Origin of the sequence: uncultured Stenotrophomonas sp. (assembly GCF_945952405.1) — a bacterium.
Taxonomy (GTDB): Bacteria; Pseudomonadota; Gammaproteobacteria; order Xanthomonadales; family Xanthomonadaceae; genus Stenotrophomonas.
Genome location: NZ_CAMFIA010000001.1, coordinates 55212 through 108723, shown reverse-complemented (window position 1 = coordinate 108723; position 53512 = coordinate 55212). Strand labels below are relative to the sequence as shown.

Annotated in this window: 61 protein-coding genes and 1 pseudogene (2 of these 62 only partly in view); 37 read left to right on the top strand and 25 right to left on the bottom strand. The window is 68.2% G+C overall.

The annotated features are described in order from the left end of the window. The 4 genes from Q0P60_RS00590 to murU form a co-directional block, all read left to right on the top strand. On the top strand, positions 1-161 hold the end of the coding sequence (locus tag Q0P60_RS00590; protein WP_294987203.1) for a M20 family metallopeptidase. Its footprint begins 1333 nt before the window's first position; the window shows 161 of its 1494 coding nt (coding positions 1334-1494); its start codon lies off the left edge, out of view; its stop codon occupies positions 159-161. Between the two features lie 69 nt (positions 162-230). Continuing rightward, positions 231-500, top strand: a complete 270-nt coding sequence (locus Q0P60_RS00585; RefSeq protein WP_294987201.1) for a GlsB/YeaQ/YmgE family stress response membrane protein — start codon at positions 231-233, stop codon at positions 498-500. Between the two features lie 58 nt (positions 501-558). Next, positions 559-1584, top strand: a complete 1026-nt coding sequence (locus Q0P60_RS00580; protein WP_294987199.1) for a phosphotransferase — start codon at positions 559-561, stop codon at positions 1582-1584. Then, positions 1581-2291: an N-acetylmuramate alpha-1-phosphate uridylyltransferase MurU gene (murU, locus tag Q0P60_RS00575; protein WP_294987197.1), complete on the top strand. Its 711-nt coding sequence runs from the start codon at positions 1581-1583 to the stop codon at positions 2289-2291. Before Q0P60_RS00580 ends, murU begins: the two co-directional genes overlap by 4 nt. 395 nt (positions 2292-2686) lie before the next feature. Here the strand turns inward: murU and hda are convergent, their stop codons facing one another. The 3 genes from hda to Q0P60_RS00560 are packed head-to-tail and all read right to left on the bottom strand — an operon-like array spanning position 2687 to position 5687. Then, a complete protein-coding gene (gene hda / locus Q0P60_RS00570) occupies positions 2687-3394 on the bottom strand; it encodes a DnaA regulatory inactivator Hda (protein ID WP_294987195.1) in 708 nt (235 codons plus the stop codon). Next, positions 3394-4563, bottom strand: a complete 1170-nt coding sequence (locus Q0P60_RS00565) for an AI-2E family transporter (RefSeq protein ID WP_294987193.1) — start codon at positions 4561-4563, stop codon at positions 3394-3396. Before Q0P60_RS00565 ends, hda begins: the two co-directional genes overlap by 1 nt. Then, positions 4560-5687 carry a DUF2066 domain-containing protein gene (locus tag Q0P60_RS00560; protein ID WP_294987191.1) on the bottom strand — a complete coding sequence of 376 codons (1128 nt, stop codon included), beginning with the start codon at positions 5685-5687 and terminating at the stop codon, positions 4560-4562. The genes Q0P60_RS00565 and Q0P60_RS00560 overlap by 4 nt, the downstream gene beginning before the upstream one ends. A gap of 112 nt (positions 5688-5799) precedes the next feature. Between Q0P60_RS00560 and purM the strand changes: the two genes are divergently transcribed. The 7 genes from purM (at position 5800) to Q0P60_RS00525 (ending at position 10720) form a co-directional block, all read left to right on the top strand. Continuing rightward, complete coding sequence (gene purM, locus Q0P60_RS00555; RefSeq protein WP_294987189.1) at positions 5800-6858, top strand: phosphoribosylformylglycinamidine cyclo-ligase; 1059 nt, start codon at positions 5800-5802, stop codon at positions 6856-6858. A 19-nt stretch (positions 6859-6877) separates the two neighbouring features. Next, on the top strand, positions 6878-7366 hold the full coding sequence (locus Q0P60_RS00550; protein ID WP_294987187.1) for a hypothetical protein: 489 nt from the start codon (positions 6878-6880) through the stop codon (positions 7364-7366). Beyond that, positions 7363-7785: a hypothetical protein gene (locus Q0P60_RS00545; RefSeq protein ID WP_294987185.1), complete on the top strand. Its 423-nt coding sequence runs from the start codon at positions 7363-7365 to the stop codon at positions 7783-7785. The genes Q0P60_RS00550 and Q0P60_RS00545 overlap by 4 nt, the downstream gene beginning before the upstream one ends. 41 nt (positions 7786-7826) lie before the next feature. Beyond that, on the top strand, positions 7827-8489 hold the full coding sequence (locus Q0P60_RS00540; RefSeq protein WP_294987183.1) for a DUF2238 domain-containing protein: 663 nt from the start codon (positions 7827-7829) through the stop codon (positions 8487-8489). Beyond that, on the top strand, positions 8486-9145 hold the full coding sequence (gene purN, locus Q0P60_RS00535) for a phosphoribosylglycinamide formyltransferase (RefSeq protein ID WP_294987181.1): 660 nt from the start codon (positions 8486-8488) through the stop codon (positions 9143-9145). Before Q0P60_RS00540 ends, purN begins: the two co-directional genes overlap by 4 nt. A 67-nt stretch (positions 9146-9212) precedes the next feature. After that, on the top strand, positions 9213-10034 hold the full coding sequence (locus tag Q0P60_RS00530) for a DUF3108 domain-containing protein (RefSeq protein ID WP_294987179.1): 822 nt from the start codon (positions 9213-9215) through the stop codon (positions 10032-10034). Positions 10035-10036: 2 nt separating this feature from the next. After that, positions 10037-10720 (top strand): DUF3108 domain-containing protein, encoded by a 684-nt coding sequence (locus Q0P60_RS00525; RefSeq protein ID WP_294987177.1) that lies wholly within the window; start codon positions 10037-10039, stop codon positions 10718-10720. A 68-nt stretch (positions 10721-10788) separates the two neighbouring features. On the opposite strand, the gene Q0P60_RS00520 is transcribed toward Q0P60_RS00525, so the two are convergent. Genes Q0P60_RS00520 through Q0P60_RS00510 form a run of 3 tightly spaced genes read right to left on the bottom strand, consistent with a single transcriptional unit; the run spans position 10789 to position 12635 of the window. After that, the gene (locus Q0P60_RS00520; protein ID WP_294987175.1) at positions 10789-11115 is read right to left on the bottom strand and encodes an EF-hand domain-containing protein; all 327 of its coding nucleotides are present in this window, start codon (positions 11113-11115) and stop codon (positions 10789-10791) included. Beyond that, the gene (murA, locus tag Q0P60_RS00515; RefSeq protein WP_294987173.1) at positions 11112-12383 is read right to left on the bottom strand and encodes a UDP-N-acetylglucosamine 1-carboxyvinyltransferase; all 1272 of its coding nucleotides are present in this window, start codon (positions 12381-12383) and stop codon (positions 11112-11114) included. Before murA ends, Q0P60_RS00520 begins: the two co-directional genes overlap by 4 nt. A gap of 21 nt (positions 12384-12404) precedes the next feature. After that, the gene (locus tag Q0P60_RS00510) at positions 12405-12635 is read right to left on the bottom strand and encodes a BolA family protein (RefSeq protein ID WP_021202589.1); all 231 of its coding nucleotides are present in this window, start codon (positions 12633-12635) and stop codon (positions 12405-12407) included. Positions 12636-12689: 54 nt separating this feature from the next. On the opposite strand from Q0P60_RS00510, the gene Q0P60_RS00505 reads away from it, so the two are divergent. The 16 genes from Q0P60_RS00505 (at position 12690) to Q0P60_RS00430 (ending at position 25822) form a co-directional block, all read left to right on the top strand. Next, a complete protein-coding gene (locus Q0P60_RS00505; protein ID WP_294987169.1) occupies positions 12690-13691 on the top strand; it encodes a KpsF/GutQ family sugar-phosphate isomerase in 1002 nt (333 codons plus the stop codon). A 66-nt stretch (positions 13692-13757) separates the two neighbouring features. Further along, positions 13758-14306: an HAD hydrolase family protein gene (locus Q0P60_RS00500; RefSeq protein ID WP_294987167.1), complete on the top strand. Its 549-nt coding sequence runs from the start codon at positions 13758-13760 to the stop codon at positions 14304-14306. Further along, positions 14303-14878, top strand: coding sequence for an LPS export ABC transporter periplasmic protein LptC (lptC, locus tag Q0P60_RS00495; protein WP_294987165.1), 576 nt, complete (start codon positions 14303-14305; stop codon positions 14876-14878). The genes Q0P60_RS00500 and lptC overlap by 4 nt, the downstream gene beginning before the upstream one ends. 103 nt (positions 14879-14981) lie before the next feature. After that, complete coding sequence (gene lptA, locus Q0P60_RS00490) at positions 14982-15533, top strand: lipopolysaccharide transport periplasmic protein LptA (protein WP_294987163.1); 552 nt, start codon at positions 14982-14984, stop codon at positions 15531-15533. Continuing rightward, positions 15533-16252, top strand: a complete 720-nt coding sequence (gene lptB / locus Q0P60_RS00485; protein WP_294987161.1) for an LPS export ABC transporter ATP-binding protein — start codon at positions 15533-15535, stop codon at positions 16250-16252. The genes lptA and lptB overlap by 1 nt, the downstream gene beginning before the upstream one ends. A gap of 40 nt (positions 16253-16292) precedes the next feature. After that, positions 16293-17714 carry an RNA polymerase factor sigma-54 gene (locus Q0P60_RS00480; protein ID WP_294987159.1) on the top strand — a complete coding sequence of 474 codons (1422 nt, stop codon included), beginning with the start codon at positions 16293-16295 and terminating at the stop codon, positions 17712-17714. A gap of 58 nt (positions 17715-17772) precedes the next feature. Continuing rightward, positions 17773-18090 (top strand): ribosome-associated translation inhibitor RaiA, encoded by a 318-nt coding sequence (gene raiA / locus Q0P60_RS00475; protein WP_005415556.1) that lies wholly within the window; start codon positions 17773-17775, stop codon positions 18088-18090. Between the two features lie 21 nt (positions 18091-18111). Further along, entirely contained in the window at positions 18112-18564 is a 453-nt protein-coding gene (locus Q0P60_RS00470; RefSeq protein WP_294987156.1) for a PTS sugar transporter subunit IIA, read from the top strand. After that, positions 18561-19511, top strand: coding sequence for an HPr(Ser) kinase/phosphatase (hprK, locus tag Q0P60_RS00465; RefSeq protein ID WP_294987154.1), 951 nt, complete (start codon positions 18561-18563; stop codon positions 19509-19511). The genes Q0P60_RS00470 and hprK overlap by 4 nt, the downstream gene beginning before the upstream one ends. 27 nt (positions 19512-19538) lie before the next feature. Further along, a complete protein-coding gene (gene rapZ, locus Q0P60_RS00460) occupies positions 19539-20423 on the top strand; it encodes an RNase adapter RapZ (protein ID WP_294987152.1) in 885 nt (294 codons plus the stop codon). Between the two features lie 254 nt (positions 20424-20677). Further along, positions 20678-21070, top strand: a complete 393-nt coding sequence (locus Q0P60_RS00455; protein WP_294987150.1) for a PTS fructose IIA subunit family protein — start codon at positions 20678-20680, stop codon at positions 21068-21070. Then, positions 21063-21332, top strand: a complete 270-nt coding sequence (locus Q0P60_RS00450; RefSeq protein WP_005408385.1) for an HPr family phosphocarrier protein — start codon at positions 21063-21065, stop codon at positions 21330-21332. Before Q0P60_RS00455 ends, Q0P60_RS00450 begins: the two co-directional genes overlap by 8 nt. A 2-nt stretch (positions 21333-21334) precedes the next feature. After that, positions 21335-23104: a phosphoenolpyruvate--protein phosphotransferase gene (gene ptsP / locus Q0P60_RS00445; protein WP_294987148.1), complete on the top strand. Its 1770-nt coding sequence runs from the start codon at positions 21335-21337 to the stop codon at positions 23102-23104. Positions 23105-23249: 145 nt separating this feature from the next. After that, a complete protein-coding gene (gene mgtE / locus Q0P60_RS00440; protein WP_100439401.1) occupies positions 23250-24611 on the top strand; it encodes a magnesium transporter in 1362 nt (453 codons plus the stop codon). 60 nt (positions 24612-24671) lie between these two features. Beyond that, entirely contained in the window at positions 24672-24938 is a 267-nt protein-coding gene (locus tag Q0P60_RS00435; protein ID WP_294987145.1) for a hypothetical protein, read from the top strand. A gap of 71 nt (positions 24939-25009) precedes the next feature. Then, entirely contained in the window at positions 25010-25822 is an 813-nt protein-coding gene (locus Q0P60_RS00430) for a prolyl oligopeptidase family serine peptidase (RefSeq protein ID WP_294987143.1), read from the top strand. 36 nt (positions 25823-25858) lie between these two features. Here the strand turns inward: Q0P60_RS00430 and Q0P60_RS00425 are convergent. From Q0P60_RS00425 to Q0P60_RS00410, 4 genes and pseudogenes are all read right to left on the bottom strand, one after another. Next, positions 25859-26350, bottom strand: a pseudogene (locus tag Q0P60_RS00425) (transposase). 183 nt (positions 26351-26533) lie between these two features. Beyond that, positions 26534-27484: an aspartate carbamoyltransferase catalytic subunit gene (locus Q0P60_RS00420; protein ID WP_294987139.1), complete on the bottom strand. Its 951-nt coding sequence runs from the start codon at positions 27482-27484 to the stop codon at positions 26534-26536. A gap of 16 nt (positions 27485-27500) precedes the next feature. Further along, the gene (ruvX, locus tag Q0P60_RS00415) at positions 27501-27995 is read right to left on the bottom strand and encodes a Holliday junction resolvase RuvX (protein WP_294987137.1); all 495 of its coding nucleotides are present in this window, start codon (positions 27993-27995) and stop codon (positions 27501-27503) included. After that, positions 27988-28554 (bottom strand): YqgE/AlgH family protein, encoded by a 567-nt coding sequence (locus Q0P60_RS00410; RefSeq protein ID WP_164136984.1) that lies wholly within the window; start codon positions 28552-28554, stop codon positions 27988-27990. Before Q0P60_RS00410 ends, ruvX begins: the two co-directional genes overlap by 8 nt. Positions 28555-28645: 91 nt before the next feature. On the opposite strand from Q0P60_RS00410, the gene Q0P60_RS00405 reads away from it, so the two are divergent. Then, the gene (locus Q0P60_RS00405; RefSeq protein ID WP_294987133.1) at positions 28646-30433 is read left to right on the top strand and encodes a DUF4153 domain-containing protein; all 1788 of its coding nucleotides are present in this window, start codon (positions 28646-28648) and stop codon (positions 30431-30433) included. Continuing rightward, a complete protein-coding gene (locus Q0P60_RS00400; protein ID WP_294987131.1) occupies positions 30430-30972 on the top strand; it encodes a DNA-3-methyladenine glycosylase I in 543 nt (180 codons plus the stop codon). The genes Q0P60_RS00405 and Q0P60_RS00400 overlap by 4 nt, the downstream gene beginning before the upstream one ends. 33 nt (positions 30973-31005) lie before the next feature. Here Q0P60_RS00400 and Q0P60_RS00395 read toward each other — a convergent pair whose 3' ends face one another. The 3 genes from Q0P60_RS00395 to Q0P60_RS00385 form a co-directional block, all read right to left on the bottom strand. Beyond that, on the bottom strand, positions 31006-31713 hold the full coding sequence (locus Q0P60_RS00395) for a YitT family protein (RefSeq protein WP_294987129.1): 708 nt from the start codon (positions 31711-31713) through the stop codon (positions 31006-31008). Between the two features lie 93 nt (positions 31714-31806). Then, positions 31807-32256, bottom strand: coding sequence for a GNAT family N-acetyltransferase (locus tag Q0P60_RS00390; RefSeq protein ID WP_294987127.1), 450 nt, complete (start codon positions 32254-32256; stop codon positions 31807-31809). Between the two features lie 93 nt (positions 32257-32349). Further along, positions 32350-32559, bottom strand: a complete 210-nt coding sequence (locus Q0P60_RS00385; RefSeq protein ID WP_294987125.1) for a DUF4287 domain-containing protein — start codon at positions 32557-32559, stop codon at positions 32350-32352. A 136-nt stretch (positions 32560-32695) separates the two neighbouring features. Between Q0P60_RS00385 and Q0P60_RS00380 the strand changes: the two genes are divergently transcribed. After that, on the top strand, positions 32696-33595 hold the full coding sequence (locus Q0P60_RS00380; protein WP_294987123.1) for a LysR family transcriptional regulator: 900 nt from the start codon (positions 32696-32698) through the stop codon (positions 33593-33595). A 59-nt stretch (positions 33596-33654) separates the two neighbouring features. On the opposite strand, the gene Q0P60_RS00375 is transcribed toward Q0P60_RS00380, so the two are convergent. The 3 genes from Q0P60_RS00375 to Q0P60_RS00365 all read right to left on the bottom strand — a co-directional run bounded on the left by Q0P60_RS00375 (position 33655) and on the right by Q0P60_RS00365 (position 37068). Continuing rightward, entirely contained in the window at positions 33655-34638 is a 984-nt protein-coding gene (locus Q0P60_RS00375; protein ID WP_294987121.1) for an aldo/keto reductase, read from the bottom strand. Between the two features lie 150 nt (positions 34639-34788). Then, on the bottom strand, positions 34789-35931 hold the full coding sequence (locus Q0P60_RS00370; protein ID WP_294987119.1) for a PilT/PilU family type 4a pilus ATPase: 1143 nt from the start codon (positions 35929-35931) through the stop codon (positions 34789-34791). A gap of 99 nt (positions 35932-36030) precedes the next feature. Next, a complete protein-coding gene (locus Q0P60_RS00365; protein WP_004147099.1) occupies positions 36031-37068 on the bottom strand; it encodes a type IV pilus twitching motility protein PilT in 1038 nt (345 codons plus the stop codon). A gap of 87 nt (positions 37069-37155) precedes the next feature. On the opposite strand from Q0P60_RS00365, the gene Q0P60_RS00360 reads away from it, so the two are divergent. Beyond that, positions 37156-37833: a YggS family pyridoxal phosphate-dependent enzyme gene (locus Q0P60_RS00360; protein ID WP_294987117.1), complete on the top strand. Its 678-nt coding sequence runs from the start codon at positions 37156-37158 to the stop codon at positions 37831-37833. Positions 37834-37850: 17 nt separating this feature from the next. After that, positions 37851-38672 carry a pyrroline-5-carboxylate reductase gene (gene proC, locus Q0P60_RS00355; RefSeq protein ID WP_294987115.1) on the top strand — a complete coding sequence of 274 codons (822 nt, stop codon included), beginning with the start codon at positions 37851-37853 and terminating at the stop codon, positions 38670-38672. Positions 38673-38793: 121 nt separating this feature from the next. On the opposite strand, the gene Q0P60_RS00350 is transcribed toward proC, so the two are convergent. Next, positions 38794-39669, bottom strand: coding sequence for a LysR family transcriptional regulator (locus Q0P60_RS00350; protein WP_294987113.1), 876 nt, complete (start codon positions 39667-39669; stop codon positions 38794-38796). A 101-nt stretch (positions 39670-39770) separates the two neighbouring features. Between Q0P60_RS00350 and Q0P60_RS00345 the strand changes: the two genes are divergently transcribed. Continuing rightward, positions 39771-40373, top strand: coding sequence for a short chain dehydrogenase (locus Q0P60_RS00345; protein WP_294987111.1), 603 nt, complete (start codon positions 39771-39773; stop codon positions 40371-40373). Positions 40374-40454: 81 nt separating this feature from the next. Here the strand turns inward: Q0P60_RS00345 and soxR are convergent, their stop codons facing one another. Further along, the gene (gene soxR, locus Q0P60_RS00340; protein WP_099589411.1) at positions 40455-40889 is read right to left on the bottom strand and encodes a redox-sensitive transcriptional activator SoxR; all 435 of its coding nucleotides are present in this window, start codon (positions 40887-40889) and stop codon (positions 40455-40457) included. A gap of 29 nt (positions 40890-40918) precedes the next feature. On the opposite strand from soxR, the gene Q0P60_RS00335 reads away from it, so the two are divergent. Further along, a complete protein-coding gene (locus Q0P60_RS00335; RefSeq protein WP_294987107.1) occupies positions 40919-42340 on the top strand; it encodes an MFS transporter in 1422 nt (473 codons plus the stop codon). Between the two features lie 37 nt (positions 42341-42377). Here the strand turns inward: Q0P60_RS00335 and Q0P60_RS00330 are convergent, their stop codons facing one another. Then, positions 42378-44399: an alpha/beta hydrolase gene (locus Q0P60_RS00330; protein ID WP_294987105.1), complete on the bottom strand. Its 2022-nt coding sequence runs from the start codon at positions 44397-44399 to the stop codon at positions 42378-42380. After that, positions 44399-45373 carry a DUF4105 domain-containing protein gene (locus Q0P60_RS00325; protein WP_294987818.1) on the bottom strand — a complete coding sequence of 325 codons (975 nt, stop codon included), beginning with the start codon at positions 45371-45373 and terminating at the stop codon, positions 44399-44401. Before Q0P60_RS00325 ends, Q0P60_RS00330 begins: the two co-directional genes overlap by 1 nt. A 175-nt stretch (positions 45374-45548) precedes the next feature. Here Q0P60_RS00325 and Q0P60_RS00320 point away from each other — a divergent pair, with 175 nt between their 5' ends. Beyond that, positions 45549-45953: a GFA family protein gene (locus tag Q0P60_RS00320; RefSeq protein WP_294987103.1), complete on the top strand. Its 405-nt coding sequence runs from the start codon at positions 45549-45551 to the stop codon at positions 45951-45953. A 330-nt stretch (positions 45954-46283) separates the two neighbouring features. On the opposite strand, the gene Q0P60_RS00315 is transcribed toward Q0P60_RS00320, so the two are convergent. Next, positions 46284-47804, bottom strand: coding sequence for an MFS transporter (locus Q0P60_RS00315; RefSeq protein WP_294987101.1), 1521 nt, complete (start codon positions 47802-47804; stop codon positions 46284-46286). Between the two features lie 106 nt (positions 47805-47910). Between Q0P60_RS00315 and Q0P60_RS00310 the strand changes: the two genes are divergently transcribed. Further along, the gene (locus Q0P60_RS00310; protein ID WP_294987099.1) at positions 47911-48810 is read left to right on the top strand and encodes a LysR substrate-binding domain-containing protein; all 900 of its coding nucleotides are present in this window, start codon (positions 47911-47913) and stop codon (positions 48808-48810) included. Positions 48811-48823: 13 nt separating this feature from the next. On the opposite strand, the gene Q0P60_RS00305 is transcribed toward Q0P60_RS00310, so the two are convergent. The 3 genes from Q0P60_RS00305 to Q0P60_RS00295 form a co-directional block, all read right to left on the bottom strand. Then, positions 48824-49702, bottom strand: coding sequence for a LysR family transcriptional regulator (locus Q0P60_RS00305; protein WP_294987097.1), 879 nt, complete (start codon positions 49700-49702; stop codon positions 48824-48826). A 38-nt stretch (positions 49703-49740) separates the two neighbouring features. Then, entirely contained in the window at positions 49741-50622 is an 882-nt protein-coding gene (locus tag Q0P60_RS00300; protein WP_294987095.1) for an SDR family NAD(P)-dependent oxidoreductase, read from the bottom strand. A gap of 163 nt (positions 50623-50785) precedes the next feature. Next, positions 50786-51649: a DMT family transporter gene (locus Q0P60_RS00295; RefSeq protein WP_294987093.1), complete on the bottom strand. Its 864-nt coding sequence runs from the start codon at positions 51647-51649 to the stop codon at positions 50786-50788. Positions 51650-51779: 130 nt separating this feature from the next. Here Q0P60_RS00295 and Q0P60_RS00290 point away from each other — a divergent pair, with 130 nt between their 5' ends. Continuing rightward, positions 51780-53168: a PLP-dependent aminotransferase family protein gene (locus Q0P60_RS00290; protein ID WP_294987091.1), complete on the top strand. Its 1389-nt coding sequence runs from the start codon at positions 51780-51782 to the stop codon at positions 53166-53168. A gap of 56 nt (positions 53169-53224) precedes the next feature. Here Q0P60_RS00290 and Q0P60_RS00285 read toward each other — a convergent pair whose 3' ends face one another. After that, positions 53225-53512, bottom strand: the 3' portion of a protein-coding gene (locus Q0P60_RS00285; protein ID WP_294987089.1) for a hypothetical protein. 186 nt of this gene lie beyond the right edge of the window; only the last 288 of its 474 coding nucleotides appear in the window; its start codon lies off the right edge, out of view — the gene reads right to left on this strand; it ends in the stop codon at positions 53225-53227.

Genomic DNA, 53512 nt, shown 5'->3' with positions numbered 1-53512 from the left:
GCCCGAACGAGTTCCTGCACATCCCGATGGGCAAGAAGGTCACCGCCTGCGTGTCCAAGGTGATCAGCGAGCACTACGCGGCCAGCCTGCGTGGCGAGACCAGCGGTTCGCCGGTGGCCGCCGACAGCGGCACCCGCCACGGCGGCCACGGCTGCTGCTGATCGGGCACCCGTGACGGACGCAGCCTGGCCTTGCTAGGCTGCGTCCACACTCAAGCGGAATCCGCGCGCATGAATGGTCTGTTCGGCAGCAGCAGCTGGCTGTACATCCTGCTGGTCGGCTTCTTCGTCGGCCTGCTCGGGCGTTTCTTCATGCCCGGCAACAACCGCATGGGCTGCCTGCTGACCATCGTGCTGGGCATCCTCGGTGCCCTGCTGGCGGGCTGGTTCGGCCAGTACATGGGCTGGTACGCCCCCTGCGAACCGGCCGGCTTCCTTGGCGCGGTGATCGGCGCGGTGGCCGTGCTGGCCGTGCTGCGGCTGTTCAGCGGCCGCCGCTGATCCCCACCCTTTTCCTGTTCCCGACGTTGGCGCGCCCGGCGCGCCCGGATATGCCTGCATGACCGAACCCGCCTCCGACCCCCAGCGCAGCGCGCAGCGCCTGCAGTGGGCCCGTACCCAGCTGGATGATGCCAACGCCGTGGTCGAACGCGCCTCGGTCGATGCCGGCATGCGCAGCTACTGGCGCACCACCAGCACGCGCGGCAGCCACATCGTGATGGATGCTCCGCCGGGGCTGGAAGATCCGCGGCCGTGGCTGCACATGCGCGACCTGCTGCACGACCACGGCCTGCGCGTGCCACAGCTGCTGGCGCAGGACCTCGAGGCCGGCTTCCTGCTGCTGGAAGATCTCGGCGGCCCGACCCTGGCCAGGATCCTCGACGAGCGCAACGCCGATGAATGGTTCGGGCGTTCGATCGAACAGCTGCTGCGGCTGCAGGCGATCACGGTTCCGGACGGCTTCGGCCAGTTCGGCGAAGCCCTGCTGCAGCGCGATGCCGGCCTGTTCGACGAATGGTTCCTGCAGCGGCACCTGCGTCTTGAGCTGGACTGCGGCGAGATCGAAGGCCTGCAGGGGGTGCACCGCCGCCTGATGGACAACGCACTGGGCCAGGCCCAGCTGATGACCCATCGTGACTTCATGCCACGCAACCTGATGCCGGTCGCCGATGGCCCGGCCGTGCTGGACTTCCAGGACCTGGTGCGTGGCCCGATCGCCTATGACGCGGTCAGCCTGTTCAAGGACGCGTTCCTGAGCTGGCCGCTGCAGCGCGTGGACGAATGGCTGGCGCAGTACCACGAGCGCGCACGCGCCGCCGGGCTGCCGGTGCCCGACCGCGCCACCTTCCTGCGCGATGCCGACTGGATGGGCATCCAGCGCCACGTGAAGATCCTCGGCCTGTTCTGCCGCCTGCGCTACCGCGACAACAAGGGCCACTACCTTGACGACGCCCCGCGCTTCATCGGCTACCTGGACGAAGTGCTGCCGCGCTACCGCGAGCTGGCGCCGCTGCAGCAGCTGCTGCAGGACCGGATCAAGCCGGCGCTGGCCGACCTGGCCGCCCCGTTGCGCGTGGCCCGATGAAGGCGCTGGTGTTTGCCGCAGGCCTGGGCGAGCGCATGCGCCCGCTGACCCTGCACACGCCCAAGCCGCTGCTGCCGGTGGCCGGCAAGCCGCTGATCGTCTGGCACCTGGAACGGCTCGCCGCACTGGGGGTACGCGAGGTGGTGGTCAACACCGCATGGCTGGCCGAGCAGTTCCCGGCGACGCTGGGCGATGGCAGCCAGTGGGGCCTGCGCCTGCACTACCTGTACGAAGGCCAGGCGCCGCTGGAAACCGGTGGCGGCATCCTCAATGCGCTGCCGGTGCTGGGCGATGCCCCGTTCCTGGTGGTGAACGGCGATATCTGGACCGATTTCGATTTCGCCACGCTGCCGCTCGAGCCGCAGGGACAGGCGCATCTGGTGCTGGTCGACAATCCCGCGCAGCACCCGCAGGGTGACTACCGCCTGGACGCACAGGGCCTGCTGCACCATGACCGCGAAGGGCCCTGCCTGACCTACGCTGGCATCGGTGTGTACCGGCCCTCGATCGTGGCCGGCTGGCGCGCGGTGATCGGCGATGCGCCGGGCAGCGAGCGGCTGCCACCGAAGTTCTCGGTGGTTCCGCTGCAGAAGCACTTCATGGCGCAGGGCCTGATCAGCGGACAGCACCATCGCGGTCGCTGGACCGATGTGGGGACCGTCGACCGCCTGCGTACGCTGGATGCGGAGTTGGCCGCGAACGGCTGAGCCCCTCGTGGCGGGTCTCGTAGAGCGGATCGCGTGTTTGGCCGGGCGGGTGGGCCATGCAGGGGACGCTGCAAGTACGTCCCTGTAAGCTCGATGGCGCCATCCATGGCGCCAACGCCCCTGCATGGCCCACCCGCCCGGCCTCTGACAGTTTCCGTGGGCGTCCAGCCACGGAAGAAAGAAAAAAAAGCAAAAGCGGGTCGCTGCGCTGCGCTTGCTCTGGTGACGACCAACGGTCGTCACCCACCAACGGTCGTCACCCTCCACAAGCAAGACAGCTGTCGACCAAGGTCGACACCCACCCACAGCGCCCCGCCTCCCCTGAGGAAGCCAGCCTTTGACGTTGACGTTGATTCGGCGGGTGCAGGGCGCAGCCCTGCCAACAACCCCCACCCTCAGTAGCGAGGCCGGCCTTCTTCCAGCACCTGGCGCAGGAACGGCACGGTGATCCGCCGCTTGGCCGCCAGCGACTCGCGGTCCAGCCAGTCCAGCAGCGTGATCAACCCGCCCAGCTCACGGCCGGTGTGCGACAGCAACCACTCGATCGCGGCTTCATCAATGGCCAGGCCGCGACGCAGCGCGCGCTCGCGCAGCACCGCCGCGCGGCCTTCCTCATCCAGCGGCTGCAGCAGCACGCGCACGCACTGGCCCAGCCGCGAACGCAGGTCCGGCAGCACCAGTCCCAGTTCACCCGGCGCCTTCTGCGCCGTGTACAGCACGGTCACGCCGGCAGCACGCGCGCGGTTGTGGAAATCGAACAGCGCGACTTCGTCCTCGCGGTTGCCAGCGACCTCGTCCAGGCCATCCAGCGCCACCAGTTCGCGCGCCTCCAGCCCATCCAGCGCCGCGCGCACGCGGCCGGCGGCACTTGCCAGCGGCACGTAGGTGGGCAGGCGGCCGGCCTGCTCGGCACTGGAACACATCGCCAGCGCCTGATGGGTCTTGCCCGTGCCTGCCGCACCCTCCAGGTAGACCCAGTCGTGGCTGGCACCCACCGCGATCGCACGCAGCTGCGCCAGCGCGCCGTCCGGCGCGCCGATGAAGGTCTCCAGGCGCTGGTCCCGCGGGTAATGCAGGGCCAGCGGCAGTTGCGGCACACCCATCACTTCAGGTCGGGGCCCTTGTCATTCGGGAGGATGATATGGGGCTGGTCGACCACGCCATCAAGCACGATCGCCGGCTTTTCGCCGACGTACAGCTCGCTTTGGCGGTAGCGCTGGTGCGCATAGCGCAGCAGCACGTTGGTCACCGCCGCCACCGGCAGCGCCAGCAGCATGCCGAGGAAGCCGAACAGCTGGCCACCGGCCATCACCGCGAAGATCACCGCCACCGGGTGCAGGCCGATCTTGTCACCGACGATGCGCGGGGTCAGCACGTAGCTTTCCAGCAGCTGGCCGACCGTGAACACCACGCCGACCAGCAGCAGCAGTTTCAGGTCGAAGCCCTGTGCCTGCACCAGCGCGGCCACCACCGCCATCAGGATGCCGGTGGTCGCGCCCAGGTACGGGATGAAGCTGATCAGGCCGGCAATCAGGCCGATCAGCAGGCCCAGCTTGAGGCCGACCAGCGACAGGCCGCCGGCGTAGATCACGCCCAGCGCCAGCATCACCAGGAACTGGCCGCGGATGAACGCACCGAGCACGTCATTGGACTCGCGCGCCAGCGCGGTGATGGTGCCGATGTGGTTGCGCGGGATCACCGACGCCACCCGTTCAACCAGCTTGTCCCAGTCGCGCAGGAAGTAGAACGCCAGGATCGGCAGCAGCAGGATGTTGACCACCCAGGTCACCATCGCAAAGCCCGAACGCGAGACATACCCCATGAACGTGGTGGCGAAGCCGCCGGCCTGCTGCCAGTGGCTGCGCACCCATTCGATCAGGCGGTCCGGGTCCAGCCACTGCATCACTTCCAGGCCGGTCTTCTGCTCGAACCAGGGAATCCCCTTCTCCATCAGCCACGCCTGCGCCTGCGGCGCAACCGCGATCAGGGTGGTGATCTGGCGTTCGATCATCGGCACCAGCACCAGCAGCAGCGCCACGATCACCAGCACCATGGCCGCGAACACCAGCACCACGCCGGTCATGCGCGAGCGGCCAGTGGCTTCGATGCGGTCGACCAGCGGGTCACCCAGCCAGGCCAGCGCCAGTGCCAGCACGAACGGGGTCAGGATCGGCGCCAGCAGCCACACCACCCAACCGATCAGGCCGGCGAACAGGATGTACTTCAGCCGGCGCAGGAACTGCGCGATCTCGGCTTCCGGAGTCAGTGTCATCGCAGGCGGTACTCGTTGCTGACCGGGGCCGGCACCGGCGCACCGGTGGTGTCATCGATCGGGGCAGGCAGGGCCGGCAGCGGCGCGCTGGGCACCAGCACGCCGTTGTCGCCGAGCATGCGGTTGAAGCCGGCCAGGCCGGTGGTCATGTCCAGGCTCAGCTCAAGCTGGCCGGCCGAGGCATGCAGCGGGGTGACATTGCGCACCACCGGCACGTCGCGCAGGCCGGCGGCCAGGCGCAGGTAGTCATCCGCGCTGTTGATGCCGGTCACCACCACGCGGTAGGTCCCGGCCTGGCCGGTTGCCACGCCCGCCTTGGCGTAACGCTTGACCAGCGCATCGGCGGCGCCGTCGGCACCGGCCGCCATCGCGCGCATGGCATTGGCGTCCTTGCTGGTCCACTTGTTCAGTTCACGACCGTTGTCGACGAACACCCAGTCCGCCTGCCAGCCGCCATTGGCGCGGTACAGCTTGCCGATCAGCTGCATCGGCGGCGAGTAGCGCGAGGAAGCACGGGCCACGGCGGCACTGTCCTGGCGCCAGATGGCACCGGCCAGCGCCTGTTCGGCGGCGCCGCCGGTGGGCAGGCCCAGCTTGTAGCCGCGCTCGATGGCACGGTTCAGCAGCGGGCGGGCCGCGTTGGCCTGCTGCACGCTGACCAGGCGCGGGCCGCTGCCGTCGTCGACGGCCAGCCACAGCACCGGTTTCGGCCGCGGCTGCGGCCACAGCGGCAGCCCCAGCGCCGATACCAGCGAATCGACATCCTCCTCGCGGAAGCGGGCCACCAGCAGGGTACGGAAGCTGGGCGCGCCACTGGCGCTCACGCTCTGGTCCTGCTTGTAGTCGTAGCTGGCCACGTAATCCTTGGCATTGCGCAGCGCCTGCACCACCCCGGGGCGGGACATCACGCTGCGATCGCCGGACAACTTGCCCAGGACCACGCTCAGGGCGCGGGCCAGGGCGCCGTTGCGATCGGCTTCGGCTTGGCTGTTGACGGGCACTTCGGCCTCGTACGCGCCAGTGGCGGTGGCGACATCACCCTCGGTGCGCAGGCCGCTCTGGGCCATCGTGGCCACCGGCAGGCTCAGCGCAATGAGCAGGGTCAAAAACAGGCTGCGGCGCATCAGGACATCCATTGGCTCGACGTATCCGGGGGGAATTGTTGCCCGAATACGGCCTTTGCGCCAATGCGGCCTGTTAAAATCGCCCGTTCAACCCCTGCCAGCGCCGACGCCCGTGACCAACACCCCGTCTTCCGCCCCCTCCCCCCTCACCTACCGTGACGCGGGCGTCGACATCGACGCCGGCAACGAGCTGGTCGAGCGGATCAAGCCCCTGGTCAAGCGCAGCTTCCGCCCGGAAGTGATGGGCGGCCTGGGCGGCTTCGGCGCCCTGTTCGACCTGTCCAACAAGTACCGCGAGCCGGTGCTGGTGTCGGGCACCGATGGCGTGGGCACCAAGCTGAAGCTGGCCCACCAGCTGAACCGCCACGATACGATCGGCATCGACCTGGTCGCCATGTGCGTGAACGACGTGCTGGTGCAGGGTGCCGAGCCGCTGTTCTTCCTGGACTACTTCGCCACCGGCAAGCTGGACATCGACACCGCCGCCGCGGTCGTGGGCGGCATCGCCAACGGCTGCACCGAGGCCGGTTGCGCGCTGATCGGCGGCGAGACCGCTGAAATGCCCGACATGTACGCCCCGGGCGAGTACGACCTGGCCGGCTTCACCGTCGCCGCAGTCGAGAAGAGCGAGCTGAAGGACGGCGCCAGCGTCGCCGCCGGCGACGTGCTGATCGGCATCGCCTCGTCCGGTCCGCACTCCAACGGCTACTCGCTGGTGCGCCGCATCTACGACCGCGCTGGCCGCCCGGCCGAGCTGGAGCTGGAAGGCGGCGTGAAGCTGGTCGACGCGCTGATGGCGCCGACCCGCCTGTACGTGAAGCCGATCCTGGCGTTGCTGAAGTCGCACGGCGAGGCCATCCACGGCATGGCCCACATCACCGGTGGCGGCCTGACCGAGAACATCATCCGCGTGGTGCCCGAGGGCCTCGGCCTGGACATCCAGGCCTCGGCCTGGACCCTGCCGCCGGTGTTCCAGTGGCTGCAGAAGGAGGGCGCGGTGGCCGACAGCGAGATGTGGCGCACCTTCAACTGCGGCATCGGCTTCGTGCTGATCGTGGCGCCGGACCAGGTCGCCGCCGTGTCCGCAGCGGTCAAGGCGCAGGGCCTGGACCACTGGACCATCGGCCAGGTGGTCAACGCCGAAGGCGCCGAGCGCGTCCACATCGGCTGATCCAGGCCAAGGAGCCCGCATGGACGCTACGCCCCCCTTGTCCCCCGCCCCCGTGCCGCCGCCGCTGGCGACGGCCGCGGTGTTCAGCCCCCAGGATGCCGACCACCTGCGCACGCTGTCGATCGCCCACTACGTGGTGGGCGGGCTGATCGCGCTGTTCTCGCTGATCTTCATCCTGCACATCGTGCTGGGCATCGCCGCACTGACCGGCAACCTGCCGATGAAATCCGGTGGCCAGCCCTCGTCACCGGCCGAGCAGCGCCTGTTCGGCTGGATGTTCACGATCATCGGCTGCGCGATCGTGTTCGGCGGGGTGACGCTGGGCGCATTCGTCGCCTACGCCGGCCGCTGCCTGGCCCGTCGCCGCCGCCATCTGCTGTGCCTGATCGTGGCCGGGCTGGCCTGCCTGTTCGCGCCGGTCGGCACCGTGCTCGGGGTGTTCAGCCTGGTCACCCTGCTGCGACCGCAGGTCAAGGCGGCCTTCGACCTGCCTGCGGCGGGCGCATGACCGCCTCCGCCAGCCCGCCGCCATTGCCGCAGCAGACGCTGGCACAGTTGCAGCTGGCCAGCCACCTGCAGACCCTGAAGGTGCTGTTCTACGCCCTGGCCGGCTTCCACTGGGTCGCCGCGCTGGCCTTCCTCGGCCTGATCGGCCTGGTGGCCCATTCGCGCGGGCTGGACGATGCCTCGGTGCTGGCCACGGTGTATGCCGTCATCGCGGTGCTGGCCGCCGTGCTCGGCTTCGTGCAGCTGCATACCGCCCGCCTGCTGTCGCGCCGTACCGGACTGACCTGGTGCCGGCGCGCGGCCTGGCTGGGCGTGCTGGCCGGCCCGCTGGGCATGGCCCTGGCCGCCTACGCCTGGGTGTTCCTGTCCAAGCCGGACATGGCCGCGCTGTTCGACCGCGGCGACCACCTCAGCGTCTGAGCCGGCCGGCAGACGCCCCGTCCTTTCCTGATCGACCCCACATGTCCTCGCCTGCCCTCTCCCCGACTGCTTCGCCCACGGCCTCGCCTCTCTCCGGACCGAAGAAGCTGGCCTTCGCCGCCGTGCTGGCGGTGTTCGCGATCAGCTGGATCCACCCGCTGTGGCCGACCGAACAGGCCCTGCACAGCACGCTGACGGTGATCGGGCTGGGCGCCCTGCTGTGGGTGGATCGTCGCGGCGGCTGGCTCGGCAACGGCGCGTTCATCGCCATCTGCGGCTTCATCGCCCTGCACTGCGTGGCGGCACGCTGGCTGTATTCCAACGTGCCCTACGACGCCTGGGCGCAGGCCCTGACCGGCTGGTCGCCGAATGCGGCGTTCGGTTGGCAGCGCAACCATTTCGACCGCCTCATCCATTTCCTGTTCGGCGTCTGCTTCACCCCGGCGCTGCTGCAGCTGGCCCGCCATGCGTGGCCGCCGTTGCGCCTGGGCCAGGCGTTCAGCCTGGCGGTGATGACCGTGATGTGCGCCAGCCTGGTCTACGAATGGTTCGAATGGGGTATCGCGCTGGCGCTGTCGCCGGATGCCGCCGAGGCCTACAACGGGCAGCAGGGCGACATGTGGGACGCGCATGCCGACATGCTGATGGCCACGGTCGGCAGCCTGCTGACCTGGCCGCTGATCCGCCGGAGTTCCCTGCAATGACCGCCCCCACCCGCATCGCCGTGCTTGCCTCCGGTCGTGGCAGCAACCTGCAGGCCATCCTGGACGCCATCGGCAGTGGCCGCCTGCCCGCCGAAGTGGTCGGCGTGCTTTCCGACCGCCCTGCCGCGCAGGCCCTGCAGCGGGTTGGCCGCGCCCTGCGCTGGGCGCGTGCGCCCAAGGAATTCAGCGACCGCGCCGCCTACGAGCAGGCACTGGGCGATGCCCTGGCGGCGATGCAGCCGGACTGGATCATCTGCGCCGGCTACATGCGCATTCTCGGCGCCGCCTTCGTGCAGCGCTTCGATGGCCGCCTGGTCAACATCCACCCCTCGCTGCTGCCGCTGCACAAGGGCCTGGATACGCACGCACGCGCACTGCAGGCCGGCGACGCCGAACACGGTGCCAGCGTGCACCTGGTGGTACCGGAACTGGATGCCGGCGCGGTGCTGGCGCAGGCGCGGGTACCGGTGCGGCCGGGCGATGACGCGCAGGCGCTGGCCGAGCGCGTGCTGGCGGTGGAGCATCCGCTGCTGATCGCGACCCTGCAGCTGCTGTGCGCCGGTCGCCTGGCTGAACGGGAGGGGCAGCCCTGGCTGGATGGTCACCCCCTGTTTAGCCCGTTGGCCCTAGATTCCGCCGGTAACCTGAACCGGTAACGCCCATGCACACGCCCCGCTGACTGCGGGGCTGGCATCCTGCTCCTCCCTGCGGTCCCTGTCCTCCATGAAGACCACGACGCTGCTGTCCACTTCACTGCTGCTGTCGCTTGCCGTGCTCCCCGGCGTGGGCTGGGGCCAGGCGCAGCCGCCTGCCGCTGCGCCGGTGCCGGCACCCGCCGCGCTGCCGCCCAACGAACCCAGCGTCCCGCTGCTGCCGGCCCTGGCCTGGGAGCCGCCACCGCTGCAACCGTTCACCGCCACCTACCAGGCCTTCTACAAGGGCAAGGAGGCCGGCGATGCCAGCATGCAGGTCACCCACACCGGCGGCAGCCAATGGCGGGTCGACATGCAGGTGGTCGGCCGCCGCGGCTTCGCCAGCGTGCTGGGCCTGAACATCGAGCAGAGCACCGTGTTCGAGCAGCGCGGCACCACCTACGCACCGCTCAGCCAGAGTACGGTGCGCAAGGGCCTGTTCCTGGGCAAGAAGGCGGTCGGCACCTACAACTGGCAGGCCGGCACCGCGCAATGGACCGGCGACGTGAAAAAGGACCGCGCGCAGCCGATCCCGCTGCAGCCGGGCGACCAGAGCGCGCTGCTGATCAACCTGGCGATCATGCGCGATGCCCGCCCGGGTGCGGCCATGCACTACCGCTACGTGGACATGGGCAAGGTCCGCCAGCACGACTACCAGGCCGCACCGCAGACCGAGAACGTCGAGGTTGGCGACCTGTCCTACAACGCGCTGCGGGTCTACCGGACCAACGGCGGCAACAACGAAACCATCCTCTGGATCGCAAACGGTGTCCCCACCCCGGTGCGCATCCTGCAACGCGAAGACGGCGAAGACCGCGTCGACCTGCGCCTGATCGAATACCAAGGAGTCTGAGCATGAGCACCCTGACCCGCCCCCTCACCTGGCTCGCCGCTGCGGCGCTGACCATGGCCAGCCTGCCGGCGATGGCGCTGGAGCCGTTCAAGGCCGATTACCTGGCCAGCTACATGGGCATGCAGGCCAATGGCAGCATGACCCTGAGCAGCGAGGGCGCCAACAAATGGCGCTACACGCTGCAGGTGAAGAACCAGCTGGCCGACCTCAGCCAGAGCACCGTGTTCGAGGAAGTCCGCGGCCAGCTGCGCCCGCTCAGCAGCCAGGACCGTTCGGCCCTGCTGGTGAAGAAGCGCAACGTGCAGGCCACCTACAACTGGACCAGCAACCAGGCCACCTGGACCGGCGACATCAAGCCGGATCGTGCGGGGCCGATCGCGCTGAAGGCCGGCGACATGGATGCGTTGCTGATCAACCTGGCGATCGCCCGCGACCTGGCCGCCGGCAAGCCGCTGAGCTACCGCATGGTGGACGAGGGCCGGATCAAGAACATGACCTACCGCGTGATCGGCAAGGAATCGATCACCGTGGGCGGCAAGAGCTACGAGGCCACCAAGGTCTCGCGTGCCGATGGCAACAAGGAACTGATCGCCTGGATCGTGCCGGACTTCCCGGTGCCGGCGCGCATGCTGCAGCGTGAGAACGACCGCGATGCGCTGGACCTGACCATCAAGGCGATGAACTGACCGGGGGGTTGCCGGCCAGCGGCCGGCACTACCGGAAAGAAAACGCCCGCTTGCGCGGGCGATTTTTTTTATTTCTTCTGTTCGGCCGGCGTTGCTTCGGCCGGCTTGAACTCGGTGCGGCAATCAACGCGGATCTGCTCGCCGGTGCTGCGCCAGACGAAGGTGCGGCAATGGCGGTTGCCCTCCTGGCTGTCGTTCACCGCGACCGCGTAGAACGACTCGATGATCTCGTCGCGCGAGACCGTGCCATCGCCGTTCCAGTCCATGTCCTTCTGCTCGATGCCCTGGGTGATGGCGATGTTGGCGTACCAGGCGTAGCCCAGCCACGCCAGCACGATCAGCACCAGGGCCAGCAGCGCCTTGCGGCGCGGGCTGAATTTTCCGCGCAGGATCATGGCACGCGCCGGATGGTGGCGCCGAGCGAAGACAGCTTCTCTTCGATGTTCTCGTAGCCACGGTCAAGGTGGTAGATGCGGTCGATGGTGGTCTCGCCGCTGGCCATCAGGCCGGCCAGGATCAGCGAGGCCGAGGCGCGCAGGTCGGTCGCCATCACCGGTGCGCCACTCAGGTGCTCGCTGCCACGCACGATCGCGGTATGCCCTTCGACCTGGATGTCGGCGCCCAGGCGCAGCAGTTCGTTGACGTGCATGAAACGGTTTTCGAAGATCGTTTCATTGATCACGCCAACCCCGTCGGCCACGCAGTTGAGCGCCATGAACTGCGCCTGCATGTCGGTCGGGAACGCCGGATACGGCGCGGTGGTCAGGTTGACCGCCTTCGGCCGCTTGCCCTGCATGTCCAGGCTGATGCTGTCTTCGGTGGTCTCGATTCTGGCACCGGCCTCGGCCAGCTTGGACAACACCGCGTCCATCGTGTTCGGGCGCGCGCGGTTGACCGTGATCCGGCCGCCGGTCATCGCCGCAGCCACCAGGAAGGTGCCGGTCTCGATGCGGTCGGGCAGCACTTCGTGGCGGCCACCGGACAGGCGCTCGACACCTTCGATGACCAGGCGGGCAGTGCCCAGGCCTTCGATCTTCGCGCCGAGCGCGATCAGGCAGTGCGCCAGATCGGTCACTTCCGGTTCCATCGCACAGTTGTCGAGGATGGTGGTGCCTTCGGCCAGCACCGCGCCCATCAGCACGTTCTCGGTGCCGGTAACGCTGACCATGTCGAAGGTGAAGTGGCCACCCTTCAGGCGCTTGGCCGAAGCCTTGATGAAGCCGTTCTCGACCACGATCTCGGCGCCCAGGGCCTGCAGGCCCTTGATGTGCTGGTCGACCGGACGCGAACCGATCGCACAGCCACCCGGCAGCGACACTTCGGCCGCGCCGAAGCGGGCCAGCAGCGGGCCCAGCACCAGGATCGAGGCACGCATGGTCTTGACCAGTTCATACGGCGCAACGTGCTGGTTCACCGGGCGCGGGTCGACCACGATCGCGCTGCCGCGCGACAGCGTGCCCTGGTCGATGGTGACCTTGGCACCCAGTTCGCCCAGCAGCTTCACCGTGGTGACCACGTCGTGCAGGTGCGGCACATTGGTGATCTCCACCGGCTCATCGGCCAGCAGGGTCGCGCAGAGAATGGGGAGGACGGCGTTCTTGGCGCCGGAGATGCTCACTTCACCGTGCAGCGCAGCGCCGCCGGTCACAACGATCTTGGCCATGTATTCGGGATCTTCTGCGGTTCAGCCGGCTTCGGCCGGGGTCACGGTTTTCAGCGCCAGCGCGTGGATCGCGCCACCCATGAGGTCGCCCAGGGTGGCATACACCATCCGGTGGCGGGCCAGCGGCATCTTGCCGGCAAAGGCCTCACAGACCACGGTCGCTTCGAAATGCACGCCATCGTCGCCACGCACGTCGGCACGGGCGCCGGGCAGGCCGGTTTCGATCAGATTGCGGATGGTGTCAGCGTCCAACGGGCTTTCCTAATAAAATGTGGGCTCATTCTACTTCCGCTGCGTGGCGTCCGCATGGCCGAGTCCCTCCTGCCCCCCCGTTCCGTCGATCCGGCCAGCCTGGTCGCCAGTGGCCGGCGCGTCTTCGAGATCGAGCAGCAGGCCCTGGATGCCGTCGCCGGCCGCCTCGGCGAGGCTTTCCAGCAGGCCTGCCAGGCCATCCTGGCCAGCCGCGGCCGGGTGGTCGCCACCGGCATGGGCAAATCCGGCCACATCGCCCGCAAGATCGCCGCCACCCTCGCCTCGACCGGCACCCCGGCGTTCTATGTGCATCCGGGCGAGGCCGGCCACGGCGACCTGGGCATGATCACCGAGGACGATGTGGTGCTGGCGCTGTCCTATTCGGGCGAATCGGATGAGGTGCTGATGCTGCTGCCGGTGCTGAAGCGCCAGGGCAACGTGCTGATCTCCATGACCGGCCGCCCGCAGTCCAGCCTGGCCACCGCCGCCGACGTGCACCTGGACGTGAGCGTGCCGGCCGAAGCCTGCCCGCTGGCCCTGGCACCGACCTCCAGCACCACCGCCTCGCTGGCGATGGGCGATGCACTGGCCGTGGCCCTGCTCGATGCACGCGGCTTCACCGCCGACGATTTCGCCCGCTCGCACCCGGCCGGGAGCCTCGGCCGCCGCCTGCTGCTGCACATCACCGACGTCATGCACAGTGGCGATGACCTGCCCAGCGTGGGCGCCGGCGCCAGCCTCAGCGAAGCGCTGGTGGAGATGAGCCGCAAGCGGCTTGGCATGACCGCCGTGGTGGATGCCGACGGCGTGCTGATCGGCCTGTTCACCGACGGCGACCTGCGCCGGGCGCTGGACAGCGCGCTGGACGTGCGCACCGCGAAGATCGCCGATGTGATGACCCGCAATCCGCGCACCATCGGCGCCGACCAGCTGGCGGTCGAGGCCGCCCGGCAGATGGAAACCCAGAAGATCAACGGCCTGATCGTGGTCGATGGCCAGGGCCGCGCGGTCGGTGCCCTGAACATTCATGACCTGTTGCGGGCCCGGGTGGTTTAACCGACAGTCCGTAGACCCCATTCAGTCTGTAACGCCGCACCTGACCCCAACGAGCCTGCCGCCCTGATGCCCTGGTCCCCCCTGCCCGCCTTCCCCGCCCACCTGCATGCCGCTGCGGCCCGTATCCGCCTGGCCTGCTTTGACGTGGACGGTACCCTCACCGACGGTCAGCTGTACTACGACAAGGACGGCAACGAGAGCAAGGCGTACTTCGTGCAGGACGGCCTGGGCCTGAAACTGCTGCAACAGCACGGTATCCATCCCGTGCTGATCACCGCACGCAACAGCCAGTCCGCGCTCAGGCGCGGCGCTGACCTCGGCATCGACACCCAGATCGCCGTGGGCGACAAGCTGGCCAGCGTGCAGGCGCTGTGCGCGCAGCACGGCATCGGCCTGGAACAGGTGGCATTCATGGGCGACGACCTGCCCGACCTGGCGCCGCTGGGCGCCGTCGGCCTGGCGGTGGCCCCGGCCAATGCCCATCCGTGGATCGCCGAACGCGTGCACTGGCAGACCCGCAGCGAGGGCGGTCGTGGCGCCGCGCGCGAGCTGTGCGACATCCTGCTGGCCGCCCAGGGCCATGTTGACGCGGTCCTGGCGAGGTTCGGCGCATGAACCTGCCGACCCTGAACTGGCGCACCGTCCTCGGCATCGGTCTGCTGCTGGCGGCCCTGCTCAGCAGCTGGGCGGCGCTGCGCAACCGCGACAAGGGCCCGGCCCATGGCGGCCAGGAAGTCGGGGTGGATTACATCCTGCACGACTTCCAGATCGTTGCCCTGGACGAGCACGGCAAGGAATCGACCACCCTGCGTGCGCCCCTGCTGGAACGCCAGCGCGGCGACCAGACCATCAACATCGCCACCCCGCTGTTCGAAATGCCGGACAAGGATGGCAAGCACTGGACGCTGCGTGCGGAGACCGGCTGGCTCAGCGCCAAGGGCGATGAAATGAAGCTGCGCGGCAACGTCGCCGGTGACAGCCCGGTCGATCCGGGCGTGGCGCCCACCACCTTCCGTACCGATCACCTGGACGTGTTCCCGAAGGAGAACCGCGCCCGCACCGACGCCCGGGTGACCATGACCCGCCCGGGCATGGAACAGTCCGGCGTCGGCTTCGAGGTGGATTCCAAGAACAACACGTATCATTTCCTCAGCCAGTCCAAGGGCCGCTACACGCCCCGGCACTGATTCCGCCGCCAGCCTGCGACGTCTCCGGACAGGCGCACGGCCGGCAGCCCCCCCTTCCGCCCCCGGCCCACCCGGGAGGCCCTCACCGGTAGAACGGACCCCGATGAAGATTCCCTTTGCTGCCGTACTCGCGCTCGGTCTTCTTGTCCCCAGCGCCGCCTTCGCCAAGTCCACCGACCGCAACGAAGACATGCACATCGATTCCGGCGCACAGTCGGGCATGCTCACCGGCGACGGCAAGACCGTGCTGTCGCAGGGCGTGATCATCACCCAGGGCACGCTGGACCTGCGCTCGTCCGAGGCCGAGATCTACCTCAAGGACGGCGAAGCCGTGCGCGTGGTGTTCACCGGCAAGCAGGCCAAGATGAAGCAGCAGCTGGATGACGGCACCTGGATGGATGCCCTGGCCGACCGCATCGACTACGACATCAAGACCGAGATCATCACCCTGACCGGCAACTACAAGGTCACCAGCGCACGCGGCACCAACGCCGGCCAGCGCATGGTCTACAACACCCGCACCGGCGAAATGAACTCCGGGGGTGACGGCAGCCGCGTGCGCACCGTCATTCCGCCGAAGAACAAGGCCCCGGCCACCCCGGCGGCACAGCCCAAGGCCACCACGCCGGCGCAGCCGGCCGGGAGCAAGAAGTAATGCTCGTCGCCAAGGGCCTGCGCAAGCGCTACAAGCAGCGCGAAGTCGTCAAGGACTTCGGGCTGACCCTCGATGCCGGTGAAGTGGTCGGCCTGCTCGGCCCCAACGGTGCCGGCAAGACCACCTGCTTCTACATGATCGTCGGCCTGGTCGCCGCCGATGCCGGCAGCATCGTGCTCGACGGCAAGGACATCACCGGTGACCCGATGTACACCCGCGCCAAGCAGGGCGTGGGCTACCTGCCGCAGGAACCGTCGGTGTTCCGCAAGCTGACCGTGGCCGACAACATCCGCCTGGTGCTGGAACTGCGCGAAGACCTGGATTCGGCCGGCCGCGAGCGTGAATTGAACGGGCTGCTGGACGAGCTGCAGCTGGGCCATGTTGCCGACCAGCTCGGCGCCAGCCTGTCCGGTGGCGAGCGCCGCCGCTGCGAAATCGCCCGTGCACTGGCCGCGCAGCCGCGCCTGATCCTGCTCGACGAACCGTTCGCCGGTGTCGACCCGATTTCCGTCGGCGAGATCCAGCGCATCGTCACCCATCTCAAGCAGCGTGGCATCGGCGTGCTGATCACCGACCACAACGTGCGCGAGACCTTGGGAATCTGCGACCGCGCGTATATCCTCGCCGAGGGCAGCGTGCTGGCGCAGGGCTCGCCCGAGGCGATCCTGGACAATGCCGACGTGCGTCGCGTCTACCTTGGGGATTCCTTCAAGCTGTGACGGCAGGCGCCGGGGCCCTTTCCTTCCTTTCGGCACAGGCATGAAGACTCGGCTGCAGACATCGTTGGGACAGCAGCTGGTGCTCACGCCCCAGCTGCAGCAGGCCATCAAGCTGCTGCAGATGTCGACCACCGAGCTGGAGCTGGAAATCGCCCAGGCCGTGGAGAGCAATCCCCTGCTGGACTGGGCCGACAGCCACGACAGCAGCGCCGCCAACGAAGGCGACGATGGCGCGGGCAGCGAAGCGCCCGCCGAGCGCACCGATGCGGGTGACGACTGGGCGCCGGCCGAACTGGACTGGAGCGCGGCCGGCAGCGGTGGCAGCTTCGATGATGACGACGATGCCGGCAGCGCCGCCGAACGCGTGGCCGAAACCGAAACGCTGGCCGACCATCTGCTCTGGCAGCTGCACCTGTCGCACCTGTCTTCGCGTGACCGCAGCATCGGCGCCGCAGTGATCGATGCGCTGGACGACGACGGCTATCTGCGCGAACCGCTGGCCACCCTCGCCGAAACCCTGTTGCCGGCCATCCATGCCGACGAGGACGAGATCCTCGCCGTGCTCCATCGCATCCAGCGCTTCGATCCGGTCGGCGTGGCCGCGCGCAGCCTCGGCGAGTGCCTGCAGCTGCAGCTGGATGTGCTGGCCGGCGACACCCCTGGCCTGCCGCTGGCGCGACAGATTGCCGCAGGGCCGCTGGAGCGCCTGCCGCGCAGCGGCGTCGCCGGGCTGGCCCACGAATTGAAGCAACCGGTGGACGCGGTCGAGACCGCGGTCACCCTGCTGCGCTCGCTGGACCCGCGCCCGGGCACGCAGATCGCGCCACTGTCGCAGGACACCTACGTGGTGCCGGACGTGGTGGTGTGGCGGCAGAACGGCATCTGGCGCGCGGCACTGGCCGGACATGCCGGCCCGCGGGTGGTGATCCACCGCGGCTACGAACAGTTGATCCGCCGCTGCGGCGAGGCCGATGCCGGCTACCTGCGCGCCCAGCTGCAGGAGGCGCGCTGGTTGCTGAAGGGCCTGCAGCAACGCGGCGAGACCCTGCTGCGGGTGGTGCGCAGCCTGATCCTGCAGCAGGCCGGCTTCCTCGAATTCGGCGAACAGGCCCTGCGCCCGCTGACCCTGCGCGAGATCGCTGCCGAGCTCGGCCTGCACGAATCCACGGTATCGCGCGCGATCGCCCGCAAGCACGTGCGCACCCCGCGCGGGACCCTGCCGCTGCGCGCCTTCTTCGCCTCCGGCATCGATACCGAAGGCGGTGGCGAGGCGTCCAGCACGGCCATCCAGGCGATGATCCGGCGCCTGATCGACGACGAGAACCCGCGCAAGCCGCTTTCTGACGCCAAGCTGGCTGACCTGCTCAAATCGTCGGGAATTCCAGTAGCGCGACGCACCGTGGCGAAGTATCGTGAAGCCATGAACATTTCCGCCTCGCACGAAAGAGTCAGAATCGCTTGACGCACCGCCGCGCCCGGCGGAGAGGTTCATTGGCACATCCGAACACAGGAGAAACCCGATGCGCATCGAAACGTTTGGCAAAGACGTCGAAGTTACCCCGGCCCTGCAGTCCTATGTAGAGGAGAAGCTGGCCCGGATCGGAAAGCACTTCGACCAGCACTGCGAAGCGCGGGTGACCCTCAAGCTGCAGAAGACCGAGCACCACGTCGACGCCAGCCTCAACATCCCGGGGCAGACCCTGCACGCCGAGGCCGGCGGCCAGACCATGTATGCCGCGATCGACCTGCTTGCGGACAAGCTTGACCGCCTGGTGATCAAGCACAAGGAGAAAAAACAGCAGCACGCACCGCTGCCGGTGGGCGACAATGGTGGCTGATCGCCACTGTTCCCCGCAGACATGCCCCTGACTGACCTCCTGGCGGCCGTGCAGACCCAGCTCTGCACGGCCACCGACCGCGACAGCGTCCTGCAGGCCGCCGCCGGGTTGCTGGCCTGCCGCCAGGCCAACGCCGAACAGATCTATCTGAACCTGTGCCAGCGCGAAGCGCTGGGCAGCACCGCGATCGGCCACGGCATCGCCATCCCGCACGGCCGCGCACCGACCCTGGATCGTCCCCGCGGCGCCCTGTTGCGCCTGGCCACCCCGGTCGACTTCGGTGGCGACGAGCCGGTGGACCTGGTGTTCGCGATGGCCGTCCCCGCCCACTACACCCACCAGCACCTGATGCTCCTGTCCGAACTGGCCGAGCTGTTCTCGGCCGCGGATATCCGCCAGGCCCTGCGCCAGGCGGGGGATGCACGGGCGCTGCGCGAAGCACTGGACCTCACCCCACCTGCGAGTGCCGCATGAATACCAGCATCACCGCCCGCGAACTGTTCGAACAGCAGCGCGAGCGGCTGGGGCTGCGCTGGGCCGCCGGCAAATCGGGGGAGAAACGCGAGCTGGAGGCCGGCAACACGGTCTCGCGGCGTCCTTCACTGGCCGGCTATCTCAACACCATCTATCCCAACAAGGTGCAGATCCTGGGCACCGAGGAACTGTCCTGGCTGGACGCGCTGGAACCCCGCCAACGTTGGGAGACGATCGAGAAGATCATGCAGTCGCATCCGCTGGCGCTGGTGCTGACCCGCAACCAGGCGTGCCCGGAAGACCTGCGCGCGGCCGCCGATGAATCCGGTACGCCGTTGTGGCTGTCGCCCAAGCGCGGCCACGAACTGCTCAACCACCTGTCCTACCATCTGGCGCGCACGCTGGCGCCGCGGGTGATCCTGCATGGCGTGTTCATGGAGATCTACTCGATCGGCGTACTGATCACCGGCGAGGCCGGGTCCGGCAAGAGCGAGCTGGCGCTGGAACTGCTCAGCCGTGGCCACCGCCTGGTGGCGGATGATGCCCCCGAATTCACCCAGATCGCGCCCGACGTGCTCGACGGCACCTGCCCCGAACTGCTGCAGGACCTGCTGGAAGTGCGCGGACTGGGCGTGCTGAACGTGCGCGAGATGTTCGGCGACACGGCTGTAAAGAAGAACAAGTACCTTCGGCTGATCGTCCACCTGACCAAGCCGATGACCGAACCCACCCCGCATGGCTACGAGCGCCTGACCGGCGATTCGGGGACCCGCCATGTGCTGGACCTGGACGTGCCGCTGATCACCCTGCCGGTGATGCCGGGCCGCAACCTGGCCGTGCTGACCGAGGCGGCTACCCGCCTGCACATCCTGCGTACCAAGGGCATCGACCCGGCGGCGATGTTCATCGCCCGCCACAGCAACCTGCTGGAACGGCGAACGCCCTGAAATCCCCGTCCTTCGAAGAGCCCGTCCATGAGCACCGTCATCCCATCCGCCCCGACCCTGATCATCGTCAGCGGCCTGTCCGGCTCGGGTAAATCCGTCGCCCTGAAAACCTTCGAGGACCAGGACTACTACTGCTCGGACAACCTGCCGATCAACCTGCTGCCGGACTTCGTGCGCAGCCTGCTGGCCAACCACGACGGCAGCGCGCCACGCCGGCTGGCGGTGGGCATCGACGTGCGTGGCCAGGCCGACCTGAGCCAGCTGGGTGACTGGCGCCAGCTGGCTTCCGACGCCGGCGTGGAAGTGAAGGTGCTGTTCTTCGAGGCCAGCGACGAGGCCGTGCTCAAGCGCTATGCCGATACCCGCCGCCGCCACCCGCTGAGCCAGCTCGGGCTGTCGCTGCCCGAGGCGATCGCCCGCGAACGCGAGCTGACCGCGCCGCTGCGCCGCGAGGCCGATGCGGTGATCGACACCAGCGGCCTCAACGTGCACCAGCTGCGGCGCCGGATCGTCACCGAGTTCACGATGGGGCATGCCACCAGCCTGTCGCTGCTGTTCGAATCGTTCGCGTACAAGCGCGGCGTGCCCGCCGAAGCGGACTTCGTGTTCGATGCGCGGGTGCTGCCCAATCCGCACTGGGACCCGGAGCTGCGTGCGCTGAGCGGCCGCGAACCCGGCGTGCGCGAGTACCTGGAAGCGCAGCCGGATGTACAGCGCTACCTCACCCAGCTGATGGATTTCCTCGATACCTGGCTGCCGAAGCTGGCCGATGGCACCCGCAGCTATGTGACTGTCGCCTTTGGCTGTACCGGCGGCAAGCATCGCTCGGTATTCCTGGCCGAACGCATGGCCCGCCATGCCCGCGAGATGGGCTGGGAAGACGTGGCCACCTACCACCGCGAACAGGATTGAGCGGGCACGGCCGGGCTGCGCCCGGCCCCCACCGAGGCCACTGGCAGATTTCTGCCGCTGTTGGTAGGTGTCGGCCCTGGCCGACACGGTAGATCCACGCCATGCGTGGATGGATGTGTCAGGTATCGAAAAACGGAGAGGGCCGGATCCTTCTCAACAGAAAAGGGCCCTGACCCGAGCAACACTGAATACGGGACACAGTACCCCTCTTCTGCTGCTATCGCCGATTCACCTTGACCTGTTAACGTGCAGTAATGACCTGTGGCATTCTCCTCGTAACACATCCCGGGGTCGGGACCGCCCTGCTCGACGTGGCGACCCGGCTCCTGCGGCAATTGCCGCTGAAGACCGAAGCTTTCGAAGTACCGTTCGACGCAGACCTGGACGTCCTGCTCCCGCTCGCCTCGGCCGCCCTGCGGCGGGTCGACAGTGGTGAAGGCGTGCTGATCCTGACCGACCTGTACGGCGCCAGCCCCGCCAACCTTGCCGGGCAGCTGGCCCGGCTGGGGACCCCGGTTCGCCGGGTGTCGGCGCTGAGCCTGCCGATGTTGCTGCGGGTGATGAATTATCCGGAACAGGGACTGGATCAACTGCCCGCCACAGCCGCGGCGGGTACCCGTAATGGAGCGATAGTCGACGATGCTTGAACGAGAACTCACCGTCAGCAACCGCCTGGGCCTGCACGCCCGGGCCACCGCCAAGCTGGTGCAGACCCTGGCGCCGTTCCGCTGCAACGTGACCATGGCCGCCAAGGGCCGTGAGATCAACGCCAAGAGCATCATGGGCGTGATGCTGCTGGCCGCCGGCCAGGGCACCCCGGTCACGGTGCGCATCAACGGCGAGGACGAAGCCGCCGCGATGGAGGCGGTGGTCGGCCTGTTCGAACGCCGTTTCGACGAGGACAGCTGAGCGTGCCGCGTGCACGTGCCGGCCAAATCCCTTCCGGCCAGCGGCCGGTACAGCTGCTGGCCGGTCACGGCGCGGCACGCGGTACGGCGATGGGCCGCGCGCGCGTGCGCCTGCCGCATGCACTGGAAGTCGCCGAGCAACGCGTCGCCAGCAGCCAGGTCGAGGCCGAACTGGCCCGCCTGCACCGTGCGCTGGACGCTGCGCGCGCGGAAATGCACGAACTGCGCCAGCGCCTGCATGGCGCGCTGAACCAGGAAGTGGGCGAGTTCCTCGACCTGCATGCCCTGCTGCTGGACGACCCCGAGCTGCTGTATGGCCTGGACGAGCTGATCCGCAGTGGCCCGTACAGCGCCGGCTACGCGCTGCGCCTGCAGCGTGACCGCCTGGCCAAGGTCTTCGATGGCATGGACGATGCCTACCTGAAGAGCCGCATGGATGACCTCGACCATGTGATCGGCCGCATCCACGCCTTCCTGCAGCCCGAACGCCCGCCGGCGGTGAAAGGCCTGGCCGGCGAAATCCTGGTCTGCGACAACATCGCCCCCTCCGAACTGGCACAGCTGCAGGCCCAGGGCGTGGTCGGCATCGTCACCGCCGCCGGCAGTGCGCTGTCGCACAGCGCCATCCTCGCGCGCAGCCTGCACCTGCCGCTGATCGTCAACGTGCCGCAGCTGCTCAGCCGCATCGCCGATGGCGACGTGCTGATCATCGACGGCGCCGACGGCAGCATCACCGCCAACCCGCAGGCCGACAACCTGCGCGACTACCGCGCACGGCTGAAGGAGCACGCGCGCGAGCAGCGCGAACTCGGCCGCCTGCGCAGCAAGCCCAGCCGCACCCGCGACCAGGTCGACATCGCGCTGCTGGCCAATGCCGAATCGCTGGAGGACGTCACCCAGGCCCACGCACTCGGCGCGCATGGGCTGGGCCTGTACCGCACCGAATTCCTGTTCCTGCAGCGCAATGAACTGCCGGACGAAGAAGAGCAGTTCCAGACCTACCGCGACGCCGCGCTCGGCATGAGCGGGCGGCCGGTCACCATCCGCACCCTCGACCTCGGTGCGGACAAGGCCGATCGCACCGGCCTGACCCTCAGCAACGAAGAAAACCCGGCACTGGGGCTGCGCGGCGTGCGCCTGTCGCTGGCCCGGCCGAAGGTGGCCGACACCCAGCTGCGCGCGATCCTGCGCGCCTCGGCCTACGGCAAGCTGCGCGTGCTGGTGCCGATGGTCAGCACCCGCGAGGAACTGCTGGCGGTGCGCCGGCGCATGCTCAAGCTGAGCGAACAGCTGCGTGGCGAAGGCCACATGGTGTCCGAGCATGTACCGCTGGGCGCGATGATCGAGGTACCGGCGGCCGCGCTGGCCCTGGAGAGCTTCATCGACCTGGTCGACTTCCTGTCGATCGGCACCAACGATCTGGTGCAGTACCTGCTGGCCGCAGACCGCAACAACGAGGCACTGGGCGAGTTGTATTCACCGCTGCACCCGGCCGTGCTGCGGCTGCTGCAGGTGGTCATCGAGACCGGCGCGCGCCATCGCATCCCGGTGGCGGTCTGCGGCGAGATCGCCGGCGACGCGCGGATGACCCCGCTGCTGCTGGCGCTGGGCCTGACCGAGTTCAGCCTGCACCCCGGCACCCTGCTGGAGGTGCGCCGGGCGATCCGCGAGGCCGACCTGGCCACGCTGCGCGCGCGCGCGCCGAAGCTGCTGGCCGCGCGTGACCGCCGCGCCATCGAGCGCTGGCTGGCGCTGGTGGCGGATACGCCCTGACTGCCGAGGTAGTGCCGGACGCTGGCCGGCACCACCACCCGGCGGCTATGCGTTGAAACATCACCTTGCGATAATGACGCGCTGAACACCCCTGTTGCCGCATCCTTGCCGGGATCGCGGCTTTTCTTATCCCGCGGGAGCTGCGATGGCTGAAGCTGTACGCCACGACAAGACTGCGCGCCAACTGCGGATGCTGTCCGATGCACTGGACAGCGGACGGCTGGGCCCGGTACGTCGCCTGGTCAACACCCTCGCCCCGGCCGAGATCGGCAACCTGCTCGAATCGCTGCCTCCGGGCAAGCGCGAGGTGGTGTGGGGCCTGGTCGATCCCGAAGACGACGGCGAGGTGCTGGTCCACGTCGGTGAAGACGTGCGCGAAAGCCTGCTCGCCGACATGGACCCGGACGAGATCATCGCCGCGGTCGAAGACCTGGACATCGACGATCTGGCCGACCTGGTCGAGGACCTGCCGGATACGGTCATCGACGAAGTCCTCAAGTCGATGGACCGCGAGAACCGCGAGCGCCTGGAGCAGGTGCTGTCCTATCCCGAGGACAGCGCCGGCCGCCTGATGAACCCGGACGTGGTGACCGTGCGCGCCGACGTCAATGTCGATGTGGTGCTGCGTTACCTGCGCCTGCGCGGCGAACTGCCGGACCACACCGACCACCTGTTCGTGGTCAGCCGGCGACACCAGTATCTCGGCCGGGTGTCACTGGCGGCACTGGTGACCCACGAGGACACCACGCCGATCAACCGCCTGATCGACGACGAGCAGCCGGCCATCGATGTCGGCGAGAGCGACCAGGAAGTGGCCCGCCAGTTCTCCGACCATGACTGGATCTCCGCACCGGTGGTGGACGAGAACAACATCCTGGTCGGCCGCATCACCATCGATGACGTGGTCGACATCATCCGCGGCCAGGCCGAGCACCAGGCGCTGGGCGCCGCCGGCCTGGACGAGGACGAGGACCTGTTCAGCCCGGTCTGGCGCGCAATGCGCCGCCGCCTGATGTGGCTGTCGGTGAACCTGTGCACCGCCTTCCTGGCGTCCAGCGTGGTCGGCCACTTCGAGGGCACCATCGACAAGCTGGTGGCGCTGGCGGTGCTGATGCCGATCGTCGCCGGCCTCGGCGGCAATGCCGGCACCCAGGTGCTGGCACTGATGGTGCGCGGCCTCGCGCTGGGCCAGGTGGGCGCCTCCAATGCGCGCACGCTGTTGTGGAAGGAGGTGCGCGTGGCCGCGCTCAACGGCCTGTTGCTGGGCTCGGTCCTGGGCCTGATCGTGCTGGCCTGGTTCCACTCGCCCGGGCTGTCGGCGGTGATCGCCATCGCGCTGACCTGCAACCTGCTGTTCGCCGCGCTGGCCGGCGTGCTGGTGCCGCTGACCCTGAAACGCTTCGGCTTCGACCCGGCATTGGCCAGCGGCATCTTCCTGACCGCCGTGACCGACTCGATGGGCTTTTTCACCTTCCTCGGCCTGGCCACCCTGGTCCTGCTGCACTGACCGTACCCAGGGCCGGACCCCGCCGCGCGGGGCGCCGCCCCGACCCCAACTGGAACCCCCATGGCAACGACGATCGAAAACTACTTCCAGCCCGGCTGGCGCGACCAGCAGCACAGCTGCCCGGCCTGCGAGTGGAAGGGCAGTTCGCGCGCCATGGTAATGGAGCTGGACGAGGACGCCACCGAGTACGACTGCCCGGTCTGCGAGAACCCGCTGCTGGTGGTGCTGCACCCGGACATGGCGCAGGTGCAGGCAGCGGCCGCCGAAGGCAATGCCGAAGCCCAGGAGCAGCTGGACATCATCGCCAGCTTCCCGCGCCCGCAGTGACGCGGCGCATGATGCCGCGTTGACCCCGAGCGGACTACGATGCAGGCGATCCTGCCGCTTCGGGAACGCCCATGGTCCGTTCGATGTCGCGCTGGCTGCCACTGCTGGCCTTTCTGATGATGACCGGTTGTGCCTCGCTACCGGATACCCCGCATGGACGCTTCGAAGCCCGCGCGGTGAAGGTGGACGGAGAAACCGCCTACTACCAGGTGTTCATTCCTGCCAGCCTGCAGGCCCGGAATCCGGCGCACCCGACCGCGCCGCCGGTCCCGGTGATCCTGTTCCTGCACGGCTCGGGCGAACGCGGCGTCGATGGCGTCAAGCAGACCTATTCGGGACTGGGCCCCTACCTGCGCGAGCATGCTGATTTCCCGGCACTGGTGGTGTTCCCGCAGGCCGCGCGCCATTCGGAATGGAGTGGCCGCAACAACCGCATGGCGGTGGCCGCGCTGGACGCGACGATTGCCGAATTCGGTGCCGACCCCGCGCGCCAGTACCTGACCGGCATGTCGATGGGCGGCTACGGCAGCTGGAACATCGCCCTGGACGACCCGCACCGCTTTGCCGCGATCGTGCCGGTGTGCGGCGCGGTGCTGGCCCCCCGCGCGAAGCGGCCCGCCCTGTTCGTCAAGCAGGTCGCGCAGGAATCCGATCCGTATGCGGTGATCGCCAGGCGGCTGCAGCACACGCCGATCTGGATCTTCCACGGCGCGCAGGATGATGTGGTGCCGCCAGAGGATGACCGCAGGTTGCACGGCGCCTTCCAGGCGGCCGCCGCGCGCGATGTGCGCTACACCGAATACCCGGAGGGCAACCACAACGCCTGGGATGCCACCTACGCAGACCCGGCCCTGTGGGCATGGCTGTTCGCGCAGAAGCGCTGAACCCCACCTTGGGTGGGTGCCGACCGTTGGTCGGCACTATCGCTTCGCTCCAGAATGCTCCCCTGCCTTGAACTGCCCTTCAATCTCCCATCGGCACCAGGCATGCGGTTACTCTCCCAGACAACTCGCCAGGCTTGCCCTGACCGGATTGCCCATGACGTACATTGCGTGGCGGAACAGCGATTCGCAGGAACGGATCGCGTGATCGTGATAGCTCGATTGCCAGAATCGACCTGATCGGCCCAGCATGCGGTTGATCCGCAATGCACTGCTCGATTTGAAGCGTTGCATGACGTAGTCCAGCGAGAACGCACGCAACTCCGCAAGCCAGTGGATATGGTCCGGCATGACCACGTAGGCAAGCGCATACGTCAAGCCTTCATCGTCCATACGACGGATGACGTCCATCACTACCTGGGCCACGGCAGCATCGTCGAAACAGCGCCGACGCCCTAGTGTGATGGTCGTCAGGATGTAGGACTGACCGCTCTGGGAGTGGCGGCCGAGCCTCAGGCGTGCACGGTTCATGGCGATGAGCGTGCACTCCGCTGCCGTGGTTTCCCATCAGGCAAGGCCCAGGTAGGCCAGTAGCCATTCCATGGCCAGGTTCCGATGAAGCACGGCGCTGATGGTTCAGTGCCGACCAACGGTCGGCACCCACCGGATCGGAGCCGGGTAGATCAATCCCGCCGCACGATCAGTTGAAGGACCTCAGCCCAGCAGGGTTTCCAGCACGGCCATGCGCACGGCGACGCCGTTGGCGACCTGGCGCAGCACCCACGACTGCGGGCCGTCGGCCACTTCGTCGGTCACTTCCACGCCGCGATTGATCGGGCCCGGGTGCAGCACCGCGGCATCCTTGCCGGCGCGGGCCAGGCGCTGGTGGGTCAGGCCGTACTGGGCGTGGTACTGCTCCAGCGACGGCACCAGGCCTTCTTCCATGCGCTCGCGCTGCAGGCGCAGCATCATCAGCGCATCGACGCCTTCCAGCATCGCATCGAAATCTTCGCCGACCACGCAGCCCTTCAGGGTCTCGTCGTCCGGCAGCAACGACTGCGGGCCGCACACGCGGATCTCGCCGACGCCCAGCGTGCGCAGGGCATGCAGGTCGGTGCGGGCAACGCGCGAGTGCTTCACGTCGCCGACGATCACCACCTTCAGCTTCGAGAAATCCGGGCCCTTGGCCTGGCGCAGGGTCAGCATGTCGAGCAGGCCCTGGGTCGGGTGCGAACTGCGGCCATCACCGGCATTGATCAGCGCCGTTCCCTCGCCCGCGGCTTCGGCCAGTGCAGCCACTGCGCCGTCATCGGGATGGCGCACCACGAAGCCGCGCACGCCCATCGCTTCCAGGTTGCGCAGCGTGTCGCAGGCGGTTTCGCCCTTGCGCGTGGACGAGGTCGAGGCATCGAAGTTCAGCACGTCGGCGCCCAGGCGCTGGGCGGCCAGCTGGAACGAGCTGCGGGTGCGGGTGGACGGCTCGAAGAACAGCGTGCATACCGCCGAACCGGCCAGCACATGGCGCTTGTTGCCAACGCGGCCGACCGCGGCATCGCGGATCTGCCCAGCCCGGTCGAGCAGCTGCAGCAGGGTTTCGCGCGGCAGGCCCTCAAGGGTCAACAGGTGGCGCAGGCGTCCGGAGGCATCGATTTGCTGGGCGGTCATGGCGGGAGTCGTGCAGTCAGGGAATGGGGGTGGCGTCGTCCGGTGACGACAGCCAGCGGTCGATGATCACCGCCGCGGCCACGGCATCGAGTGCGGCCGCATCACGACGGCGCTTGCGTCCTTCGGCGCGCTCGACGGCGAAGCGGCGGGCGGCCTCGACCGAGCTGGAACGCTCGTCGATCATCACCACCGGCAGCTTGAAGCGTTCCCGCAGCTGGCGGGCAAAGCCCTGCGCACGCTTGCGGTTGGGTTGGTCCTGGCCGTCCAGGGTCAGCGGATCGCCGACCACCAGGCCATCGGGCTTCCATTCCTTGAGCAGGCGTTCGATCGCAGCCCAGTCCGGGCCGTTGCCGTGCACATCGACCACGGCCACCGCGCGCGCATGCGCAGCGAAGGCACTGCCGATGGCCACGCCAATGCGCCGCGAGCCGACATCGAAACCGAGAACGGTGCCGTCACGGCGGATCGCCGGGGCAGGAGAAACCGGTGCGGGCGCCGCCGGCTCAGACATGGCCGCTGTAATCGGTCAGACGGAACAGGTCGACGCCGATGCGCGAGGCAGCCCCCTGCCAGCGCTGCTCCAGCGGCAGCTGGAACACCAGCTCGGCATCGGCCGGCACGGTCAGCCAGCTGTTCTCGGACAGTTCGCTTTCCAGCTGCCCTGCGCCCCACCCGGCACAGCCGAGGGTGACCACGGCGTTGGCCGGGCCTTCACCGCGTGCCATCGCTTCGAGAATGTCGCGCGAGGTGGTCAGGTACAGGCCTTCACCCACGGTCAGGCTGGAATCCCACGCCCGCGCATCGTCATGGATGACGAAGCCACGCTCGGGGTGCACCGGACCGCCATTGAGCACCATGCGCGCCTGCAGGTCGCCGTCACCGGTGCTGATGTCCATCTGCGCGAGCACTTCGCCCAGCGTGTATTCGGAAGGCTGGTTGACCAGCACGCCCATCGCCCCGTTCTCGTCGTGCTGACAGATCAGCGCGACGCTGCGGGCAAAGGTCGCGTCGAGCAGCGACGGCAGCGCGACGAGCAGGTGGTCGGCAAGGGAGGTCGGCGTTACAGGCATGGCCCCATTCTACCTGCTGGGGGCAGGATGGTCGCGCGATGGTGCCGAACGACGATCGGCTAGGATGGTGCTTTGCCATGGAAGGTCGCCGATGCCGTCTACATCGCCCCTGAGCCTGCCGGCACGCAGCGCCATCGTCCTGATCGCCCTGCTGCAGGGCCTGATGCTGTATGCCGCGCAGGAACTGTCCGATGCCTGGCCGTTCCGCGATATCGGCTGGCGCTACTGCTGGTACGCCTGGGTGCTGGCCATTCCCAGCGCGGTGGCGCTGAGCCTGGTCGAGCTGCGCCAGCGCCGCCTGTGGCTGCAGGCCGCGCTCGGATCCGCCGTAGTCCTGCTGCTGGCCGCCTGGATCGGCTGGAACCTCGAGGGTGAAACCGCGCTGGCGTCCGGCGCGTTGCAGTTCCCGCTGACCGTGGGCATCGCCGTGGCAGTGTTCGTGGCCCTGCCCTGGTGGCAGTTCCAGCTGCAGCACGGGCATTGGCGCGCCAGCTACCCGGCATTGTTCGAGCGCGCCTGGCAGAACGGACTGACGCTGGCCCTGGCCGCGCTGTTCACCGGCCTGACCTGGCTGCTGCTGTGGCTGTGGGCGGCCCTGTTCCAGCTGCTGGACGTCACCTTCTTCCGCGACCTGTTCCGCCAGGATGCGTTCATCGCCCTGGCCACCGGCAGCCTGGCCGGGTTCGGCGTGCTGATCGGGCGCACCCAGCATCGTGCGATCCAGATCACCCGCCAGGTGCTGTTCGCGATCTGCCGCGGGCTGCTGCCGCTGCTCTCGTTCATCGCGGTGCTGTTCGTGCTGAGCCTGCCGCTCACCGGGCTGGAGCCGTTGTGGAAGACCCGTTCCGCCGCCAGCCTGCTGCTGGTGCTGTCGCTGCTGCTGGTGTCGTTCACCAACGCGGTCTACCAGCAGGGTGATGACACCCCGCCCTACCCCGTGCTGCTGCGTCGGCTGGTTGAAGCGAGCCTGCTGGCGCTGCCGGTCTACGCCGGGCTGGCGCTGTATGCGCTGGGCCTGCGCGTGGCGCAGTACGGCTGGACCGTGGAACGCGTCTGGGCGGTGCTGATCGCGCTGGCCGTGGCCGGCTATGCCGTGGGCTACGCGCTGGCGGTACTGCGCCGGCAGGGCCGCTGGCTGCAGATGCTGGAGCCGGTCAACCGCGGGTTGTGCTGGGCCGTGCTGGCGCTGGCGCTGCTGGGCAACTCGCCGCTGCTGGACCCGGTGCGGCTGACCCTGTCGAGCCAGCTGGCGCGCCTGCGCGCCGATCCGGCCGCGATCACCCCCAGCGACGTCAACGTGCTGCGCTTCGACCTCGGTCGCCGCGGCGTGCAGGCGCTGCGCGTGCTGCAGGACGACCCGGCGATCCGCGCTGACGCCAACGCACCGCAGCAGATTGCTGACGCCCTGGCGCGGACCTCGCGCTGGGATGCCGCCACCCGCCTGGACAAGGGGCCGCAGGATGTCGCCGCCCTGCAGCGCGCGCTGAAGCTGGCCAAGGGATCCCGCTCACCGCCGGCCGACTGGTGGCAGGCGCTGGCAACCCGCACCATCAACGGCGAGTCCTGCGCCGAGAGCGAGCGGAACTGCCTGATCGTGCATCGCGACCTGGATGCAGACGGCAGTGCCGAAGTGCTGCTGTGCGAGCTGTACAGCCATCGTGGGCCGGACTGCGTGCTGTATGCGCGCGGCAGCGACACCCACTGGCACCGGGCCGGCTCGCTGTTCGGTGCCGCCAGCGGCCAGGCCGCGGCGATCAACCAGGCGCTGCGTGATGGCGAGATCACCCTCGTTGCGCCGCGCTGGCCGATGCTGTCCATCGGCGGTCGCCCTGCGCTGGCCATCGATCCCGAACCCGAATCCAACGAGCCTTCCCCATGAGCGGTTACTGCCTCATCGCCCCGGGCCATCCGGTGCACGACCACTACCACGCCAACGAGTACGGCTTCCCGCAGCGCGACGAGCGCGAGCTGTTCGAGCGGCTGGTGCTGGAGATCAACCAGGCCGGGCTGAGCTGGGAGACCATCCTGAAGAAGCGCGAGGGCTTCCGTGCCGCCTACGACGGCTTCGACGTGGACCGCGTGGCGGCCTACGCCGAGCAGGACATCGAACGGTTGCTGTCGGACGCGGGTATCATCCGCAACCGCCTGAAGGTGCTGGCGGCGATCCACAACGCACAGGTGATCCAGCAGCTGCGGGCCAGCCATGGCAGTTTCGCAGGCTGGCTGGATGCGCATCACCCGCGCAGCAAGGCCGACTGGGTGAAGCTGTTCAAGAAGACGTTCCGCTTCACCGGCGGCGAGATCACCGGTGAGTTCCTGATGAGCCTGGGCTACCTGCCGGGTGCGCATGCCGAAGACTGCCCGGTGCACGCGCGGCTGCTGAAGCTGTCGCCGCCGTGGCTGCGCGCCTCGCGGTAATGCCGGCCAGCGGCCGGCATTACCGTGGAAGGGTCACACGCCCATGTAGCGGCCCGGGCGGTGGTTGAACATCAGCACCAGGCTGAGCACCACCGCACCGATCGCCGAGTACAGCACCTTCGATGGCGACAACACGAAGAACGCGGCCACCATCAGGCAGGCGTCATAGGACATCTGCACCTTGCCCGCACTCCAGCCACGGGTGCGCTGCAGGTACACCGCCAGGATGCCGATGCCGCCCAGGCTGGCGCGGTGGCGGATGAAGAACAGGATGCCGAGGCCGGACAGCGCGCCACCGACGATCGCCGAGTACAGCGGATGGATGTGCGAGAAGTCGATCCAGCGCGGCAGCAGGTCGGTCAGCACGCCACTGGCGGTGACCGCGGCGAAGGTCTTGAGGGTGAATTCCCAGCCCATGCGGCGCAACGCCACCCAGTAGAACGGCAGGTTGACCAGCACGAACACCAGGCCGAAGTTCCAGCCCATCGAGTAGTGCAGCAGGAAGGCCATGCCGGCCATGCCACCGATCATCAAGCCGCCCTTGGCGAAGATGGCCAGGCCCAGCGAGGCCACCATCGTGGCCAGCACCATGCCCTGCACGTCCTCGGCGACCGAGTGGCGCAGTGCTTTTTCGTCGGCGGTGGTGCCGGCACTGTCCGGCGGCGGGGTCAACGGACCGGCGGTGACCAGGTGGCCGTCAGCGTCGTCGCACGGCGCGGGGCCATGGGAAGGGAGGGACATGCGGGTGGGGGAACAGCAGGTGGGGAGCGGTATTAGACACGATCTGCATGACAGTTGCAGATGAAATCGTTCAGCCACCCTTGCCCATTCAGGTTATTCCGGCGCGGCGACCGCCCGCACCGCCAGCATGTCCTCGCCGTCTTCATCCATTCCGGTTTCGACGAACCCGAAACTGCCGTAGAAGCCCCCGGCGACCGGATTGCGCGGGTCGTAGCAGATTTCGATCGCCGTCAGCCCCGGCGTTGCCTGGATCTGCGCCAGCGCCAGCTCCAGCGCGCGGCGCCCGATGCCCCGTCCCTGCCAGCGCTGATCGACCATGAAGCGCCAGATCGAGATGCGCTGCGGTGTCTCCGGCACCCACATGAAGAACCCGACCAGCTCGCCGTCGGCGCGGATGGCACGGGTCTGGTAGCCGGGATGGAACGCCGCCTGCACCAGCGACCAGGTGTTGCCCGCGACAAAATCCTGCTGCGCCTCGCTGACCTCGAGATCGCACACGGCTTCGTAGTTGTCGACGGTGATCGCTTCCAGCGTGACCTGCATGCGGGCGTCCTGCCTCGGGGGAGGCCCAGTGTGCCCGAGCCGGGCGGCGGTGTGGCGCGGCGCCACACCGCCGTTCAGCGCCGCGTTTCCCGTTCAGCCCTTGCCGGCCAGATGGTGGGCTACCAGTGCATTGGCGTGGCCGTGACCGAGCCCATGTTCGCTCTTCAGGAAGCTGACCAGCTCCATGTGCTTGCGCCCCTGCCTTGCTGCCAGCAGGCCGAACCAGTGCGCCACCGGTTGCCCGTAGGTCTTCTCGATGGAGGGGAAATACGAGGCCGGGCCCTTCGGCTTTTCAGTGCTCATGCGCCAGCTCCTTGCGTTGGATGTACCGGTACGACGAACCGGAGTGCCGGAAATCGACAGCCCCCTCGAGCGTGCCTTGGCCACCGTGCACGTGCGGCGCGGATCGGCAGCCGGCGGTGGGCCGTATGATCTACACATGCCCCGCGAAAACCTCAACGACCTGCAGGCCTTCGTCCACGTCGCCCGCGAGGGCAGCTTCACCCGCGCCGCGGCCCAGCTGGGTGTCTCGCAGTCGGCGCTCAGCCATGCCATGCGCGGCCTGGAGGAACGTCTGGGGGTGCGCCTGCTGACCCGCACCACCCGCAGCGTGTCCACCACCGAGGCCGGCGCCCGCCTGTTGCAGACCCTCGCTCCGCGCCTGGCCGACATCGAGGACGAGCTGGCCGCGCTGGCCGAGTACCGCGAACGCCCGGCCGGAACCATCCGCATCAACGCCACCGGCCATGCCGCCGAGTACCTGGCCTGGCCGCGCCTGGCGCCGCTGCTGCAGCGCTACCCGGAACTGAAGGTGGAACTGACCACCGACTATGGCCTGGCCGACATCGTTGCCGAGCGCTACGACATCGGCATCCGCCTTGGCGAACGGCTGGCGCGCGACATGATCGCGGTGCCGATCAGCCCACCGCTGCGCATGCGCGTGGTCGCGGCCCCCGGCTACTTCCGCCAGCACGTGATGCCACGGCATCCGCACGACCTGGCCCATCACAACTGCATCACCCTGCGCCTGCCTACGCATGGCGGGCTGATGCCGTGGGACTTCGGCCAGGACGGCAACGAACTGAGCGTGCGCGTGAGCGGGCAATGGACGTTCAACACCATGGGCATGACCCGTGCGGCCGCGCTGGCCGGCAGTGGACTGGCCTGGTTGCCGGAAGACCAGGTGCAGCCGATGCTGGACGATGGCCGCCTGCAGTCGGCGCTGGATGACTGGTGCCCGCACTTCGACGGCTACTACGCGTACTACCCGTCGCGCCGCCACGTCACCGTGGCGATGCGCACGGTGCTTGAGGCGCTGCGCGGGCCGATGCTGGGTTGAGTGGGGGGGTAATGAGTGCGGACCAACGGTCCGCACCCACCGGGGCCACCCCCATCCGGTCAGCCTTTGGCCTGCGCCGCGCGCTGCGCGTTGTAGCGCTCGCCGACGATCGACACTTCGTCCAGCGCCTGTGCGATGCGCTGCAGTTCATCAGCCGCCAGCTGCAGGTCGGCCGCGGCCAGATTCTCTTCCAGGCGATGAACCTTGGTGGTGCCCGGAATCGGCACGATCCACGGTGCCTGCGCCAGCAGCCACGCCAGTGCCACCTGTGCCGGCGTCGCGCCACGCGCTGCAGCAATCGTGCTGATGCGATCAACCAGTGCCTGGTTGGCGCGGCGTGCGTCCACTTCGAAACGTGGCACGGTGTTGCGGAAGTCGGTGGCGTCGAAGGTGGTCTCGGCGTTGATCGCACCGGTCAGGAAACCACGGCCAAGCGGACTGAACGGCACGAAGCCGATGCCCAGTTCCTGCAGGGTCGGCAGCAGCTCACGCTCCGGCTCACGCCACCACAGCGAGTACTCGCTCTGCACGGCGGTGACCGGCTGCACCGCATGCGCACGGCGCACGGTGGCGGCACTGGCCTCGGACAGGCCGAAGTGGCCGACCTTGCCCTCGGCGATCAGGTCACGCACGGTGCCGGCCACGTCCTCGATCGGTACGTTCGGATCGACACGGTGCTGGTAGAACAGGTCGATGTGATCGGTGCGCAGGCGCTTGAGGCTGGCTTCGGCCACAGCACGGATGTTCTCCGGGCGGCTGTCCAGGCCGGTATCGACGCGTGCATCCTTGAACCCGAACTTGGTGGCGATCACCAGCCTGTCGCGGTACGGCGCCAATGCCTTGCCGAGCAGATCTTCGTTGATATACGGCCCGTACACCTCGGCGGTGTCGAAGAAGGTCACGCCGCGCTCGACCGCTGCATGCAGCAGGGCGATGCCCTGGTCCTGCTCCACCGGCTGGCCGTAGCCGTGGCTCAGGCCCATGCATCCCAGGCCCAGGGCGGAAACCTTCAGGCCGCTGCGGCCCAGTTCACGTGTCTGCATCGTGGTGCTCCAGAGGGGGAGCACCGACGATACGCCTGCAACCGCCGCGGATTGAATGGCCGGCATCGCAGTTGGTCATGACTGGAATTCATCAATCCAGGCCTCCGCCCCGAACCGGAACGGCGGCCCCCGCCTCGACCACGGCAGCGATCAACGGATCTCGGAGATCTCCACGCCATCCAGCCCCTGCGACAGCGTGCGCGCATCGCCGCCCTGGCTGAGCTTGATGCGCAGGCGCACTTCGTTCTGCGAATCGGCGTAGCGCAGCGCGTCCTCGTAGCTGATCTCGCCCGCCTGGTACAGCTCGAACAGGCTCTGGTCGAAGGTCTTCATGCCCAGCTGGACCGAGTCCTTCATCACTTCCTTCAGCTTGTGGATCTCGCCGTCGCGGATGTAGTCCTGCACCAGCGGCGTGCCCAGCAGGATCTCCATCGCCACCTTGCGCGAGCGCCCATCGGGCGACGGCACCAGCTGCTGCGCGACCACCCCCTTGAGGTTCAGCGACAGGTCCATCAGCAGCTGGTTGCGGCGGTCTTCCGGGAAGAAATTGACGATGCGGTCCATCGCCTGGTTGGCGTTGTTGGCATGCAGGGTGCACAGCACCAGGTGGCCGGTTTCGGCGAACGCGATGGCGTGGTCCATGCCCTCGCGGGTACGCACCTCGCCGATCATGATCACGTCCGGCGCCTGGCGCAGGGTGTTCTTCAGCGCAGCCTCCCAGCTGTCGGTATCGATGCCGACTTCGCGCTGGGTGATGATGCAGCCCTCGTGCTTGTGCACGAATTCGATCGGGTCTTCGATGGTGATGATGTGGCCGGTCGAATTCTGGTTGCGGTAGCCGATCATCGCCGCCAGCGAGGTCGACTTGCCGGTACCGGTGGCACCGACGAACAGGATGATGCCGCGCTTGGTCATCGCCAGCGTCTTGATGATCGGCGGCAGGCTCAGCTCTTCCACGGTCGGAATGCGCGTCTCGATGCGACGCAGCACCATGCCGACCTGGTTGCGCTGGTAGAAGCAGCTGACACGGAAGCGGCCGACACCGGACAGGCCGATGGCGAAGTTGCACTCATGGGTCTTTTCGAATTCCTCGCGCTGCGCGGGGGTCATCACGTTGAGGACCAGGTCGCGGCTCTGCTGCGGGGTCAACGGCGTCTGCGTGATCGGCGAGATCTTGCCGTTCACTTTCATCGCCGGCGGCATGCCCGCGGTGATGAACAGGTCCGAGGCGCGCTGGTGCGCCATCAGCTTGAGGTAGGACGTGAAATCGATGGTGGTCGCGGTGGTGTTCACGGCGGGCTCCCAATGGGGCAGGTACCAGGAAACGGTCGGTGTGGGAAACAACACGGGAACGGCCGCGCCTTGGCGCGCGCCGTCCCGCCACTGCCCGCCTTACTCGAACAGGCGCTTGTCCTTGGCGTACTCGCGGGCCTGGTTGCGGGTGATCAGGCTGCGCTTGACCAGGTCCTGCAGGTGCTGGTCCAGGGTCATCATGCCGTACTGCTGGCCGGTCTGGATCGCCGAATACATCTGCGCCACCTTGTCCTCGCGGATCAGGTTGCGGATGGCCGGGGTGCCGACCATGATTTCCCACGCGGCGGTACGACCACCGCCGACCTTTTTCAGCAGCGCCTGCGAGATCACCGCACGCAGCGATTCGGACAGCATCGAGCGCACCATCGGCTTCTCGCCGGCCGGGAACACGTCGATGATTCGGTCGATGGTCTTGGCCGCCGAGCTGGTGTGCAGGGTGCCGAACACCAGGTGGCCGGTTTCCGCGGCGGTCAGCGCCAGGCGGATGGTTTCCAGGTCACGCAGTTCGCCGACCAGGATGATGTCCGGGTCCTCACGCAGTGCCGAGCGCAGCGCTTCGTTGAAGCCATGCGTATCGCGGTGCACTTCGCGCTGGTTGATCAGGCACTTCTGCGAGGTGTGCACGAATTCGATCGGATCCTCGACGGTGAGGATATGGCCGTATTCGTTCTTGTTGATGTAGTCGATCATCGCCGCCAGCGTGGTCGACTTGCCCGAGCCGGTCGGGCCGGTCACCAGGATCAGGCCCTGCGGCTGCTGGATCACCTCGCGGAACAGCGGCGGGCAGGCCAGGTCTTCCAGGGTCAGCACCTCGGACGGAATGGTACGGAACACCGCACCGGCGCCGCGGTTCTGGTTGAACGCATTGACACGGAAGCGCGCCAGCGACGGGATCTCGAACGAGAAGTCCACTTCGAGGAATTCCTCGTAGTCGCGGCGCTGCTTGTCGGACATGATGTCGTAGACCAGCGCATGGACCTGCTTGTGGTCCAGGGCTGGAATGTTGATCCGGCGAACATCGCCGTCCACACGGATCATCGGCGGCAGGCCTGCGGACAGGTGCAGGTCGGACGCTTTGTTCTTTACGGAAAACGCCAGCAGTTCGGCGATATCCATGAGCGGCTACTCCCCAATAACGGCTTCGACTGGAAGGATCTTTCCCCGGGCGGCAGTATAGCCTCCTGATTCAACGGAACGCGTTACGTGGCCACTCCCCTGCCCCAGATCCTGAGCAACCTGCATGCCGCCGCCGAGGCCGCTGGCAGGCCCGATCCACGCCTGCTGGCGGTCTCCAAGACCCAGCCGGCCGAGGCCGTGGCCACCCTCGCCGCACAGGGCCAGCACGCGTTCGGCGAGAACTACGTGCAGGAAGCACTGGCCAAGATGCAGGCGCTACAGCACCTGGACCTGGAATGGCACCTGATCGGCCACCTGCAGTCGAACAAGGCCGATGCCGTGGCCGCCCATTTCGACTGGGTGCAGAGCGTGGACCGGCTCAAGCTGGTGTCCGCGCTGGCACGCCATCGCCCGGCCACGCGTGGCCCGCTGAACCTGCTGATCCAGGTCAACATCGACGACGAATCCAGCAAGCACGGCTGCGCACCGGAGCAGGTGGAGGCGCTGGCCGCGGCGATCGCCGCCGAACCGACCCTGCGCCTGCGTGGCCTGATGGCGATTCCCGCGCCCTGGCCGGAGGCCGAGCGACGCCGCGACGCCTTCGTGCGCATGCGCACACTTTTCCAGTCGCTGGCGGCCCGCTACGCGCAGGTCGATACCCTGTCGATGGGCATGAGCAGCGACTACGCCGAAGCCATTGCCGAGGGTGCGACCCTGGTGCGCATCGGCACCGCCCTGTTCGGCGCCCGCCCGCGCCCGGCCTGACCCCCAAGGAGACCTCCATGTCCGTTGATTCCATCACTTTCATCGGCGGCGGCAACATGGCCCGCAGCCTGATTGCCGGCCTGATCCGCCAGGGCGTGCCTGCCGCGCATATCCACGTGGCCGAGCCTGTGGTCGAGCTGCGCCAGGCGCTGGCCGCTGATTTCGGCGTGCAGGTGCACGACAACGCCACCGACGCCGCCGCGCAGGGCAGCACCTGGCTGCTGGCGGTGAAGCCGCAGGTGCTGCGCGAGGTCTGCCAGTCGCTGCAGGCGCTGGCACAGGCACAGCGGCCACTGGTGGTGTCGATCGCCGCCGGCATCACCAGCGCGCAGCTGGAGCGCTGGCTGGGCGGCAACCTGCCGGTGGTGCGCGCGATGCCCAACACACCTGCCCTGCTGGGTGCCGGCGTCACCGGCCTGTACGCGACGCCCTCGGTGGACGCGCCGCAGCACGCACGGGCCGAACAGGTGCTGGCCAGCGCCGGGCGCACGGTGTGGATCGACAGCGAATCGCTGATGGACTCGGTCACCGCTGTGTCCGGCAGCGGCCCGGCCTATGTGTTCCTGCTCGCCGAAGCCATGGAGGCCGCTGGCATCGCTCAGGGCCTGCCGGCCGAGGCCGCACGTGCGCTGGTGGTGCAGACCCTGCTGGGCGCCTCGCGCATGCTCGATGAAGCCGGTGAGAGCCCGGCCGAACTGCGCCGCCGGGTGACCTCGCCGAACGGTACCACCCAGGCTGCGATCGAGAGCTTCCAGGCCGGTGGTTTCGAAGCGCTTGTGGACAAGGCGCTGCGGGCCGCGCAGGTGCGTGGGCAGCAGCTGTCTGCGGCGAATGATTGAAGCAGGGGTGCCGACCAACGGTCGGCACCCAACGTCATCCACGCGTGGCGTGGATCTACTGAGGAACAGCGTGCATTCCAGCGGCGATAGGCATCAGTAGATCCACGCCATGCGTGGATGCTCATTGCCCCAGCGTAGCCATGACGAAATCGACGAAGCACTGCAGCCGCGGGCGCGGCCTGCGGTCGGGCAGATAGATCAGATGCATCGGCCGGGGTTCGGGCAGATACTCGCGTAGCAACGGCTTCAAACGCCCCGCCGCGATCTCGCCCGCCAACAGCGCGGTCGGCTGCAGTACCAGCCCTGCCCCGGCCACCGCGGCCTCGCGCAGCGCAACGCCATCGTTGCAGGTCAGGCGCGCTTCCCAGTCCACCGGTTCGCCGTTGGCCAGTTGCCAGCCATGGCCGCCGCGCCAGGCCAGGTGGCTCAGGCAGTCATGCCCTGCCAGGTCCGCCGGGGTGCGTGGCGTGCCACGCCGGCGCAGGTACGAGGGCGCCGCGCACAGGCTCATCGCATACGGCGGCAGCGGCCGCGCCACCACCTCCTGCGATGGCAGCGGCCCGACCCGGATCGCCACGTCGAAGCCGTCCTCGATCAGGTCCACGCGGCGATTGCTCAGGTCCAGCTCGATGTTCAACTGCGGTTGCGCGCGCAGCAGCGCTGCCAGCTGCGGTGCCAGCACGCAGCTGCCCCAGGTGGTCGGCGCACTGACCCGCAACAGGCCGCGTGGCTGCACCTGCAGGCCGGCCACGTCAGCTTCGGCCTGCTGCACCTGCTCCAGCACCTGGCGGCATCCGGCCAGGTAGGCACTGCCGGCCTCGGTCAGGCGCTGGCGGCGGGTGTTCCGCTGCAGCAGTGCAGTGCCCAGATGGGCCTCCAGCTGCTGGATGTACTTGCCGACCATCACCGCAGAGACCTGCAGCTGCTCGGCGGCACCGGCGAAGCTGCCGCGCTCGGCAACGGCAACGAAGGCCTGCATGCAACGGAGGGTATCCATTACTAATCCAGAGTTTGGAATCTGCGAATCATACGCCGCTTACCAAACCTCCCTGTGACGGCGCAGACTGCCTCCATTCCCCCACCTCGCAAGGAACCGCCATGAAGATCCTCCTCGTCGGCGCCAGCGGTACACTCGGCCAGGCCGTCGCCCACCAGCTCGGCCAGCAGCACCAGATCCTCGCTGCCGGCCGCCACAGCGGCGAGCTGCGCGTAGACCTGACCGACGATGCCAGCGTCGCCGAACTGTTCGCGCGTACCGGCCCGGTTGATGCGGTGATCTCCACCGCCGGCAAGCTGTACTTCGGCCCGTTGCAGGAGATGACGCCTGAGCAGTTCAACATCGGCCTGCAGGACAAGCTGCTGGGTCAGGTGCGGCTGGCGCTGGCCGCGCAGCACCACCTCAACGCAGGAGGGTCGATCACCCTGACCAGCGGCATCGTCAGCGCGCAGCCGATCCGCGATGGCGCCAACGCCACCGCCGTGAACGCCGCGCTGGAGGGCTTCGTGCGTGCGGCCGCGCTGGAACTGTTGCCGCGCGGCCTGCGCATCAACGTGGTCAGCCCGAACGTGCTGATTGAATCAATGGCGGCCTATGGCCCCTACTTCCCCGGCTTCGAAGCGGTGAGCGCACAGCGCGCGGCACTGGCCTTCCAGCGCGCGGTCGAAGGCATCCAGAGCGGCGAGACCCTCACCGTCTGGTAAAGAAAAAGGGGACGGAGGGGATTAAGTCGTTTCTGGCACAACAGGGGCAATAGCGACTTAATCCCCTCCGTCCCCTTTTTGTCATTCCCAGCGCATCGGGCCGTCGCCGCGCTCGCCGAGGACGTCTTCGGGGTTGGCCAGCCGGCAGCGCTGCAGCGACAGGCAGCCACAGCCGATGCAGCCGGTCAGCTCGTCGCGCAACAGTTGCAGCATGTGGATGCGCTCCTCCAGCTCGGTGCGCCAGCGCGCGGACAGCTTGGCCCAGTCGGCCTTGGTCGGTGCGCGGCCCTCGGGCAGGCTCTCGAAGGCACGGCCCACCGCTTCCAGCGGCATGCCCACCCGCTGCGCCACCCGGATCACCGCCAGCCGGCGCAGCACGTCACGGCTGTAGCGGCGCTGGTTGCCCGAGGTGCGCAGGCTGCTGATCAGCCCCTTGCGCTCGTAGAAGTGCAGCGCGGAAACAGCCACGCCACTGCGCTGGGCCACCTCGCCAACACTCAGTTCCTGCGACACCATTGCTTGACCTCAACTACGGTTGAGGTGTCATGCTGCTATCTTCGCCGCCAATTGACAAGCGCGGCCCGCATCTGACCCATGTGACTCCCACTGCCACGCCCGCCGACGCCATCGCGCCGGCCGATACTTCGATCCTGTCCCCGCGCTACCGCGCCACCACCATCGGCATGGTGGCGCTGGTCGCGCTGCACGCATTCGAGGCGCTGGCGGTGGCGGCCGCCATGCCGACCGTCGCCGAGGCGCTGGATGGGCTGCGCCTGTATGCGCTGGCCTTCGGTGGCACCCTGGCCACCAGCGTGATCGGGATGACCCTGGCCGGGCGCTGGGCCGATCGCCAGGGGCCGGCGCGGCCGCTGTGGTACGGGCTGGCCTGCTTCGTGCTTGGACTGCTGCTGGCCGGCTTCGCAATGCGCATGGGCATGCTGGTGGCCGGGCGCCTGCTGCAGGGCCTGGGCGCGGGCGCAATCTCGGTCTCGCTGTATGTGATGGTCGGCCGCAGCTATCCCGAGCCGCTGCGGCCGAAGGTGTTCGCCGCGTTCTCGGCCGGCTGGGTGGTGCCGTCGATGATCGGCCCAGCGCTGAGCGGCCTGATCGTGCAGCACCTCGGCTGGCGCTGGGTGTTCCTGGCGGTGCCGCTGCTGGCGGTGCCCGCCGCGCTGCTGCTGCGTCCGGCGCTGGCACGCATGCAGTCTGCTGGCAGCGGCGATGGCGACGATGGGCGCGGCAACGTGGTGCGCTGGGCCAGCGGTGCATCACTGGCCGCACTGCTGCTGTACTTCGGCGGCCAGCAACAGGGCCTGCAGGCCCTGCTCTGCATCGGCGCGGCGATACTGGCACTGCTGTTCTGTGTTCACCGCCTGCTGCCGGCCGGCACGCTGATCCTGCGCCGCGGGCTGCCCAGCGTGATTGCGCTGCGCGGTGTCGCCGCCGCCGCGTTCTTTGCCTGCGAGGCCTACCTGCCACTGCTGCTGCAGCGCGAGCGCGGCCTCTCCCCCAGTTGGGCCGGTGCGGTGCTCAGCCTCGGCGCGCTGGGCTGGTTCTCCGGCTCGTGGCTGCAGGGTCACCAGCAGCGCGGCTGGTCGCGGCAGCAGCTGCTGCGGGTCGGTACGCCCCTGATGACGATCGGCATCACCGCCACGCTGGCGGTGCTGTTCAACGCCGTGCCGCTGCCGGTGGCCCTGGTGGGCTGGGCACTGACCGGGTTCGGCATGGGCATGATCTACGCGAGCCTGTCGGTGCTCACCCTGTCGCTGTCGGCAGCGCATGAGCAGGGGGCCAACACCTCGGCGCTGCAGCTGAGCGAGGCACTGTCGGTGACCACCGCGCTGGCGGTCTCCGGTGCGCTGTTCGCGCTGTTCGTGGAAACCGCGCCGCACACCGGCTATGTGCTGTGCCTGGCGATCACCCTCGGCCTGGCGGTGCTGGCGACGGTGATCGCACGACGGGTCTAGGCAGCTGCATTACGGGAGTGCCGGCCAGCGGCCGGCATTACCTGCCTGCGGTGTCTACGTCATCGATGTCGCGGTGCAGGATGCGGCGCACCTCCAGTACTGCCTGCGGCGTCTCCTGCACGCTGTGGCCGGAAATGATCACCTTCTCCGACAGTGCACCCGGCAGGTGCGCGCTCCAGTACGGCACCAGCCCATCATCGGATTTCTGCAGCGGCAGCTCCGGTTTGCGCTGGGCGATGATCGAGTGGTACTTCAGGCCCGCTTCGATCGGCAGCTGCGCGGCGGCCTTCACGAACGGATCGCTGGCCTTGAGGTTGTCGATGCTGTTGGGAATCTTCGGCTTGGCCGTGCCGTCCACCTGCTGCTCGGCCTGCGCAAGCGCCATGAACACATCCTCGAACTTGCCGAGGATGGTCAGCGGCAGGCGCACCAGCCGGCCGATCAGGCGCCCGACCTTGTTGCCGGCGATATCGGTGCCCTGGTGCGGCGCGGCGATGAAGATCGCGCGCTCCACGTCCGGCTGCGCCTTGAAGTGGAGCAGCGGCCCCAGCTTGGTCTGCACCCGCTTCAGGCGCTCGCCCTTCAGGTCGTAGTTGGCCAGCAGGTCGTTCCACAGCACATCACCCGAATCGCTGACCAGCAGCCGCGCCAGCACGCCGCCCATGCTATGGCCGATGTAGACCATGTCCTTCGAGGCGCGCGTGCTGCCGTTGGGGTCGAAATGCTTCAGCGTGTCGTTGAACGCGTTGGCGATCTCGTAGCGGTTCAGCGCGATCGGTGCATTGGTGGGGTAATAGACCTGCCAGACCTGGAACTGCTGGCGCAGCTCGGGGTCACCCATGATCTCGTTGGCCAGGTTCACCCAGGCCTCCGGGCTGCTGGCCAGGCCGTGCAGCATGAAGATGATGCGACGGTTCGGATCCCACGGCTGCATCAGGTAGATATGCGGCTCGCCGATCCCCTCGCTCATGCCGAACAGGGTGCGCAGCGATTGCCGGGCGAAGCCACTCTGCGCCAGCCACAGGCCGTAGGCAGCGGTGAAGTTGCCGGCCAACGGTACCTGCTCGCCATGCAGGGTGATGCGCTCGGTGGCTTCGGGCGAATAGGCGTCAAGTTCGACCCGGCGTGTACGCATCACGTCGTCCAGGCTGCTGCCTTCGAATCGCAACAGCGCGGTGACGTTGAGCGAAGACATCTCGCTGAACTCGGGCACCGAATCGTCGTGGCGATGACGGCGGCCACGGCGCTCGCCGTCCTCATCGTCCTGCTCCGGCTCCGCCTTCGGGCCGTCCGCGGCGATCACCGGAGCGACCAGCTTCGGCGGGTCCATCACCATCACCAGTTCGGCACCGAAGCCGTCGCGGCGATAGGTACTGCGCAGGCCGACAAAGCTGACCGTACCGGCCGGAACCAGCTGCGCGGGAATGCTCTTCAGCCCCAGCTGCTGGTAATTGGAGGCGAGCGACCAGCTGCCGACCGAGAGCGGCTTCGTATAGTCCTCACCGGCCAGCGCCGCTGCGCGTGCGCGCACGAACAGCACCACTGCGGCCTTCTCCGCGGCGTAGTTGTAGTAATCACGCACCTGCGTCTGCCGGTCCTCGAAGGCACGGTCGGACGGCGAGCGGCCGCTGTAGAACAGGTAGGCGTACGCATAGCGCGCAGCTTCCAGCCAGGCATCCAGCGCCGCATCGCTCATCGGCGGCTCGCCCGCGGCGGTCTTCTTCGGCGTCAACGCCAGCGCCGCCTTCACCCACAGCTCGGACAGCGCCGACAGCCGCTGTTCGACATTGAGGTCATCGGTCATCAGCAGCGTGCTGCGGCAGACCAGGAAGTCCTTCTCGCACTGCGATTCATCCAGCCCCGCCGCACTGAGCGTCTCGCGCGCCGCCGGGCTGAGCTTGCCGGTGTTGAGCACGTCGGCGCGCTTGTTGACCAGCGAGTCGCTGGACTTGATCTGCTTGACGGTGACCATCGCGCAGCCACTGCCGCCGAGCAGCAGGAAGGCGGCGAGCAGCGCCGGCAGCACGCGCTGCCAGCGGGTCAGGAAGAGTCGGGTCATTACTGCGGGTCCTGCTCGGTGCCGGGCACGCCCTGGCGGATCACGGTGGAGAAGTGGTCGCCGTCGCCCAGGTCCAGCGCACGCTGGGTGATGCGGCCCTTGTCATGCAGCTCGGTGTACGGCACGCCCGGCGCCAGCGCGCCGACCTCCTGTGCGTACTCGGCCAGGTAGCCGGACAGCAGCAGGCGATAGTCCAGCGGCAGCCGTGGCGCGATATGCCGGGCCAGGTCGAAGACGATGGTGGTGCAGTTGCTGGTCAGCGTGTTGTAGAAGCCCGGCTTCGCGTCCAGCGCCCGTGCCTGCGCGATGTAGGCGGCGAACAGCGCCTTCAGCTGCGCGCGGTCCATCCCGTACAGGCGGTACAGGTAGACGTCCTCGCCACGCGCATTGGTGCGGGTGCGGATGATGTCGGTCTCCTCCGAAGCCACCAGGGTCATCTCGAACTTGCGGAAGAAGCCGCCCAGTGCAGAGAACGACTCGCCACGCTCCTTGCGGATCTCCAGCGAGAACACCACGTGGCGGCCATCCTCGAAGCCGAACGAGATCAGCGTGTGCGCGATCGCCGGTCCCATCCAGTACGACAGCACCAGATCGGCCGAGCGCAGCTGGTCCAGGTCATACGTGCGGCGCACCCAGCGCGCGTCATAGTCCGTCTCGGTACGCCAGCGGAAGTCGCGCACGTTATCGAACACCACATGCCGTCCATCGAAGGACACCACGTGCAGGCGCTGCGCCACGTCGTCGGCCCACACGCGATCCTGGCGCGGCGTCAGCAACAGCCACCACAGGCCGGCCAGTGCCAGCGAGGCACCGAATGCCATGCCCAGGCGCCGGCTGCCGCGGCCGCGCGCGATCCGCCACGCTGCCCACAGCGCCGCCAGCAACCACAGCACCGCCACGCCCGTGGCCAGCCAGCCCGGTCCCGGCAACTGGTAGGCCAGCAGCCCGGTCACCCAGAGCGCTGCCAGCGCCAGGGCACTTCCTGTCATCCAACGTCCTGCGGCTTTCACTGGCATCCTGTCGCGGTCTTGAAGCCGCATAGTTAGCCACAAGCCGGATCACCGTGGCATCTACGGCCCGTTCAGGCGCGTCGACGCACCCTCTACGATGGCCGCGCTGGCCAGGTTCACCCCACTCACAGGAGCAACGATGGGCATCACTTCCGTGGCCGGCGTTCCGGTCCAACCCCGGCATCGCGCCAGCTGCCACTGCGGTACCGTCGAACTGCTGCTGGACCTGCCGGACGGCATCGTCGACCCGCGCCGCTGCGACTGCTCGATGTGCCGCCGCCGTGGCGCCATCGCGGCCAGCGTTAGCCGCGACGGCCTGCAGGTGGTGCGCGGGCAGAGCCACCTGCAGCTGTACCAGTTCAACACCCATGTGGCCGAGCATTACTTCTGCGGCGTGTGCGGTATCTACACCCATCACCGGCGCCGCTCCAACCCCGACCAGTACGGTTACAACGTCGCCTGCCTGGAGGGCATCGACCCGTTCGCGCTAGGCGTGATTCCGGTCAACGACGGGGTCAACCATCCGGCCGACCGCAGCGCCTAGTGGCGCGTGCGCCGCAGCGGTGCGGCGACCTTCTGCCAGGGCGCCATGCCACTGCGCCCGGCCCGAGCCGGCCGTTTCAGCCAGGGCCGTCGAGGTGCTGCCTGCGGTTCGGCCGCGACCGGGGGAGGGAGCGGTCTACGGCCAGGCCAGAGATGGTCGAGCAGCCACATGGCAGGTCTCCGTGGGGGACGGGGACGATCAACACTAGGCCCGGATCGGCATAGGCGGCGTGAGAGGAAAACGACAGCGGGATGACGGTGGGCACGCCGCTGCAGAAGCTGCCTTGGCCGTCGACCCGCGTTTGCCGCGGTAGCGCGACGACGGAGCCGCCTAGGCGGCCTGCTCCGCCGCTGGATTACCACTGGCCCGCGTCAGCAGCAGATGCAACACCACCGCGCTGCCTGCGGTCAGCAACGCCAGTACACGCAACAGTGTCGCCAGCGCCTCTCCGCTGGCCAACCGCACCTGTGCACTGCCCATCGTCGGTAGCAGGGCCTGCGCCTGTGCCTGCGCCCCCGTTGCCAGGTAGGCGCCGGCCCTGGCCAGCGACGCGGATGGCGCACCCTGCAGCTGGTGGCCGATCAACAGCGCAAGCAGTGCGGTCACTGCAGCCAGTGCGATGCCCTCTCCGGCTACCCGTACCGTGCCGAAGATGCCCGCGGCCATGCCCGCACGTTTCACCGGCACCACGCTCACTGACAGCCCATCCATCAGTCCCCACGGCAACGCCGTGCCTGCGCCGATCAGCATCAACCACGGCAGCCACTGCAGCGGCGACGGATGGGCCGCATGGCGCGACAACAGATACAGGCCGCATGCACAAACCAGCAGGCCGAATGTGCACAGTCGCGCGGCGCCGATCCGCTCCGCCCAGCGCGCGGCCAGCAAGGGCAGCACCAGCATTGGTGCGGACAGCGCCAGCATCTGCAGCCCCACCTGGGTCGGGCTCTGTCCATGCACGCCCAGCAGCTGCAGAGGCAGTACAACCAGCAGCACCACGTAGCCGAAGCAGGTCGCCACCGGCAGCAACTGGACGCCGAGGAACGCCGTTTGCGAGAACAGTGAGAGGTCCAGCAACGATGAGGGGTGCCGCCGTTCGATGCAGACGAACACCCCGCCCAACAGCAGCGTCGCCAGTAGCGCCAGTTGCACGCGCACGGCATGCAGGCCGAACTCCCCCAGCCACAGCAAGGCCAGGGTCAACGCCGCGAGCGTCAGGCTGAAACTGAGCATGCCTCCGATATCCAGGCGTCGGCGCTCGCCATGACTTTCAGGCAACACGCGCACGCCCAGGCCAAAGGCCACCAACGTCAGCACACCGCCGGCGGCGAACACGCTGCGCCATCCCAGCACCTGCAGCAGCAGCCCTGCGAGCAAGGGCCCCAACGCCAACCCCGCGCCGAACGTGGTCCCGAGCAGGGCAAACACCCGGGCCCGCGCCGGCCCCTGCCAGGCGTGCGCCAGCGCGGCGCTGCCGGAGGCCAGTGCGGCGGCCGCGGCAACGCCCTGCAGGCCCCGCGCCAGGTCCAGCCACGGCAAGGTGGGCGCGATGCATACCAGGCCGGTGGCAAGCGCGAAGCCGGCCGTCCCCAGCAGGAACAGCCGCCGCCGGCCATAGCGATCGGCCAGGCCGCCGGCAGCCAGCAACAGGCTGCCGAAGGTGAGCATGAAGGCATTGGTCACCCAGGCCAGCGCGGTGGGCGAAGCTGCCGCGGAACGGGCCAGCGCCGGCACCGCGACCGCGCCAGCCGAAAAGGACAACGGCAGCGCCAGAGCAGCCAGGCAGACCGCGAGCAACGCCCAGCGCTGCTGCGGGTGGACAGACACAGGGGACAGTGAAACCGGGGCCATGCGGGCCTCCTTCCATCGGGGGCATTGATGATGGACAGGCCGCAATTTCTGAAAAACAGGCTCAATGGACGTTGATTACATCCATATGCTCCGCAATCATGCCGGCATGGACTCCATCTCCGCCCTGCTCGCCTTTGTCCGCACCGCCGAGGCAGGCAGCATTGTCGGTGCCGCCCGCGTACTCGGCCTGTCTGCCTCGGCCGTCGGCAAGCGCATCGCCCGCCTCGAACACGACCTCGGCACGCGCCTGTTCCAGCGCACCACCCGACGCGTGCACCTCACCGACGAAGGTGAACTGCTGCTGCAGCGCTGCAGGCGTGCGCTGGATGAACTCTCCGAAGCACAGGCGGATCTGGCGCAGCGGCAGCACGCCCCCAGTGGACTGCTGCGCATCGGCCTGCCCACCATCGGCTACCGCTTCCTGTTGCCGGTGCTGCCCGGCTTCCAGCAGCGCTACCCGCAGGTGCAGCTGGAACTGGACTTCAACGACCGCATCGTCGATGTGGTCAGCGAAGGGCTGGATGCGGTGATACGCAGCGGCGAACTGGCCGATTCCAGCCTGACCGCGCGACGGCTGGGCGGCTTTCGTTTCATCCTCTGTGCGGCGCCGGGCTATCTGCAGGCCTACGGCACGCCCGCCGATGTGAGCGACCTGCGCATGCATACCGCACTGCGCTTCCGTTACCCCACCACCGGAAAGCTGCATCCATGGCAGCTGCCGGGCATTGAAGGCGATGCCGGGGCGCGCCTTCCCACGGCGATGACCTGCAACAACATGGAAGCCGTGCTGGCCGCCGCGATCGGTTGCATGGGCCTGGCCTGGATGCCTGACTTCCTCGCCGCCGGTGCGCTGGCCGATGGCCGCCTGCAACAGGTACTGCCTGCGCTGCCCACGCACCAGGGGCAGTTCTCGTTGCTATGGCCCGGTGGGCGCCATCCCAGCGCACGCCTGCGGGTGTTCATCGACTATGCCGTTGCACATCTGTTCCGCCACGATCAGGCCTAGTTGATCAACAGGTTCAGCCCGCGGCGGCAACATCCAGGAAGTTCCGCAGCACCGGCGACGGTGCGTCCGGGCGCATGCAGAACTGCAGGGCAAAGCACGCGGCCTCATCCTCCAGCACGTGGTAGGCGATTTCCTGCGAACGGAAACTGGCCATGCTGGCCGGCACGATCGCCACCCCGGCCTCCACCGCCACCAGTGACAGCACCGCATGCATGCCCTGTGCTTCGTGCATCACGCGCGGGGTGAAGCCTGCCGCGGTGCACAGGCCCAGCACCTGTGCATGGAAGCCAATGCCCTCGCCTGCCGGCCACGAGACGAACGGCTCATCGGCCAGCATCGCCACCGTGGCAACCGGCACCGCAGCCAATGCATGTGCGCGCGGCAGTGCAATGGCCAGGCGGTCGTGGTCGAAGTCGTGCAGCACCAGTTCGGCAGCGGGAATCGGTGGAATCAGCACGCCGACATCGATGCGCTGCTCGCGCAGCCACAGTTGCTGCTGGTACGAGGTCGCTTCCTGCAGATGCAGTTGCACCTGCGGGTAATGCTGGCGGAAACGACGGATCAGTCCCGGCAGTCGCCCGTACAGCGCACTGCCCACATAGCCTACGCGCAGGCTGCCGCTGTGCCCTGCCGCGGCTTCGCGGGTGCGCTGCAGCGCCTGTTCGGCCTGCTGCAGCGTCGCCCGCGCCTCGACCAGCAGCGTCTGCCCGGCCACGGTCAGGCCCAGGGTGCGATTGCCGCGCACGATCAACTCGCTCCCCAGTTCGTCTTCCAGCCTGCGGATCGCCGCCGTCAGCGGTGGCTGCGACATGTGCAGGCGGGCCGCAGCGCGGTGGAAATGCAGTTCTTCGGCCACGGCCACGAACTGGCGAAGCAGGCGCAGGTCGATCATCGGGGGGCAGGCAGTGGAAACCTGCCTAGGGTACGCCCTCAGCTGCGCACGTCCACGCTGGCGCGGGCGATGGCCGGCCACTGCAGGGCCACCGACTCGATGCTGTCGGCACAGACCGCGCGCAGGTCACGCGGATACGCGACATGCTCGGCGTCCTGCAGGCGCAGTGCATGGAACTGGCCATTGCTCGCACGCAGCGCCCATCCTCCGTCCATGCAGCGCGTCGATGCCAGATAGGCCACCCCCTGCGCGACCGCGTCCGGGTGCAGTTCGTCGGGCTCGCCGTGGACGCCCCACATGCGCGTCTTGGCCACCGGCGAAACCGCATTGACCACGATGCCGTGCTCAGCGCCTTCCAATGCCAGCACATTGACCAGGCCGAGCGCGGCCTGTTTGCCCATCGCATAGGCGGCCAGCCCGCGCTGTGCGTACTGCGGATACAGCGCGCGATCAGACGTGGTGATCACGATGCGACCGCCGCCTGCCGCACGCATCGCCGGCCACGCTGCCTGCGCCAGCCACAACGGTGTCTTGGCTGCCAGGCACAGCATCTGCTCCAGCGCAGCGTCCTCGACCGCTTCCAACGCCTGGTACTGCACCCAGCCGGCGTTGTGGATCAGGAAATCGATGCGGCCATGCTGTTGCAGCAGATCCTGCACCAGCGCGTGGCAGCCGGCGCGATGGTCGATCGCATCGCTGGCCGCCTGCACCAGCAGGCCCTGCGCCTGCAGCGCCTGCACGCTGCGCAGCACGCGCTGCGGGTCGCAGCCACGCCCATCGGCGCCGGCGCCCACGTCATGCATCACCACATGCGCGCCGCGCTGGGCCAGCAGCCGGCTGTAGGCAAGCCCAAGTCCACCGGCGGCACCGGTCACCAGGCCCACCTGGCCTTCGAAGGAAACACGCGAGTTCGGCTTCATCGCAGCAGCTTCGGCCAGGCCCCCCCGCCTCGGCAAATACCGTTGGCCGCACGCCACGATACCTCCACGCTATCACCGCAAAAAAGGGGACGGAGGGGATTAAGTCGTTTCAGGCACATCAGGGGCGATTGCGACTTAATCCCCTCCGTCCCCATTTTTGTGGTCAGCGGCTGAAGCGGCGTGCGCCGGCGACGCAGATCACTGCGGCCACGGTCACCAGCACCATGCTGAGGCTGACCGGTTCGTGCAGCAGCAGCGCGGCCAGTGCCAGGCCGAAGAACGGTTGCAGCAGCTGCAGTTGCCCAACTGCGGCAATCCCGCCCTGGGCCAGGCCGCGGTACCAGAACAGGAAGCCGACCAGCATGCTGAACACCGCCACGTACCCCAGTGCCCACCACGCCGACGCGGCCACTGCGGCGAACGAGGCCGGACGCATCAACACCGTCAATGGCAGCATCACCGGCAACGCCAGCAACAGCGCCCAGCTGATCACCTGCCAGCCACCAAGGTGCCGGGCAAGCCGGCCCCCTTCGGCATAGCCCAGGCCGCACACCACGATCGCCGCCAGCATCAGCAGATCCGCCTGCAGCGACGCTTCGATGCCGTTGCGGACCGCATAGCCAACCACGCAGGCACTGCCCAGCAGCGAAAAGGCCCAGAACGCAGGGCGCGGCCGTTCGCCGCCGCGCAGCACGCCGAACACCGCGGTGCTCAACGGCAACAGCCCAACGAACACGATGGTGTGCGCCGACGACGCATGACGCAGGGCCAGCGCGGTCAGCAGCGGAAAGCCGACCACCACCCCGAGGCTGACCACCACCAGCCCGGGCAGGTCGCCACGCCGGGGCCAGGGTTGGCGCAGCAACAGCAACAGGCCCAGGCCGAGCACGGCGGCAATGGTGGCGCGTGCAGCTGTGACGAACCCGGCATCCAGCTGCAGGACCGCCAGGCGCGTGGCCGGCAGCGAGCCGGCGAAAATCACCACACCGATGAGGCCATTGATCCAACCACTCGCCGAGCGTTCCACGCCTGTACTCCTGCAATGCCGGGCGACTCCCGGCGGAACCTGCATGGAAGCACCCGCAGTCACGCCCTCCCAGTCACAATCCAGTACAGTTTCAAGTAACTGTACTGCCCACACTTCCACTACAGCCCTCATGCCAGCCCCGCCTACCCGCATCGAATCGGTCATCCAGGCCGTCCGCACCCGCATCAGCGCACGGGTGGATGGTCCCGGCTCGCGCCTGCCATCGGTGCGTGCGCAGGCGGCCGCAATGGGGGTGTCGGTCTCCACCGTGGTCGAAGCCTACGAGCGCCTGGCCGCCGAAGGCGTAATCAGCGCGCGGCCAGGCTCGGGCTTCTATGTGAGCGGGCCGGCCGCGCCGCTCGCGCTGGCCGAACGCGAACCGCGGCTTGACCGTGCGGTGGACCCGCTGTGGGTGTCACGGCAGTCGCTGGAAACGCCCGCCGGCCACCTCAAGCCGGGCTGCGGCTGGATGCCCAGCGACTGGCTGTACCAGGACGGCATGCGCCGTGGCCTGCGCCGCCTGGCGCGGGCCGACGCCCCCCATCTGGCCGACTATGCCGGCCCGCTCGGCCTGCCACCGCTGCGCCAGCTGCTGCAGCGACGCGCCGCTGCGCTGGGCATCGAGGCACCGATGGAACAGATCCTGCTGACCGAATCGGGCACGCATGCGGTCGACCTGATCTGCCGTTTCCTGCTCAAGCCCGGTGACTGCGTCCTGGTCGATGATCCGAGCTACTTCAACTATCACGCCCTGCTGAAAGCCCATCAGGTGCAGGCGGTGGGCGTGCCGTACACGCACAACGGCCCGGACCTCGAGGCCTTCGCGCAGGCACTGCAGGCGCATTCGCCGCGGCTGTACATCACCAACTCCGGGCTGCACAACCCGACCGGGGCAGTGCTGTCGGCCAGCACCGCGCACCGCTTGCTGGGGCTGGCCGAGCGCAGCGAACTGATCATCATCGAGGACGACATCTTCGCCGATTTCGAACTGCATCCCGCGCCCCGGCTGGCCGCACTGGATGGGCTGTCGCGGGTGATCCACGTCGGCAGCTTCTCCAAGACACTGTCGGCCGCCTCGCGCTGCGGCTACATTGCCGCGCGTCGCGACTGGGTCGAGGCGCTGACCGACCTGAAGCTGGCGACCAGCTTCGGATGTGGCCACCTGGCGGCCCAGTTGATGCACATCGCGCTGACTGACAGTGGCTACCGCCGGCACATGCAATCGGTGCGTTCGCGCCTGGCCGATGCGCGCCGGCTTACCCTGCGCAGGCTGCACGCACTGGGCATCACGCCGTGGCTGCAGCCACACGCCGGCCTGTTCCTGTGGTGCCAGCTGCCCGACGCCCGCGACGCTGCCACGCTGGCGCGGCAGTGCCTGCGTGAGGGCCTGGTGCTGGCCCCGGGCAATGCCTTCAGCCAGTCGCAGCGCGCGGCCGACTATGTGCGCTTCAACGTCTCGCAATGCCAGGACCCCAGGATCTGGCAGGTGCTGGGAAAAGCGCTGCAGCAGCGCCGCTGAGCGGAGGGACGGGGTCACCCGGAGTGATCAACGTCAGCACGCCGGGACACCGCGACTCACGCCTGCAGGTAAGTCTCGGCGGGAATATCCAGAAGCTCGGGGCCTGACAGTGTCGCCCCCTGCAGATCGGCGCCAGCCTTCAGCGCATTGTCGATGGCGTTGAGCGACGAACTACGCTCGCAGATCGCCTTGAACGCCGCGCGTGGCCCCTGCTGGTACATCAGCCGCGCGCGGCGCAGGCCTTCGGCGAAGACCGGCTCGCACTCCAGCGGCAGCGCATGCAGATGGCCATTGCCGTCGCGTGCAGTGAACGAACATGGCAGCACGACACCCAGCTCGCTATG

Bases quoted from the DNA above. Each gene is read 5' to 3' on its own strand.
- lptA (WP_294987163.1), top strand. From the start codon at position 14,982: ATGAAGATTCCCTTTGCTGCCGTACTCGCGCTCGGTCTTCTTGTCCCC.
- hda (WP_294987195.1), bottom strand. From the start codon at position 3,394: ATGGGTGTGCCGCAACTGCCGCTGGCCCTGCATTACCCGCGGGACCAG.
- Q0P60_RS00580 (WP_294987199.1), top strand. From the start codon at position 559: ATGACCGAACCCGCCTCCGACCCCCAGCGCAGCGCGCAGCGCCTGCAG.
- Q0P60_RS00395 (WP_294987129.1), bottom strand. From the start codon at position 31,713: ATGTCCCTCCCTTCCCATGGCCCCGCGCCGTGCGACGACGCTGACGGC.
- Q0P60_RS00420 (WP_294987139.1), bottom strand. From the start codon at position 27,484: ATGACCGCCCAGCAAATCGATGCCTCCGGACGCCTGCGCCACCTGTTG.
- Q0P60_RS00520 (WP_294987175.1), bottom strand. From the start codon at position 11,115: ATGATCCTGCGCGGAAAATTCAGCCCGCGCCGCAAGGCGCTGCTGGCC.
- Q0P60_RS00410 (WP_164136984.1), bottom strand. From the start codon at position 28,554: ATGCCTGTAACGCCGACCTCCCTTGCCGACCACCTGCTCGTCGCGCTG.
- murU (WP_294987197.1), top strand. From the start codon at position 1,581: ATGAAGGCGCTGGTGTTTGCCGCAGGCCTGGGCGAGCGCATGCGCCCG.
- Q0P60_RS00560 (WP_294987191.1), bottom strand. From the start codon at position 5,687: ATGCGCCGCAGCCTGTTTTTGACCCTGCTCATTGCGCTGAGCCTGCCG.
- Q0P60_RS00405 (WP_294987133.1), top strand. From the start codon at position 28,646: ATGCCGTCTACATCGCCCCTGAGCCTGCCGGCACGCAGCGCCATCGTC.
- Q0P60_RS00505 (WP_294987169.1), top strand. From the start codon at position 12,690: ATGGCCGAGTCCCTCCTGCCCCCCCGTTCCGTCGATCCGGCCAGCCTG.
- purN (WP_294987181.1), top strand. From the start codon at position 8,486: ATGACCGCCCCCACCCGCATCGCCGTGCTTGCCTCCGGTCGTGGCAGC.
- Q0P60_RS00550 (WP_294987187.1), top strand. From the start codon at position 6,878: ATGGACGCTACGCCCCCCTTGTCCCCCGCCCCCGTGCCGCCGCCGCTG.
- Q0P60_RS00565 (WP_294987193.1), bottom strand. From the start codon at position 4,563: ATGACACTGACTCCGGAAGCCGAGATCGCGCAGTTCCTGCGCCGGCTG.
- Q0P60_RS00545 (WP_294987185.1), top strand. From the start codon at position 7,363: ATGACCGCCTCCGCCAGCCCGCCGCCATTGCCGCAGCAGACGCTGGCA.
- Q0P60_RS00455 (WP_294987150.1), top strand. From the start codon at position 20,678: ATGACCTGTGGCATTCTCCTCGTAACACATCCCGGGGTCGGGACCGCC.
- Q0P60_RS00375 (WP_294987121.1), bottom strand. From the start codon at position 34,638: ATGCAGACACGTGAACTGGGCCGCAGCGGCCTGAAGGTTTCCGCCCTG.
- Q0P60_RS00400 (WP_294987131.1), top strand. From the start codon at position 30,430: ATGAGCGGTTACTGCCTCATCGCCCCGGGCCATCCGGTGCACGACCAC.
- Q0P60_RS00350 (WP_294987113.1), bottom strand. From the start codon at position 39,669: ATGGATACCCTCCGTTGCATGCAGGCCTTCGTTGCCGTTGCCGAGCGC.
- Q0P60_RS00525 (WP_294987177.1), top strand. From the start codon at position 10,037: ATGAGCACCCTGACCCGCCCCCTCACCTGGCTCGCCGCTGCGGCGCTG.
- Q0P60_RS00385 (WP_294987125.1), bottom strand. From the start codon at position 32,559: ATGAGCACTGAAAAGCCGAAGGGCCCGGCCTCGTATTTCCCCTCCATC.
- rapZ (WP_294987152.1), top strand. From the start codon at position 19,539: ATGAGCACCGTCATCCCATCCGCCCCGACCCTGATCATCGTCAGCGGC.
- Q0P60_RS00310 (WP_294987099.1), top strand. From the start codon at position 47,911: ATGGACTCCATCTCCGCCCTGCTCGCCTTTGTCCGCACCGCCGAGGCA.
- Q0P60_RS00390 (WP_294987127.1), bottom strand. From the start codon at position 32,256: ATGCAGGTCACGCTGGAAGCGATCACCGTCGACAACTACGAAGCCGTG.
- Q0P60_RS00500 (WP_294987167.1), top strand. From the start codon at position 13,758: ATGCCCTGGTCCCCCCTGCCCGCCTTCCCCGCCCACCTGCATGCCGCT.
- Q0P60_RS00450 (WP_005408385.1), top strand. From the start codon at position 21,063: ATGCTTGAACGAGAACTCACCGTCAGCAACCGCCTGGGCCTGCACGCC.
- Q0P60_RS00540 (WP_294987183.1), top strand. From the start codon at position 7,827: ATGTCCTCGCCTGCCCTCTCCCCGACTGCTTCGCCCACGGCCTCGCCT.
- Q0P60_RS00330 (WP_294987105.1), bottom strand. From the start codon at position 44,399: ATGACCCGACTCTTCCTGACCCGCTGGCAGCGCGTGCTGCCGGCGCTG.
- Q0P60_RS00480 (WP_294987159.1), top strand. From the start codon at position 16,293: ATGAAGACTCGGCTGCAGACATCGTTGGGACAGCAGCTGGTGCTCACG.
- lptB (WP_294987161.1), top strand. From the start codon at position 15,533: ATGCTCGTCGCCAAGGGCCTGCGCAAGCGCTACAAGCAGCGCGAAGTC.
- hprK (WP_294987154.1), top strand. From the start codon at position 18,561: ATGAATACCAGCATCACCGCCCGCGAACTGTTCGAACAGCAGCGCGAG.
- Q0P60_RS00345 (WP_294987111.1), top strand. From the start codon at position 39,771: ATGAAGATCCTCCTCGTCGGCGCCAGCGGTACACTCGGCCAGGCCGTC.
- Q0P60_RS00335 (WP_294987107.1), top strand. From the start codon at position 40,919: ATGCTGCTATCTTCGCCGCCAATTGACAAGCGCGGCCCGCATCTGACC.
- Q0P60_RS00305 (WP_294987097.1), bottom strand. From the start codon at position 49,702: ATGATCGACCTGCGCCTGCTTCGCCAGTTCGTGGCCGTGGCCGAAGAA.
- proC (WP_294987115.1), top strand. From the start codon at position 37,851: ATGTCCGTTGATTCCATCACTTTCATCGGCGGCGGCAACATGGCCCGC.
- Q0P60_RS00320 (WP_294987103.1), top strand. From the start codon at position 45,549: ATGGGCATCACTTCCGTGGCCGGCGTTCCGGTCCAACCCCGGCATCGC.
- murA (WP_294987173.1), bottom strand. From the start codon at position 12,383: ATGGCCAAGATCGTTGTGACCGGCGGCGCTGCGCTGCACGGTGAAGTG.
- ruvX (WP_294987137.1), bottom strand. From the start codon at position 27,995: ATGTCTGAGCCGGCGGCGCCCGCACCGGTTTCTCCTGCCCCGGCGATC.
- Q0P60_RS00470 (WP_294987156.1), top strand. From the start codon at position 18,112: ATGCCCCTGACTGACCTCCTGGCGGCCGTGCAGACCCAGCTCTGCACG.
- raiA (WP_005415556.1), top strand. From the start codon at position 17,773: ATGCGCATCGAAACGTTTGGCAAAGACGTCGAAGTTACCCCGGCCCTG.
- Q0P60_RS00435 (WP_294987145.1), top strand. From the start codon at position 24,672: ATGGCAACGACGATCGAAAACTACTTCCAGCCCGGCTGGCGCGACCAG.
- Q0P60_RS00530 (WP_294987179.1), top strand. From the start codon at position 9,213: ATGAAGACCACGACGCTGCTGTCCACTTCACTGCTGCTGTCGCTTGCC.
- Q0P60_RS00380 (WP_294987123.1), top strand. From the start codon at position 32,696: ATGCCCCGCGAAAACCTCAACGACCTGCAGGCCTTCGTCCACGTCGCC.
- Q0P60_RS00430 (WP_294987143.1), top strand. From the start codon at position 25,010: ATGGTCCGTTCGATGTCGCGCTGGCTGCCACTGCTGGCCTTTCTGATG.
- mgtE (WP_100439401.1), top strand. From the start codon at position 23,250: ATGGCTGAAGCTGTACGCCACGACAAGACTGCGCGCCAACTGCGGATG.
- Q0P60_RS00365 (WP_004147099.1), bottom strand. From the start codon at position 37,068: ATGGATATCGCCGAACTGCTGGCGTTTTCCGTAAAGAACAAAGCGTCC.
- Q0P60_RS00585 (WP_294987201.1), top strand. From the start codon at position 231: ATGAATGGTCTGTTCGGCAGCAGCAGCTGGCTGTACATCCTGCTGGTC.
- Q0P60_RS00290 (WP_294987091.1), top strand. From the start codon at position 51,780: ATGCCAGCCCCGCCTACCCGCATCGAATCGGTCATCCAGGCCGTCCGC.
- Q0P60_RS00300 (WP_294987095.1), bottom strand. From the start codon at position 50,622: ATGAAGCCGAACTCGCGTGTTTCCTTCGAAGGCCAGGTGGGCCTGGTG.
- Q0P60_RS00315 (WP_294987101.1), bottom strand. From the start codon at position 47,804: ATGGCCCCGGTTTCACTGTCCCCTGTGTCTGTCCACCCGCAGCAGCGC.
- soxR (WP_099589411.1), bottom strand. From the start codon at position 40,889: ATGGTGTCGCAGGAACTGAGTGTTGGCGAGGTGGCCCAGCGCAGTGGC.
- lptC (WP_294987165.1), top strand. From the start codon at position 14,303: ATGAACCTGCCGACCCTGAACTGGCGCACCGTCCTCGGCATCGGTCTG.